Below are 56,601 nucleotides of genomic sequence, written 5' to 3'. Positions count from 1 at the left end.
ACGCGGGTGCCCTCAATGTGCCCTGGCCGCGTGACGGCCCCTCCCAGCACATGACGAGGGCGGAGCCCGCAAGCCCCGCCCGAACCCACCGAAACCCCAGCTCAGGGCCAAACCAGGCAATAAGGCTGATGCCCCGCCTCATGCAGCCGGTGTGAGAAGTCCTGCCACTCGTGCAGCAGCTGGTAGACGTTGAACGCGTCCCGTGGGCCGCCGCGGTCCGGGACCGTCGACCAGATGAAGGCCGCCGCGCCGACCGCTTCCTCGCCGATGCCGCGCAGGGGGTCGACCACCGTCATGGGCAGTTTGACGACCGCGTAGTCGGGGTGCAGGACGACCAGTTCCAGGGGCGGGACCTTGTGCAGGGGGACGCCCTCGATGCCCGTCAGTACCATCGCGGCCATCGTCTCCGGCTTGATCTTGGTGAACATGCCGTTCATGCCCAGCTCGTCGCCGCCGAGTTCCTCGGGCCGCATCGAGATGGGGACACGGGCCGCGGTCGCGCCGTCCGGCGCGCCGAAGTATTTGTACGTCACCCCCACCCGACCACCGTTCCTGCTTCCCGCCCGCAGACGGTCGGCGCGCAGCCCCTGTGCCTCACGTGCGTCAGCCTGATGTGTGTCTCTCTGACGTGCTTCGGTCGTCTCCTCCGCCTCGCGCCGGTGCCTTCCCCGCCGGGCACGTCGAGGACCCAGGTCATCAGTCCCCTCGCCCAGTCCGCCACCGCGATGCATATCTCCACCCGACTGCTTTTCTAGGACGCGTGGCCCCCGCCGCGCAACCCGATCATCGTGTCAGTGACCTCCCCCACGGCCGCCCGCCGAAACGTGCGGTGGAACAACAGTCCACGGGGAACATCCGGCCCCTGATCATCCGGCCCTGATGATTACGTGCGTATGGGCTCTGTGTATCAGCTCTCAGTCTCGCAGATGCCCGCCGGATGGCGATGCTTTGATCTTGAGGTCGTCCGCGGTCCGCCCGGGGCGCGGCCTACCCTGAGGAGGTCACCCCGCAACCGGAGTCCGAGAAGCCGGAGAAGCCGCACGTCATGAGTGCCATGAGCGAAACGCCCTATCCCTACGACGCGCCCGCCTCACAGGCGCTCTTCGACCGCGCCTCCGTCGTCACGCCGGGCGGAGTCAATTCCCCGGTGCGCGCCTTCCGCGCCGTCGGCGGCACCCCCCGGTTCATGGTGTCGGGCAAGGGGGCCTATCTCACCGACGCCGACGGGCGCGAGTACGTCGACCTGGTCTGCTCCTGGGGGCCCATGATCCTCGGGCACTCCCACCCCGAGGTCATCGCCGCCGTCCAGGAGGCCGTCGGCCGCGGTACGTCCTTCGGTACGCCCGGCGAGGGCGAGGTGGAACTCGCCGAGGAGATCGTCGCCCGCGTGGAGCCCGTGGAGCAGGTGCGGCTCGTCAGCAGCGGCACCGAGGCGACCATGTCCGCCATCCGGCTCGCCCGCGGGTTCACCCGCCGCTCCAAGGTGATCAAGTTCGCCGGCTGCTACCACGGGCACGTCGACTCGCTGCTCGCCTCGGCCGGCTCGGGCGTGGCCACCTTCGCGCTGCCCGACACGCCCGGTGTCACCGGTGCCCAGGCGGGCGACACGATCGTGCTGCCGTACAACGACCTGGAGGCCGTGAACGAGGCGTTCCACCGGCACCCCGGTGAGATCGCGTGCGTGATCACCGAGGCGTCGCCCGGCAACATGGGCGTCGTGCCGCCGGACCCCGGGTTCAACCAGGGCCTGAAGGACGCCTGCGGCAAGAACGGCGCCCTCTTCATCTCCGACGAGGTGATGACCGGGTTCCGCACCAGCCGCGCCGGGTGGTACGGCGTGGACGGTGTCAGGCCCGACCTCATGACCTTCGGCAAGGTCATGGGCGGCGGCTTCCCCGCGGCGGCGTTCGGCGGCCGTGCCGACGTCATGGCCCACCTCGCGCCGGCCGGGCCCGTGTACCAGGCCGGCACGCTCTCGGGCAACCCCGTCGCCACCGCCGCCGGCCTGGCCCAGCTGCGGCTGCTCGACGACGCCGCGTACGACAAGGTCGACGCCGTCTCCGAGCAGATCCGCACGCTGGTCGGCGAGGCGCTGTCCAAGGAGGGCGTCGCGCACCGGGTGCAGACCGCCTCCAACATGTTCTCCGTGTTCTTCACGGACCGGCGGGTACGCACCTACGAGGACGCCAAGCGGCAGGAGTCGTACCGCTTCACCGCGTTCTTCCACTCGCTGCTGGCGAACGGCGTCTACCTGCCGCCGTCGTCCTTCGAGTCCTGGTTCGTGTCCACGGCCCACGACGAGCGGGCCGTTCAGAAGATCGCCGACGCCCTTCCGGCGGCGGCCCGTGCGGCTGCGGAGGCCACGGCAGAATGAGCGACTCCAAGGACATCACCGTCGTCCACGTCATGCGGCACGGCGAGGTCGAGAACCCGGACGGGATCCTGTACGGGCGGCTGCCCGGCTACCACCTGTCCGAGCTGGGCCGGCAGATGGCCGAGCGGGTGGCCGAGCACCTCGCCCCGCGGGACGTGACCTACGTCTGCGCCTCCCCGTTGGAGCGGGCGCAGGAGTCCGCCACCCCGATCGCCAAGGCGCACGGGCTGGACCTCGCCACCGACGAGCGGCTGATCGAGGCCGAGAACGTCTTCCAGGGCAAGACGTTCGGCGTCGGGGACGGCGCGCTGCGCAACCCGGACAACTGGAAGCACCTCGTCAACCCGTTCCGGCCGTCCTGGGGCGAGCCGTACGTGGACCAGGTCGTGCGGATGACGGGCGCGCTGAACGCGGCCAGGGACCAGGCGCGCGGGCACGAGGCGGTGCTCGTCAGCCACCAGCTGCCGATCTGGATCGTGCGGTCGTACGTCGAGCGGCGCCGGCTGTGGCACGACCCGCGCAAGCGGCAGTGCACCCTGGCCTCCCTGACGACTTTCACATATCAGGGCGACAGGATCGTGTCCGTGGGCTACAGCGAGCCCGCCATCGATCTCGTCCCGGCCCACCTGCGCGCCGGTGCCAAGCCCCAGAAGGGCAAGGGCGCGGCCCAGGGGAAGGCCTTCGGGGCCTGAGCGGACGTCATCGGCCGTCCTTTTGGGATGGCTTGGCGCGCCTTCTCAGTACCTGTTACGAAAAGCACACAATTGAACGGAACCTCCCCGATCATCACACCCTCTGACTGGATGAACCAGCAGGTGGCGACGATCGGGGACTTCCATGCGCACCTTCTCCCGGACCCACTCCCGCAGGGGAGTACTCGGCCTCGGCGCGGGCGCGGCGGCCGCCGTGTCGCTCGCCGGCTGCGGCGGTGTCACGTCCTCGGACGGCGCCGGGCACCCGGACGGTTCCGGCAAGGGGGGTACCGGGCAGGGGAGCGGGGCGGGCGCCCACCCGGCGCGGCCCATCGGTGACGGCTCCACCTCCTTCACCGGCAGGCAGCCGCACCAGCCGGCCAGGCCCGAGCCGCTGGAGCCGGGACAGACCCCGCCGCAGTTCGTGGTCTTCTCCTGGGACGGCGCCGGGGAGGTCGGCAACGGCCTCTTCCCGCGCTTCCTGGACCTGGCCAAGGAGCACGGCGCGAGCATGACCTTCTTCCTCTCGGGGCTGTACCTGCTGCCCGAGTCGAAGAAGCGGCTGTACGAGCCCCCGAACAACCCGCGCGGCGCCTCCGACATCGGCTACCTCACCGACGAGCACATCAAGGCCACGCTGCAGAACGTACGCCGGGCCTGGCTGGAGGGCCACGAGATCGGCACCCACTTCAACGGGCACTTCTGCGCCGGCTCGGGCACGGTCGGGAACTGGACCCCGCAGCAGTGGGGGAGCGAGATCCAGCAGGCCAAGGCGTTCGTGAAGGAGTGGCGGACCAACTCCGGCTGGACCGATCTGCCCTCCCTGCCGTTCGACTACGACAAGGAACTGGTCGGCGGCCGTACGCCCTGTCTGCTCGGCCAGAACAACCTGCTGCCCAAGGCCCGCGAGCTGGGCTGGCGCTACGACGCCTCCTCGCCGGGCGGCCGTCAGGTGTGGCCGGAGAAGCGCATGGGCATATGGGACCTGCCCTTGCAGCAGATACCTTTCCCCGGACGTTCCTTCGAGGTCCTGTCCATGGACTACAACATGCTCGCCAACCAGTCGGTGAACTCGACCAAGGCGCCCGCCTACAACTACCCGGGCTGGCGCAAGCAGTCCGCGCAGGCGTACATCCAGGGCTTCCAGCGGGCGTACGAGACGAACCGGGCGCCGTTCTTCATCGGCAACCACTTCGAGAAGTGGAACGGCGGCATCTACATGGACTCCGTCGAGGAGGCCTTCAAGCACATCGCGCGCGAGAAGGAGAAGGGCGCCGACGTGCGGCTGGTCTCCTTCCGGCAGTTCGTGGACTGGATCGACGTGCAGAAGCCCGAGGTGCTCGCCAAGCTGCGCACGCTCGGTGTGGGACAGCGGCCCGCCGGGGGCTGGAAGGAGTTCCTGCGGGCGGGCGGGTCGGCCTCCTCCGATGCCGCCTGATCCAGCCGCCTGATCTGGCCGCCTGATCTGGCAGGGTGTCCGAAATGCCCTGTGTAAGTACGTCCTGAAATGCGGTTTTCCGCCCGGCGGGGGGCCGGGCGAAATCCCCGGAACAGGCATGCGAAACTTTTCACATGAGTACCCGTAGCCGCGCCGCCCTGCTCACCGCCGCGGCCGCCGCAGCGGCCCTGACCCTGTCCGCGTGCGGCAAGGGCGGCATCTCCGGTGGCGGTGGCGACACCAACTTCGTCACCGGCGACAACGGCATCGACACCGTCCCGGCCGGCAAGCGCGCCACGGCCCCGGACCTGTCCGGCAAGACCGTCGACGGCAAGACCCTCGACGTCGCCGACTACAAGGGCAAGGTCGTCGTCGTCAACGTCTGGGGCTCGTGGTGCGGGCCGTGCCGCAGCGAGGCGCAGTACTTCGCCAAGGTCTCCAAGGAGTACAAGGACAAGGGTGTCCAGTTCGTCGGCATCAACACGCGGGACACCAGCACCACCCCCGCCCTCGCCTTCGAGCGCGACCACGGCGTCGAGTACCCGAGCCTGTACGACCCCACGGGCAAGCTGATGCTCCGCTTCAAGAAGGGCACCCTCAACCCGCAGCTCGTCCCCTCCACGCTCATCATCGACCGCAAGGGCAAGGTCGCCGCGCGGGCCCTGGAGGCGCTCGACGACACGGGCCTGCTGGAGATGCTCAAGCCGGTCCTCGCGGAGAAGTGACGTGAGCGCGCTGCTGACGCTGGCCGCGGAGACCGGCCGGAACCAGACGGTCCTGCACGGCGCCCTGCCGGTGGCCCTGCCGCTCGCCCTGCTCGCCGGGCTCGTCTCCTTCTTCTCGCCCTGCGTGCTGCCGCTGGTCCCCGGCTACCTCTCCTACGTGACGGGCGTCGCGGGCACCGACCTGGCCGAGGCCAGACGGGGGCGGATGGTCGCCGGCGCCTCCCTGTTCGTCCTCGGCTTCAGCGCCGTGTTCGTCTCCAGCGGGGCGCTCTTCGGCTACTTCGGCGCCAACCTGATCGACTACCAGGGCACCCTGTCCAGGGTGCTCGGTGTGCTCATGATCGCCATGGGCGTGTTCTTCATGGGTCTGATGCCCTGGTTCACCATGCGGGAGTTCCGCTTCCACAAGCGGCCGACGGGCGGCCTGCTCGGGGCGCCGGTCCTCGGCGCCCTCTTCGGTGTCGGCTGGACGCCCTGCATGGGCCCGACGCTCTCCTCGGTGAACCTGCTCTCCTTCAACGAGTCGAGCGCCGCGCGCGGCTCCCTGCTGATGGTGGTCTACTGCCTCGGCCTCGGCGTGCCCTTCGTCCTCACCGCGATCGGCTTCCGCAAGGCGCTGGGCGCCTTCGCCTGGGTGAAGCGCCACTATGTGTGGGTGATGCGCATCGGCGGCTCGATGATGATCGTGACCGGTGTGCTGCTGCTGACCGGCGCCTGGAGCGGCCTGATCCAGCAGATGCAGACCTGGTCCGACGGCTTCAATGTGGGGATCTGACCGATGAGCAAGACCGACACCGACAACAGCCGGGAGCAGGAGGACCTGGGAGCCGCCGGTTCCCAGCTGTCCACCGCCCCGCAGGAGGAACCGGCGGGCGTGCCGGGCCTCGGTGTCATCGGCTGGGCGCGCTGGTTCTGGCGGCAGCTGACCTCCATGCGGGTCGCGCTGCTGCTGCTCCTGCTGCTCTCGCTCGGCGCGATCCCCGGCTCGCTGATCCCGCAGACCGGCGCCGACGCGGGCAAGGTCGAGGACTTCCGGGCCGCCCACCGGACGCTGGCGCCGGTCTACGACAAGCTCGGCCTGTTCCACGTCTACAGCTCGGTGTGGTTCTCCGCGATCTACATCCTGCTGTTCGTCTCCCTCATCGGCTGCATCATCCCCCGCACCTGGCAGTTCGTCGGCCAGCTGCGCGGCCGTCCGCCGGCCGCCCCCAAGCGGCTGACCCGGCTGCCCGCGTACACGACATGGCGCACCGAGGCGGACCCGGAGCAGGTCCGCGAGGCCGCGCTGGCCCTGCTGAAGAAGCGCCGCTTCCGCGCCCACACGGCCGGTGACGCCGTCGCCGCCGAGAAGGGCTACCTGCGTGAGACGGGCAACCTGGTCTTCCACATCGCCCTGATCGTGCTGCTGGTCGCGTTCGCCTCCGGCCAGCTGTACAAGTCGGACGGCACCAAGCTGGTGGTGGAGGGCGACGGCTTCGCGAACGCCCTGCCGCAGTACGACGACTTCAAGTCCGGCAGCCTCTTCCGCACCGACGACCTGGTCCCGTTCAGCTTCGACCTCAAGGACTTCGAGGGCACCTACGAGGTCAGCGGCCCCAACAAGGGCACCCCGCGCACCTACGAGGCGAAGATCAGGTACAGCCAGGGCGCGTACGGCAAGGAGAAGTCGACCACCGTCAAGGTCAACGAGCCGCTGAAGATCGACGACGCCAAGGTCTACCTGGTCAGCCACGGCTACGCGCCCGTCATCACCGTCCGGGACGGCAAGGGAAAGGTCGTCTTCCAGGACGCCGTCCCGCTGCTGCCGCTCGACGGCAACGTCACCTCGCAGGGCGTCATCAAGGTCATGGACGACTACCGTGACGCGCGGGGCGCGAAGGACCAGCTCGGCATCAAGGCCTTCTTCCTGCCGACCTACGGCGGTCCCGGGATGGAGATCTCCTCCGCCTTCCCCGCGCTGCTGAACCCGGTGCTGAACCTGGAGCCCTACCACGGCGACCTCGGCGTCAACTCGGGACTTCCGCAGAGCGTGTACCAGCTCGACAAGACCCACATGAAGGACTTCAAGGACGCCAAGGGCGCACAGCTGAGGGTGAACCTCAGGCCCGGCGAGACCATGAAGCTGCCGAACGGCGCCGGGTCCGTGACCTTCGACAAGGACATCAAGGAGTGGGCCGGCTTCGAGATCGTCCAGGAGCGGGGCAGCGGCTGGGCGCTCGGCGGCGCCGTCGCCGCGATCTTCGGTCTCGCCGGGTCCCTGTTCATCCAGCGCCGCCGTGTGTGGGTACGGGCGGTGCGCGGTGCCGACGGTGTGACGGTGGTCGAGATGGCCGGCCTCGGCCGCAGCGAATCGTCGAAGGTGCCCGAGGAACTGGGCGCCCTCGCCGGACACCTCTACGACGCGGTGCCGGGCGCCCCCGAACCCCCTGCCGCCCCCGACGCCGAACCAGCAGAAACCCCCGACACTCAAGCCGTACCTGCCGAAGGGGCTGAGAAGTGACTCTCGCCGCCGCCACCAACGAACATCTCGCGAGTCTCAGCAACACGCTGATCTACTCGTCGATGGCCGTCTACACCCTGGCCTTCTTCGCCTACATCGCCGAGTGGCTGTTCGGCAGCCGCAGCAAGGTCGCCCGTACGGCCGCCGCGCTCACCGCCGACGGCGCACGGACGACGGGCGCCCCCGCCGTCACCGTCCAGCGGGCGGGAGGCACCACCGTGCTGGAGCGGCCCAAGGTCGTCGTGCGCTCGGCGTCCGGCGCGCGGGACGTGCCGGACGGGCCCGGCGCGCACGGCGGCGACGAGCAGGGCGACCTCTACGGGCGTATCGCCGTCTCCCTCACCGCGCTGGCGTTCCTGGTGGAGCTGGTCGGTGTCGTCGCCCGCGCGGCCTCCGTGCAGCGGGCGCCGTGGGGCAACATGTACGAGTTCAACATCACCTTCTCCACGGTCGCCGTCGGCGTGTACCTCGGGCTGCTGGCGCTGAAGAAGAACGTGCGCTGGCTCGGGCTGTTCCTCATCACGACCGTGCTGCTCGACCTCGGCCTCGCGGTCACCGTCCTGTACACGGCCAGCGACCAGCTGGTGCCGGCCCTGCACTCGTACTGGCTGTACATCCACGTCTCCACCGCGATCTTCTGCGGCGCGGTGTTCTACGTCGGCGCGGTCGCCACGATCCTGTACCTGTTCAAGGACTCGTACGAGAACAAGCTCCAGACCGGCGGCACGCCCGGCAGGTTCGCCACCTCGGTGCTGGAGCGGCTGCCCGCCTCCGCCTCCCTGGACAAGTTCGCCTACCGGGTGAACGCGGCCGTCTTCCCGCTGTGGACGTTCACGATCATCGCGGGTGCGATCTGGGCGGGCGACGCCTGGGGCCGGTACTGGAACTGGGACCCGAAGGAGACCTGGTCCTTCATCACCTGGATCGCCTACGCCTGCTACCTGCACGCGCGGGCCACGGCCGGCTGGAAGGGCCGCAAGGCCGCCTACCTGGCGATGATCGCCTTCGGCTGCTGGCTGTTCAACTACTACGGCGTCAACATCTTCGTCTCCGGAAAGCACTCGTACGCGGGCGTGTGACCGCCGTAACCGCGTGCGCAACCCCGGGCCGGGGGTCAGGCTGGTGTCATGAGCGGTTCCATCGCACAGGGCACCAGCCAGACCCACGGGAACACGCACATCCTGCACCTCACGGTGCGGTTCCCGCGGCGTATGGAGGACGTCTGGCCCGCGGTGGCCACGCCCGAGGGGCTGGCGGCCTGGTTCACCCCGGCCGAGGTGCTCGAACCCCGGCTCGGCGGTGCGGTCACCCTGCGTGACCTGGGCAGCGGGGAGGTCACCGCCTGGGACGTGGACCGGGTCGCGGAGTACACGGTGGAGGGCGGCGGCCGGATCCGGTTCCACCTGGAGCGCGAGGAGGACGGCTGCGCCCTCCGCTTCACGCACGAGTTCCAGGGCGAGGAGGAGTCGGAGCAGCGCTGGCGGACCCGTTTCGAACGCCTGATCGACATGTTGGAGTCCCCGGAGAGCCGGCCGGGCCCCGGGCCGTCGCCGGACCCGGAGCCGCGCGAGCCCCTCCCCGGGCAGTTCACCTAGGACGGCGGCAGGCACTCCTTCCCCGGCGGCTTCCCCTCCGGCCAGGCGATCCGCACGAAGCGCGAACCGCCCTCGGGAGTCAGCTCCACGATCGGCACCGCCTTGTCGTACGGGTTGCCGTGCACGTCCAGGCAGATCCAGCCGCTCGCCCCGTCCACCCGCAGCGAGCCCTTGACCTGCGGCCACTGCAGGCCGACGTCCGCGAGCGCCGGGACGGCCCGGCCGGCCGGCACCGCCTCGCGGACGCCGTGCACCACGAGCTGAAGGGCGTCGTAACCGATGATCAGCTGCCCGTCGTCCAGGGCGACGGAGCCGATCGGGCCCATCGGCTCCCGGGACGCGTCCGCCAGCAGCCCCCGCAGCACCGCGAAGTCGGCCGCCGAGCCGCCCGTCGGCCCCGGATCCCTCGCCCAGGCGTCCGGATGGGCGAGGGAGGTGTAGCGCACGGAGAGGTTGTGCCGCAGCGCGCCGCGGTCCAGGTCCTTCTCATGGGTCAGGTACGAGGCCTCGTCACCGGTCAGCACGGTGAACCTGCGGTCCTGGCAGCCCCGGCCGCCCAGGGCGTTGATGAACTGGCGCAGCTGGGTGTGCCGGCCCGCGAACAGGATCGTGTCCGTCTCCCGGGAGGTGTCGCACACCAGGTGCGTGATCTGCCGGAAGGTGTTCGCGGTCGTGCCCTCCTCGCTGCGGTCCCCGGGCGGCGTGAACGGCTGCGGCTCGTACGGCGAGCCCTTGATCAGCGCCGCGAACGACTCCTGAAGGGTCCGCGTGTACGGGTCGCCGGGCTTGTCGTACACCAGCAGCGCCTTGCCCGCGCTCACCTTGGCGAACGAGGCCAGCGCGCGGGCCTCGTCGGTGTTGGTCGGCGCCACCCGGGCCAGCCCCGGGAAGGGGTCCTTGCCGCGCTGCCCGTTGGCGAGGTCGTCGGCGGTGATGGAGGAGCCGACCACCGGGACGCCCTGCCGGGTCAGCTCCGTGACGGCCTGCTTGTTGGCGTAGGTGCTCTGTCCGATGCCTGCGACCGCCCGCAGCCGGTCCGCGCTCTTCGTCATCGCGGCCAACTGTCCGACCGTCTGCCGCCAGTGCGCGCCGGTCGCCCCCGGGTTGGCGAGCACCAGCCGGATCTGCGGGCGCTCCCCGTTGGAGTCGTGGTTGGCCCGGTACTGGGCCAGGTAGGCGCCCTGGAGCTGGTGGCGGATGTCGTTCAGGCTGGTCGCTGACGTGGAGGTGTACGGCAGCATCAGCGCCACCGTCACATAGCTCCCGGGCGCGAGACGGTCGTTCTCCCGGCCGATCGCCCGGACGGTGTCGCGCAGCCGGGGCTGCCCGAAGTCGTACGGCCCGGTCGCCACGCCCACGCACTCGTCGCTGCCCTCCGGCCGGCTCACCCCGGGCCCGCAGGACCGGTCCTCGTGCAGCAGCGACCGGACGCCGAACACCAGGCCCGCCACCACGGCCGCCGCCACCAGCAGGGCCGTGTAGCGGCGCAGCGGGATCTCCCACACGCCCTCGCGTATCCACGTGCCCACACCCCTGCGTGCCATCACGCCTCCCCCCTCCGGTCGTCCGGGCCGTCGTCCGCGTCCGCCGCGGAGCCGGGGCCGTCCATCGGGCGCCCGGCCAGCGCCGCCGCCGGCCAGTCCCGGGAGGCCCGCCACAGCAGCGCGTTGCCCGCCGGACGCAGGTTGGACAGCTGCTCCAGCTCGAAACGGAGCCGGTCGCACACCTGCGGGTCGGGCAGCACCAGCGGGTCCGTCAGCAGCCACACCGCGTGCAGCAGCCGCCGTATCCGCAGGTGCAGTACGGCGTCCACGCCCTCCGGCACCGCGTACTCGGCGTCCGTGCGGCCGAGCGCGACCGCGGACCGCCGGTCGCCGCGGCCGGTGAAGTCGCGGCCCTCGGCGTCGTGCGCGTGGAAGTAGGAGGCGGAGGCGATGAAGCGCAGGGTGCGCAGCCAGGCCCGCGGATCCGCGGTGGGGAAGGTGTCCCGCAGGTGGCCGACCGCCGCCTCCGTCTCCCCGAGCGCGAGTTCGTGGTGCAGCCGGTACCGGGAGTGCCCGGCGCCGGGATAGTGGCCGATCAGCGTCTCGTGCGCGGTACGCCACGACGCGTGGTCGGCGTCCCGCAGATGGAGGCGCAGCAACAGCAGGGTGCGCACGAACGGGTCGCCGACGAACCGGCCCGGCACGGCGGGCAGCCCCTCCTCGGCGAGCCGCGTCTGCAGCGCCCGCACGCTCGCCGGGCCGAAGGTGTCCGGCAGCAGCGCCGCGGCCAGCGCGCAGGCCGAGCCGTGATCGTGGGCGGCGGCCAGCACGGTCAGCTCGTCCAGGTGCTCGGCCGGCACCAGCCGGTCCAGCAGCGCCTCGTAGGCGGGCACGGCGGGCTCGTCCTCGTCGGTCCGTAACCCCGCCGTGAGGAGTTCGCCCAGCGAGGACGTCCCGGCCGGGGCCTGCGCCGCCGCCTCGGCGAGCAGCACGATGCCCAGCGGGTTCCCGCCGGTCAGCCGGTGCGCGGCATGCGGCAGCCGGGGAGGTACGGCGGTGTTCTCACAGACCGCGCCGATGATGTGCAGGGTGTCGTCCGGGCTCAGCGGCGGCAGCGCCAGCAGCAGCGCCCGGGAGGAGGGGGCCGCGTCCGGCGCCCAGTCGCAGCGCCGGGCCACCTCCGCCAGCTCCCGGCGCACCCCGCCCGGCAGTTCCCCGCGGCCCTCGCCGCGCCGGGCCGCGACGAACGCCACCCGGTCCGCGATGCCCTCGGTGCGGTCCCGCAGTACGGCCGCCACCAGCCCCGGGCCGGGCGCCGACTGCGCGTTGTCCAGCAGCACCAGCGGCCGGCCCAGCCGCTGCATCCGCGGCAGCACCCCCGCGTACGCCTCCGTCAGGTCGGCCAGCAGCGCCCGCACCAGATACCGCTCGGCGTGCTCGCGGGAGCCGCCGCCGTCCCGGAAGTGCTGGGACAGCAGGATCAGTCCGCGCTGGGCGTTGCCGCCCGCGTTCGGATAGGTGCGGTACCACACCGACGCCTTCTGGTGCCGGCGGCTGGTGAACCCCTCGGCGACGGACTCCAGCGTCGCCTCGATGGCCCCCGACACCAGCGGCCCGGTGCCGGTGGCCGCGGCGACCACCTTGGCCGCCACCTTGCCGGCCCAGCGCCCCGCCAGCCCGCTGATCCACGAGCCGCTCTCGTTCAGCAGCAGGATGCGCTCGACCTCCCGGCGGATGCGCTCCGAGTCGGCGTCGCCCCAGCCGCCGGCGGCCACCGCGACCAGGCCCGACATCAGCCGCGGGAAGGTGATCCGGCCGGCTCCCGTCACCGGCGCGGCGAGCTGCTCGGCGATCACCAGCAGCGCCTGTCCGAGCGGCGACCAGGAGTCGGCGGGCCGGTCCGCGGGCGGGGCCCGGAACTGGTCCTGCGCGCAGTCGGCCAGCGCGACCGGCGTATGGCCCCGGTAGGCGTCCCGCAGCTCGGCGAGGACCGCGCTCTTGCCGAGCCCGCGCGCCCCGGTGAGCACCACGAACGGCGGTTCGTCCGGGTGTTCGTACGGATGTGCGCGGTGCTGGTGCGGGCGCAGGCCCACGAGCCGCGGCGCGAGCCCGGCCGGATCGACGTCGAACAGTGCTCCCCGCCCGTGCAACCGTCTGTGCACCGCATCTCCCCCTCAACGGAAGTGTAGAAAGGGAGAGTTGCTTCGGGCCAGGGTCCGTGATGACCGTTGGGTCACGAAACCGCCGGGAGGCTTCCGTGGGCCACCGAGGCGATCCGGTCCCGCAGCCGCTCGACGTACAGCCGCATGTTCTTCGCCGCGACGTCCGTGTCCGGGTACCGGCTCGCCAGCCACAGCCCCTCCGGCAGCCGGTTCACCCACACGCACACCTGGTCCCCGTACGACACCCGCAGCAGCCCGTACGCCTTCAGCTCCGCCCACCGCGCGGCGCCGGGCAGGGCGCGGGTGTCCAGGTAGGAGACGATCGAGTACAGGTCCGGGGAGGCCGGCCGGAAGTCCGCGTCGAGCAGGCTCAGCACCCGGGCCAGCGGCATCCGGGCCAGCGACCGGTTCGCCTGCAGCTCGGCGCGCACCGCCCGCAGGGCCTCCGGGAAGCCGCGGAGGCGGTCCACGGGCACCTCGATCGGGGCGCCGCCCACGTACCAGCCCACCGAGTCGCTCCACCGTGACTTCACCCGGGTGTGGAAGGGCACCACCGTCCGGTACACCGGCTGCCCGCCGAGTTCGTGCACGATGAGACCGGTCGCGGCCAGCAGCCCGACCAGGCTGCCGCCGTAGGGCCGGCAGTACGCCTCGAACGCCGCCGCCTCCTGGGCGTCCGCCAGCGGCTCGCACAGCATCCGCTGCGGGGGCAGCGGGCCGCCCGGCGCCAGGCCCAGTTCGACCGGGAACCCCGGCAGCGTGCCGTCGCAGCGGCGGATGAACTCCCGCCAGCGGTCCACGATCACGTGCCGGCCGTCGATGCCGTCCGCGTGGGCCCGCTCGATCTCGCAGAAGTCGACGTAACTGGCGGGCGGGGTGCCGGCGCCGGGTTCGGTCCCGGCCAGGAACGCCGCGTACAGCTCGTGGATCTCGGCGGGGATCCGCTGCAGGGAGTAGGCGTCGACGTTGCTGTGGTCGAAGGCCAGGTAGACGCTGGCGCCGTCGTCCCGGACGACCGCCGTGTAGAGCAGGTTCGGCCAGCGCAGCGCGTCCGCGACCGTGTCGAAGCGGTCCTGGAGGTGCCGGACGAGGACGTCGGCGTCGGGGAAATCGCCCGCCTCCTGCCGGCACAGGGAGACGTCGGCGGCGTCGAGCGTGAACCGGCGCAGTTCGTCCCCGGCCCAGCGGAAGCCGCTGCGCAGCGTCTCGTGCCGTACGGTCCACGCGCGCAGGGCCCGCTCCAGCACGTCCAGGTCGACCGGGCCGGGCAGGTCGAAGGCGGTGCCGAGCCAGGTCGGCACGAACATCCCGTCCTGCCGGACGGCCCTGGCCGTGCGGATGTGCGCCTCCTGGATGTAGGCGGGGGGCCGGGAGTCGTCCGGGAGTGCCGCCGCCGCCGCGACGGTCGCCGGGCTCAGCGTCCACTCGACGAGCCGTCCCGGCCGGACCTCGCAGCGCTGGATGTCAGTGATTCGCACGCGTCTCCCATCGCAGAAGGGGCCCCTGGATGCGGGCCCCCCTGCAAGGCAATGCCGTGGGACGCGGCCGGGACATGCCCGTTCGGTTCATTTCACGGGAACGGGTGGCGGGCCGAACGGGGGAGTGATTAACCGTCGGTGACCGGCCGCGTCAGCCGACGGTCGCCGAGCCGGGCTTCCGGTTGTGAAAGGCAGGCCTCCGGAAATGTCTGACGGTTATTCATATCCAGTCTGCCGAAGGTTGGTTGGCCGTTTCGGTCGGTGTCGTTCCGCGCGTGCACGATCCTGCCCCCGCTGACGCAGGAGAACCGGGTGGCCACAGACAGAGCCGACAGCGACAGACCCCCTCGCAGCGGCGAGCCGCGCCTGAAGCTCGGTGCCCCGCCGGTCGCGCCCGCCCGCCGCTCCCTGGTGCGCAGGCTCCTCCCGCGTGCCGTCGCCGCCGCCACCGCCCTGTGCGCGATCGTCGTCCTCGCCGAGGGCCATGCCGCGCTGCCCTTCGAACGGATCGTCACCATCCAGGCGAAGATGGCCTCCAAGGCCGACTTCTTCGAGGATCCCGAGGTCCAGCGGCTGCTCGTCCGGCACGGCTTCCGCGTGCACATCACCCGCATGGGATCCCGGGGGATCGCCACCCAGAAGTACGACGGCTACGACGTCGTCTTCCCGTCCGGACAGCCCGCCGCCGACCTGATCACCGGCAGGAGCGCGGCCGAGGGCCACCCGGTCACGACGTACCGCCCGTTCGTCAGCCCGATCGTGCTCGGCACCTACCGGGAGTACGCCGAGACGCTCCAGGACGCCGGGATCGCCGCCCCGTTACCGGGCGTGCCGGCCGGCTCGGAACCGCTCTACTACTCGCTGGACATGAAGAAGTTCCTCGCGGCGTCCGCCCACGGCCGCCGCTGGGACGACCTGGGCACCGGCCGGCACGGCATCCACAACGGGAACAAGGTGCTCGCCCAGACCTCCGACATCTGCCAGGCCAACTCCGCCGGCACCTATCTGGGCCTGGTCTCCTACGTGTGGAACGCGCAGGAGATACCGCAGACCCCCGCCGAGGCGGCCCGCTTCGCCGAGCGGATCCGCCTGCTGCTCAACGACCAGGGCATGCCCTCCTCCGAGAAGAACGAGACCTACGTCTCCGCCGAGGGCAAGAGCATCTCCCCGATCGCGGTGATCTACGAGCACCAGTTCCTGGCCCACCAGATCGCCGCCCGGTCCCGAACCGGACACGTCGACGGCGAGCGGGTCCTGCTCTACCCGTCGGCGCGGTTCGTCACCGAGCCCCAGCTCATCGCCCTCACCCCCGACGGCGACCGGCTCGGCGAGCTGATCACCACGGATCCGGCGCTGCAGCAGCGCGCGATGGAGCTGGGCTTCCGGGTCCGGGACGCCCAGGGCGGCTCCGCCACCAGCGACGCGCTGACCCGCTTCCTGGGGCAGCGGGGCATCCAGGCACCGGTGCTGTCCGACGACGACACCAAGGCCGTACTGCCCCGCCTCGACCTGCTGGAGCGGATGATCGAGGTGGTCGGCGACTGCGACCCGGTCACCCGGCCGGCGCCCGCCGGGGAGGCCCCATGAGCCCCGCGGACCCCCGTGAACCGCGCGGCCCGGTGCCCCCGCGCATCCTCACTCTCGTCCTGTGCCTGGTCCTGCTCGCCACCCTCGGCGGGCTCGTCTCCTGCTCCGGGGACGACCGCGGCCCCGACATCACCCTGCACGTCCTGGCCAGTGACGAACTCGCCGACATGCGGCCGCTGCTGGACCGGCTCCGCGAGGACACCGGCGTCCGCCTGGACCTGGACTACCGGCCGACCAACGACGCGGCCGACACCCTCCTCACCGGCCGCCACTCCTACGACCTGGCCTGGCTCTCCTCCGACCGGTACCTGCGGCTCAAGGCCAAGCGGGCCCCCGCCGGCACCACCCCCGCCACCGGCATCCAGAGCGCCTCGATCATGCGTTCCCCGGTCGTCGTCGGCCTCAGCCCCGAGGTGGCCCGGACCCTGCGCGCCAAGGCCCCCGGCGGACGCCTGTCCTGGGCGGACATCGCCGACGCCGCCGCCACCGGTGCCGTGCGCTTCGGCATGGCCGACCCCCGGCACAGCAACAGCGGCCTCGCCGCGCTGGTCGGCGTCGCCACCGCCGCGGCCGGCACCGGCCGCGCCCTGCGCCCCTCCGACGTCAGCTGCGACCGGCTGCGCGGCTTCCGCTCAGGGCAGACCCTCACCGCCGACAGCTCCCACGCCCTGCTGGACGCCTTCGTCTCCCGCCCCGGCCGCACCAACGCCCTGATCACCTACGAGTCCGAGCTGCTCACCCTGAACGCCTCCGGCCGGCTCCGCACGCCCCTGGAGATCGTCCATCCCGCCGACGGCATGGTCCTGTCCGACTACCCGCTCCTCCTGCTCGACCCAGGCCGCCGCGACGCCTACGACCGGGTCGTGACGTGGCTCACCGGCACCGGCCACCAGCGGGAGATCATGCGCAGCACCCTGCGCCGCCCGGTCAGCACCGAGGTGACCCGCGACACCCGGCTCCAGACCCCCCTCGACAACGCGCTGTACTACCCGGACGACCCGGCCGTCCTGGACCGGCTCCTCGCCGACTACGGCGACCCGGACCGCCGCCGCACCGACCAGGTGATCTTCCTCCTCGACTTCTCCACCTCCATGCGCGGCTCCCGTACCCGGGCGTTACGGGCCGCGTTCGCCGGGCTCAGCGGCGCGGACACCTCCGCCACCGCCAAGTTCGTCCGCTTCCACCAGGGGGAGCGGCTGACCGTCGTCCGGTTCGGTGGGCGCCCCCTCGCGGAACGCACGGTCACCGTGCGCGGCCCGGCCGACCTCACGTCCCTGGCGGACTTCGTCGCCGGCGGCGGCTACGACGGCTCCACCGCCGTCTGGTCCGCCCTGGACCGCGGCTACGGCACCGCCGAGCGGACCCTGCGCGCGGACCCGGGGCGCCGGGTGTCCCTGGTGCTGATGACGGACGGCGAGAGCAACGCGGGCATCGGCCGCACCACCTTCGTCAGCCGCTACCGCGCCCGCCCCGCCGACGTCCGCGCCGTGCACACCTACCCCCTCCACTTCGGCGACGCCGACGCGGCGGAACTGCGCCGGGTCGCCGCGGTGACCGGCGGGCGCATGGTCGACGCCCGCGCTTCGTCCCTGTCCACCGCGTTCAAGGAGATCCGTGGCTGTTCTTGACGGCACCTGGTGGAGCGCCTGGTGGGGCCCGATGGCCTGGTGGCTGGCGGGGTTCGCCGGCCTGCTCGTGCTCGGCGGCTTCGCGCTGCGACGCGGCCTCGCCCGGCTCGGCAAAGTCCCCGAGGACCCCAGCTATCTGCCCCTGTACCTCGACAACGACGCCGTCATGGGCCTGTTCAAGATGGGCAACTACAAGTCGGCGCTGCGCAAGGAGGTCGAGGAGCGGCGCATCCGCAGCGCCGGCTGCCTGGCCGTGATCCCGCTGGTCTCCCTGCTGTTCAAGGTGACCGGCGGCAGCACCACCGAGGTGGTCGCCAAGTACGTGGAGAACAGCGAGCCGATCTCGGTGATCGGCCTGCTGCTGTCCGTGCTGCGCCGGGGCGACGCCCTCGTGGAGGTGCGGCTGCGGCCGGACTCCGGGACGGTCGTCCCGAACCGGGCCCTGCTGCGGGAGCTGGCCCGGACCGGGGCGGGCGCCGGGGCCGCCGTGGACGTGCCGCTCAGCGAGATAGGGGAGTTCGTCATGGTCACGGGCCGGTTCGAGGCCCGCGGCACCCGCGGCCGGACGCTGGTGATGCGGGCCCCCTACGCGGACGGCGGCCGTGCCGCGCACCTGCGGGTCGTCGTGCGCGGCGACGGGCTGCTCACCCCGGACCGGGAACTGCCCGAGGGCCAGTTCCAGGCGCACTGTCTGGGCAAGGTGACCAGCTGGGACCCCGAGGCCCGGGAGATCGTGCTGCAGTACCCGGTCGCCGTCTTCCGCTGACCGGCACCCGGACCCGTGCCGGGAAGGGGGTGGGCGCATGGACAAAGCGGTACGTCGGCGATACTTGGCCGCATGGCTTACGACGATCTTCGCTCCCTGCTGCGGGCACTGGAGCGCGAGGGAGACCTCAAGCGCATCAAGGCCGAGGTCGACCCGTACCTGGAGGTCGGGGAGATCGTCGACCGGGTGCAGAAGTCCGGCGGCCCGGCACTGCTCTTCGAGAACGTGAAGGGCTCGGCGATGCCCCTCGCGATGAACGTCTTCGGCACCGACCGGCGCCTGCTGAAGGCGCTGGGGCTGAAGTCGTACGACGAGATCTCCGAGAAGATCGGCGGCCTGCTGCGGCCCGAGCTGCCGCACGGCTTCGTCGGCGTGCGCGAGGCCTTCGGGAAGCTGGGCGCGATGGCCCACGTCCCGCCGAGGAAGGTGAAGTCCGACAGCGCGCCCGTGCAGGAGGTCGTGCTGCACGGCGACGAGGTCGACCTCGACCGGCTCCCGGCGCTCTTCACCTGGCCCCAGGACGGCGGCTCCTTCTTCAACCTGGGCCTGACCCACACCAAGGACCCCGAGTCCGGCATCCGCAACCTGGGCCTGTACCGGCTGCAGCGCCACGACAGGCGCACGATCGGCATGCACTGGCAGATCCACAAGGACAGCCGGAACCACTACCAGGTCGCGGCACGAAGGGGCGAGCGCCTCCCGGTCGCCATCGCCTTCGGCTGCCCGCCCGCCGTGACGTACGCCTCCACGGCCCCGCTCCCCGGCGACATCGACGAGTACCTGTTCGCCGGGTTCGTCGCGGGCAAGCGGATCGAGATGGTGGACTGCAAGACGGTCCCGCTCCAGGTCCCCGCGAACGCGGAGGTCGTCCTGGAGGGCTGGCTGGAGCCCGGCGAGATGCTGCCCGAGGGCCCCTTCGGCGACCACACCGGCTTCTACACCCCGCAGGAGCCGTTCCCCGCGCTGAAGATCGACTGCGTGACGATGCGGAAGCGTCCGCTGCTCCAGTCGATCGTGGTCGGCCGCCCGCCGACGGAGGACGGCCCGCTCGGCCGCGCCACCGAACGCTTCTTCCTCCCCCTGCTGAAGATCATCGTCCCGGACATCGTGGACTACCACCTGCCCGAGGCCGGCGGCTTCCACAACTGCGCGATCGTCTCGATCGACAAGAAGTACCCCAAACACGCGCAGAAGGTGATGCACGCCGTCTGGGGGGCGCACATGATGTCCCTCACCAAGCTGATCGTGGTCGTGGACGCCGACTGCGACGTCCACGACCTGCACGAGGTCGCCTGGCGGGCCCTCGGCAACACCGACTACGCCCGCGACCTCACCGTCGTCGAAGGCCCCGTCGACCACCTCGACCACGCCTCGTACCAGCAGTTCTGGGGCGGCAAGGCGGGCATCGACGCGACGAAGAAGTGGCCCGAGGAGGGCTACACCAGGGACGGGGGCTGGCCGGACATGGTCCTCTCCGCCCCCGATACGGCGGCCCTGGTGGACCGCCGCTGGAAGGAGTACGGACTGTGAGCAGCGCCTCCGCGGCACTCCCGCGGCCCGGACGCACCAGGGCTTTCCTGCGCCTGGTGATGATCGAGCACTCGGTCTTCGCGCTCCCCTTCGCCTACATCGCCTCCCTCACCGCGATGTACGAGTGGGACAGGAACATCCACTGGGCCCGCCTGCTGCTGGTCACGGTCTGCATGGTCGGCCTGCGCACGTTCGCCATGGCGGTGAACCGGATCATCGACCGCGAGATCGACGCCCGCAACCCGCGCACGGCCCACCGTGAACTGGTGACCGGCGCGATGTCGGTGAAGCACGCCTGGACGGGCGCCCTGGTCGCCCTGGTGGTCTTCCTGGGCGCGGCGGCCCTGCTGAACCCGCTCTGCCTCGCCCTGGCGCCGGTCGCGGTGGTGCCGATGGTGGTCTACCCCTACGGGAAACGGTTCACCAACTTCCCGCAGGCCATCCTGGGCCTCGCGCAGGCCATGGGCCCGGTCGGCGGCTGGCTGGCGATCAGCGGCGAGTGGTCCTGGTCGGCGGTCATCCTCGGCCTGGCCGTCGGCGTCTGGATCGGCGGCTTCGACCTGATCTACGCCTGCCAGGACGTCGAGACCGACCGGGAGATCGGCGTCATGTCGGTCCCGGCCCGCTTCGGCATCCCGGCCGCGATCTGGGGCGCGCGCGCCTGCCACACGGTCACCACGGCCCTGTTCGTCTGGTACGCCCTGGCCACCCACGCCGGCGCGTTCTTCTGGCTGGGCCTGCTGATCGTCGCGGGCGCCTTCCTCTACGAGCACCGCATCGTCCGCCCCCACGACCTGTCCCGCCTCAACAGGGCGTTCTTCTCGGTCAACGGCTTCATCGGCATCGCCCTTTTCGTGTGCGCGCTGCTCGATCTCCTCGTGCGCGGTCTGACCGTCTGAGCGGCTGGACGCCACCCGGCCCGAGCACGGCCCGACCCGCCGGTACGCTCAAGGTGTGAACGCAGGAGAAACGCAGCGCGTGCCTTGGATCGTGGGGGTGTCCGGAGCGTCCGGGACGCCATACGCGGCTGCCGTGCTGCGGGCGCTGCTGGCGGCGGGCGAGGCGGTCGACCTGGTGGTCAGCAGGGCCTCGCGGCTGACGCTGCTGGACGAGACCGGCATCTCGTTCCGGGACTCCCACTGGCGCGACGACCTGCGGGAATGGCTGGCCCGTGGCGCCGACGGCAAGCCCGGGACCTTCGACGCGGACGTCAGCGGGGTGCGGTACTGGAGCGCGGGCGACCTCGCGGCCGGCCCGTCCTCGGGGTCGTACCCGGCGAAGGGGATGCTCATCGTGCCCGCCTCCACCGCCTGTGTGGCCGGTGTCGCGCTCGGGCTGTCCAAGGACCTGCTCCAGCGCACGGCGAGCGTCACGCTGAAGGAGCGCCGCACGCTGGTCGTGGCCGTACGGGAGACCCCCTTGAACGGCCAGACCCTGCGGCACCTCGTGGCGCTGGACGACGCCGGCGCCGCGGTCGTCCCGGCCTCGCCGGCCTTCTACGCGGGAGCCACGCACATACAGGACCTGGTGGACTTCGTCGCCGGACGGGTGCTGGACGCGGCAGGCGTCGAGCACGGCCTGTACCGGCGGTGGCGGGGCGAACTGGGCGGCGGCGCGGCGGGCGAGTAGCAGTACCTCTCATCACTTCAGGTCATCACTTCAGGAACTTTCACCGGAAGGCTTCGATCGCATGGACGCGGTGGACAGGCAGCTCATCCAGGCCCTGAGGGAGAACGGCCGGGCCTCGTACGCGGAGCTGGGACGCCTTGTCGGCCTGTCGGGCCCCAGCGTCACCGACCGCATCAACCGGCTGGAGGCCGCCGGTGTCATCACCGGGTACCGCGCGACGGTGAACGCGGCCTCGCTCGGCCTCGGTGTCACCGCGCTGATCGGGATCTCGCTGTCCGACGCGGCCGACCACGAGGACGTCGCCCAGCGGCTGCGGGATCTGACGGAGATCGAGGACTGCTGGTTCATCGCCGGCGACGACTCCTACATGCTCAAGGTGCGTTCGACGGACGTCGACGGCCTGGAGCGGACCATCCGCCGGCTCAGCGGAACCAAGGGCGTCTCCCGCACCCGTACCACCATCGTGCTGTCCACGAAGTGGGAGAACCGGGTCGGCGAGCTGCCCGAAGAGGTCTAGGGATACCGTTGGTCGGGCTGTCGTAGGAAAGGTGTTGGCATGGACGTCGGACTCAAGCGCGAGCTGGAGCAGAAGGTCCGCTCCGGTGAGCGGCTGACCCGCGAGGACGGCATCGCGCTGTACGCCTCGGACGACCTGGCCTGGCTCGGTGGCCTCGCCCACGAGGTGCGCACCCGCAAGAACGGTGACGTCGTCCACTTCAACGTCAACCGTCACCTCAACATGACGAACGTGTGCACCGCGTCCTGCGCGTACTGCTCGTTCCAGCGCAAGCCGGGCGAGAAGGACGCGTACACGATGCGCATCGAAGAGGCCGTCAAGCTCGCCAAGGCGATGGAGTCGGACAGCCTCACCGAGCTGCACATCGTCAACGGCCTGCACCCGAACCTGCCGTGGCGCTACTACCCCCGGTCGCTCAGGGAACTGAAGGCCGCCCTGCCGAACGTCTCCCTGAAGGCGTTCACGGCGACGGAGATCCACCACTTCGAGACGATCAGCGGGCTGTCGGCCTCCGAGATCCTCGACGAGCTGATCGACGCGGGCCTGGAGTCGCTGACCGGCGGCGGCGCGGAGATCTTCGACTGGGAGGTCCGGCAGCACATCGTGGACCACCGCACCCACTGGGAGGACTGGTCCCGGATCCACCGCCTGGCGCACGAGAAGGGTCTGAAGACCCCGTGCACCATGCTGTACGGCCACATCGAGGAGCCCCGCCACCGCGTCGACCACGTCCTGCGCCTGCGTGAGCTGCAGGACGAGACGAACGGCTTCCAGGTCTTCATCCCGCTGCGTTACCAGCACGACTTCGTGGACATGAAGGACGGCAAGGTACGCAACACCCTCCAGGCCCGCACCCAGATGGCGACGGGCGCGGAAGCCCTGAAGACCTTCGCCGTCTCCCGGCTCCTCTTCGACAACGTCCCGCACGTCAAGGTCTTCTGGGTGATGCACGGCGTGCAGACCGCCCAGCTGGCCCTCCAGCACGGCGCGGACGACATGGACGGTTCGGTCGTCGAGTACAAGATCACGCACGACGCGGACAACTACGGCACGCCGAACAAGCTGACCCGTGAGGACCTGCTGGAGCTGATCCGCGACGCCGGCTTCCGCCCGGTGGAACGCAACACGCGCTACGAGACCATCCGCGAGTACGAGGGCCCCGACCCGGCGCGCCGCGAGTCCCCCCAGCCGATGCGGCTCTGACACCCCCAACCCCCGGACCTGCCCCGGCACGTCGGCTGTGCCGGCGGACGGCGAGTGGTCCCACCCGGGGGCGCGGGGAACTGCGCGAGCGGCCACGACGCCCCCGCGGCCGTCAGCCGGGCCAAGCGTCCCGGCACGTCGGCTGTGCCGGCGGACGGCGACTGGTCCCACCCGGGGGCGCGGGGAACCGCGCGAGCGGCCACGACGCCGCCGCAGCCGCCCGCCGGGCCAAGCGCCCCCTTCATCGGCCGCCCCAACCCAGAGTGCCCCCTTCATCGGGCGCCCCCGGCGCAAGCGCCCCCTCGTTGGCCGCCCCCGGCGAGGGGTACCCGCTCGGTATGCCCACCACGAAGGCTCCTGAGGATCAGTACACGGCGGAGCCCTTCGTGCCCGAAGGCGCCGGCCTCTCCGCCGTGCGGCGGCCGGCTGCCGCGGCTGCCCCCTGCACCGGAACGCCACCCAGACCGTCTTCGGCGCCGGGGACACCGACGCGCGCGTGATGCTCGTCGGGGAACAGCCCGGCGACCAGGAGGACCGCCAGGGCGCCCCGTTCGTCGGCCCGGCCGGCAAGCTGCTCGACCGAGCCCTGCGGGAGGCCGGTCTGGACCCGGCGGAGGCGTACGTCACCAACGCGGTGAAGCACTTCAAGTTCACCCTGGCCGAGCCCCGCAAACGCCGCATCCACAAGGCGCCGACGCTGCGGGAGATGACCGCCTGCGGCCCTTGGCTCGCGGCCGAGCTGGCGCTGGTCGAGCCGGAGCTGATCGTGGTCCTCGGTGCCACGGCCGGCAAGGCACTGCTGGGATCGTCGTTCCGGGTCGGCCAGGTGCGCGGGACCGTCCTGGAGGAGGAGATCCACGGCCGTCCGGAGCGGCTGGTACCGACGGTGCATCCGTCGGCCGTCCTGCGCGCGGACGACCGCGAGCAGGCGTTCCAGGGCCTGGTGGCGGATCTGCGGGTGGCCGCGCGTACCCTCGCCCGAGCACCCCGGATGTAAGGATGTAATGGATACACTGGCTCAGTGCCTCTTACCTTCACCCTGGATCCCGCCATCACCCCGGCCCTCCGCGACGACATCCTCGACCTGTGGACGGACGTCTCCAACGCGGGCGGCTCCGTCGGCCATGTCCCCCCGGTGACCCGTGACGAGATACGGCCCGGGCTGGTGCGCCACCTCGTGCAGATGGCCGAGGGCCGCACCCGGCTGCTCGTCGGCCTCGACGAGACCGGCCACGTCGCCGCGACCGCCTTCCTGACCCACAACAGCCACCGCCTGATGACCCACTGGATCTGGCTGTACACGGTGATGGTCCACCCCCGGTACCAGGGCCGCGGTTACGGCCGTGACCTGATGGCCGCCGCCGCGGACGCGGCCCGAGGGCTGGAGGGCGTCGAGGCGATCCGGCTGACCTGCCGGGGCGGGCACGGCCTGGAGCGGTTCTACGCCTCCTGCGGCTACAAGGAGGTCGGCCGTGTCCCGGACGCCATCCGGGTCGCGCCCGGCGACGACCGCGACGAGGTCGTCATGCTGCTGCCGCTCGGCTGACCCCCCTGCAAGATCGCCCCGCAAGCGTGCTTCACTGGACGATGACCCCTTTTGGAATCGGACGAGTGGATTGAGATGCTCCGCTACACGCTGATGCGCCTCGGTATCTTCGCGGGCTGCCTCGTGATCGTCTGGGGAGCCGTCTACTCGGGCCTCTTCCCGCGCGGTTTCGGCGACTCCAACTTCCTCTGGGTCCTGCTGCTCTCCCTGGTCCTCTCGGCGCCGATCAGCTGGGTCGCGCTGCGCAAGGAGCGGGACCGGGCCTCGGTGCGGATCGTGGGCAGGGTCGACCGGATGAAGGCGAACCTGGACGCCAACCGCAGCCAGGAGGACCTGGCCGACGACGCGACGCGGACACAGGGCGGGGCTGCCGCGCCCAACTAGTCTTGCCCCCATGGGTGCCGTCAAGACCAAACGGATGCCGAGGGCGGTACGGGAGCAGCAGATGCTCGACGCCGCCGTACGGATCTTCGGGCAGCGCGGGTACACGGCCGCGTCGATGGACGAGATCGCCGAACTCGCGGGCGTCTCCAAGCCGTTGGTCTATCTGTACCTGAACTCCAAGGAAGACCTCTTCACCGCCTGCATCCGCCGCGAGGCCGCCGCGCTCACCGCGGCCGTCCGCGCGGGCGTCCGGCAGGGGCTGCCCGCCGACCGGCAACTCTGGGACGGCTTGCGGGCGTTCTTCGCGCACACCGCCGAACGCCCCGACGCCTGGTCGGTGCTGCACCTCCAGGCCCGTACGCACGGAGAGCCCTTCGCGGCCGAGGTCGCCGGGATGCGCGCGGAGCTCGTCACGTTCGTGACCCGGCTGGTCGCGGTCGCGGCCCGGGCGGCACACCGGGATCCCGACCTGCCCGACCACGAGGTGGCCGGCCTGGCCGAGGCGCTGGTCGGTGCCGCGGAGTCGCTCGCCGCCTGGGCCAACGCCACACCCGGCGTCACCGCCCGCCAGGCCGCGGCCACGCTGATGAACTTCGCCTGGTCGGGCCTGGGCAGCCTGATGCAGGGCCAGGTGTGGACCCCGCCGCCCGAGCACGCTTAGAGCCGGCGGCCCTGCCCCTAGAGGGGCCTTGCTCCTACGGCGGCCCTGCCCCTACAGCGGTTTTACCTCTCCGGACAGGTGGAGTCTGCCGTCCCGGCCCCGCAGTTCGAAGCGCCCGCCGCTCTCCGCCGCGTAACTCACCGTCCCCGGCAGCAGCACGGGTGCCCGGAATCCGGCCCGTACGCGGGCGGAGCCGCCCGTGCCGTGGGCGGCCAGGCAGCGGGCCGCCGTCCACATGCCGTGCGCGATGGCCCGCGGGAAGCCGAAGAGGCGCGCGGTGAGGGGGTGCAGGTGGATGGGGTTGCGGTCACCGGAGACGGCGCCGTACCGCCGCCCCACGTCCTCGGCGAGGCTCCATTCGGCGACCACGGGCAGCGGACCGTCCCCGCGCGCCCCCGCGACGGACGTGACCGGCTCGCCCGGCCCCGCCTCCGTACGGTGCCGCGCCAGGTACGTGCTGCGCGACTCCCAGACCATGTCACCGCCCAGGCGCAGCCCCGTCACCACCGTCGCCTCGGTGCCGCGCCGGTGCGGGGCCAGCCCCTCGACGAACGCGGACACCTCGTACTCCCCGTCGGCCGGCAGCGCGCCCCCGCGGACGATCTCGATCGACGTGTGGACGAGCCCCAGCAGCGGCAGCGGGAAGTCCCGGCCGCTCATCAGCCGCATGGCCAGCGGAAATCCGAGGATGTGCGGGTAGGTCACCGGCAGCTCCGGCTCGCCGGTCGGGAAGCCGCAGACCCGCTCGTAGGCGGCCAGCCTCGCCAGGTCGACGCGCACGCCGGGCAGCAGGAGCCGCGCGCGCGGGACGGCCGCGTCCGGGGCGGGCCGCTTGAACGGGGAACGCAGGGCGCCCCGGGCCAGCAGCGGGGCCAGCGCGGGTGCGGCGCTGAGGGTGACGGCGTTCATCGGACGACTCCCGCGCGACTCGGGTACGAAATGCTTACTCAGGAGTAAGGTTACCGGAGGTAAGCCCAGCCCGCACAAGGGGTGACGGAGATCCCGGCCGCCCCGGCCCGGCCCGTCCCCGGCGAAGCTGAACGCCCCTCACATAACCCCCGAGGCTGCACATCCCCGGCCCCGGACCATTCCCGAACCCGCACAACCCCCTCACAGAAGAGCCGTACGATCACCGCCTGACCAGCGGTAACCCCCCTTCTGGACGGGGCCGGCCGCAGGTGCACGCACGCCAGAGGAGCCGCCCGTGTCCACCCCGTACCCGAACGCCCCCGTCTCCTCCGGCACCCACGTCTCCGCCGTCGACTACGACGGCCGCCCGGTCCTCGTCGAACCGGAGATACGCCGGCTGGACGGCGCGGTGCGGGAGGTGGCCGTGCCGCCGTTCGCGCCCCCGGTCACCCACGGCTCCCTCGCCGACCTGCCGTACGAGAACGCGGAGACGGCCCCCGACACGGTCGTGGTCAGCCGTAAGCGGCCCGGCGGGGACTGGACGGACGTGACGGCCGCCGGGTTCGCCGCCCAGGTGCAGGCGGTGGCCAAGGGCCTGATCGCCGAGGGCCTGATGCCGGGCGACCGGATCGCCGTCATGGCGCGTACGACCTACGACTGGACCCTGCTCGACTTCGCGGCCTGGGCGGCCGGCCTGGTCACGGTCCCCGTCTATCCCACCTCGTCCGTCTTCCAGACCCGCTGGATCCTGCACGACTGCGGCGCGGTCGCCCTGGTCACGGAGACCGCCGCCCAGGCCGCCGCACTCGGCCCCGAACTCCCGCACCTGCCCGACCTGCGCCATGTGTGGGTGATGGAGAAGGACCACGTGGCCCGGCTCGCCGACACGGGCAGACAGGTGCCGGACGGGGAGGTGGGCGTACGCCGGGGCATGCTGGGCCCCGACACGCTCGCGACGCTGATCTACACCTCCGGCACCACCGGCCGCCCCAAGGGCTGCGCCCTCTCGCACGGCAACTTCTTCGCCGAGGTCGACAACGCGATCGAACTGCTCCACCCGGTCTTCAAGGCGCAGGACGAACAGGCCTCGGTCCTCCTGTTCCTCCCCATGTCCCACGTCTTCGGCCGGATGGTGGCCATCGCCTGCGTCCGCGCCCGGGTCCGCCTCGGCCACGCGCCCAGCCTGGCCCCGGAGGACCTGCTCCCGGACCTGGCCGCGTTCCGCCCGACCGCGCTGCTGACCATCCCCTACATGCTGGAGAAGATCTACAACTCCGCACGCGCCAAGGCGGAGGCGGCCGGCCGGGCGACGGTCTTCGACCGGGCGGCCGCCGTGGCCGAGCGCTACGGCGAGGCGCTGGAGGCCCACCAGACCGGCACCGGCGGCGGCCCGGGCCGCGCCCTGAAGACGCAGCGCGCCTTCTACGACCCCCTCGTCTACCGCCGGCTCCGCACCGCCATGGGGGGCCGCGTCCGGTACGCGATCTGCGGCGGCTCACCGCTCGGCCGACGCCTCGCCGCGTTCTACGCGGGCGCGGGCATCGAGATCTTCGAGGGCTACGGCCTCACGGAGACCACCGGCGCGTCGACCGTCACCCCGCCCCTCAAACCCCGCCTGGGCACGGTCGGCTGGCCGATGCCCGGCACCCGGGTACGGATCGCGGCGGACGGCGAGATCCTCCTCGCCGGCGACCACGTGCTGCGCGGCTACTGGGACCCGCAGGCGGGCGGAGTGGTCCCCGCGACCCGCGACGGCTGGCTCCCCACCGGCGACCTCGGCGAGCTGGACGACGAGGGCTATCTGACCATCACCGGCCGCAAGAAGGAGCTGCTGATCACGGCGGGCGGCAAGTCGGTGGCCCCGGCCCCGCTGGAGAACTGGCTGCGCAGGCACCCGCTGATCTCCCAGGTCATGCTGGTCGGCGACGGCCGCCCGTACGTCGCGGCCCTCATCACCCTCGACCCCGACGGCATCACCCACTGGCGCCAGATGATCGGCAAGCACCCGGTGCCGCCGGAACTCCTCATCGGCGACGAGGAGCTGACGGTCGTCCTCCAGCGGGCGCTGGACGAGGCGAACAAGCTGGTCTCCCGCCCCGAGTCCATCCGCCGGTTCGCCGTACTGCCGGTGGACTTCACGGAGGCGGCCGGACATCTGACCCCCTCCATGAAACTGCGCCGGGAGCAGATCCTGACCGACTTCGCCACCGAGGTGGAGCGGCTGTACGAGCGCTGAGCGCCCCGGGGTTCTCCCACGAAGGCCAACGGCGCCGTAAACGGCCTGCCGGAACGCCGGCGTGCTGTGATACTGCTCCGATGATCAACGTGCCTGCCGCCGCACTGGACTCGCTGAACGGGCTCGCCTTCGGTGACGCCTTCGGTGACCGCTGGTTCGGCATCCTGCGCCAAGACGGTCCGGCAGCTCTCGATGCGCGGACGCTCCCCCCGGAGCCGCTGTGGCGGTGGAGCGACGACACCGCCCAGGCGCTCGTCCTCGTCCGCGAACTCGCCGAGGGCGACGGCACCGTCGACCAGGACCGCCTCGCCCTGCGCTTCGCCGCCGCCTACACCGACGACACGCACCGCGGCTACGGAGCCTCGATGCACGACGTGCTCCGTCGGATCGGTGCGGGCGAGTCCTGGCGGGAGGTGGTCGCCGGGCAGTTCGGCGGCCAGGGGTCCTGGGGCAACGGCGCCGCCATGCGTGTCGCCCCGCTCGGCGCCTGGCACGCCGCCGACCTCGACGCGGTCGCCGAGGAGGCCGCCCGCCAGAGCGCGGTCTCGCACCACCACCCGGAGGCGGTCGCCGCGGCGGTCGCGGTCGCCCTCGCCGCGGCGCTGGCAGCGCGCAGCCGGGGCGGGGAGACTCCGGCACGGCCGGACTTCCTCCGGGCGGTCGCCGAACGACTCCCCGACAGCGACGTGCGGTCGGGAGTGCGGATCGCGGCCCGGATGCCGGAGCGCACCTCGGTCCGGCACGCCGCGGAGGTCCTGGGCTCCGGCTACGAGATGTCCGGGCCCGACACCGTCCCCTACGCCCTGTGGTGCGCGGCGGGGCACCTCGACGACCTGCACGAGGGCCTGTGGTTCACGGTCGCCGGACGCGGTGACATCGACACCACCTGCGCCATCGCGGGCGGGGTCATCGCCGCTCGCACGGGAGTCGCCGCTCTCCCCCCGGCCTGGCACGCGGCCCGCGAACCGCTGCCCCCGGTCGTGCCGGGGTAGACACGTCAGCGGCCCGGCCTCCGGGGGTCGACACCCGCTCCTCGCCGGTCCCGCCTCGTCCGGACTCGGCGGGGCGGGGAGCGGGTTGCCGCCCGGGTCGTCTGCGGCCCGCCGACGATCCTCGTACGGCGCCAACAGCCAGTCAATCCTTGGGTTCACTCGCCAAACCCAAGTGTTAGCTTGGGTGTTGTGACCCTCGACGACCTCCGCGTGTTCGTGTCCGTGTGCCGCGCGGGCAGTCTCAGCTCGGTCGCCCGCGACCTCGGCTGCACCCAGTCCGCCGTCAGCCAGCACGTCAAGCGGCTGGAGCGGGAGACCGGCGTGGCCCTGCTGGAACGCCAGCCGCGCGGAGTCGTACCGACCCAGGCCGGGCGGATACTGGAGGCCGCGGCGGCCGAGGGCATCTCCGGTCTCGACCTGGCGGTACGACAGCTGCGCGACCTGGTCGACGGCCACAGCGGTCACGTCCGCGTGGCCACGGGCGCGACGACCATCCGGCACTTCATGTCCGACGCGGTCGTCACGTTCCGCCGCCGCCACCCCAAGGTCAACCTGGAGTTCCGCACGGTCAGTTCCGGCCGGGGCAGCTTCGACGCCCTCGCCGACGGCACCCTCGACCTCGCCTGGATCACCATCGGGCCGCCGGTGCGGGGCATCGAGCAGCGGACGGTCGTGGAGCTGCCGTGGCTCCTCGCCGTCCACGCCACCGACCCGCTCGCCGGCCGCCCGCACCTGGACCCGGCCGAGCTGGCCGAGGCCCCGCTCATCCGGCTCCCGCCGAACTCCACGTCCGCCGCCCACCTGGACGCCGCGTGCGCCGAGCGGGGGGTCCGGTTCGCCTACGAGCCGAGCGTGGCCGACTGGGACACGGCACTGCTGCTCGCCGAACTGGGCGTCGGCAGGGCGGTCGTCCCCGCCGTACCCGCCCCGCCGACGCCCGGCGAGAGCCCGCTGCGCCTGGTTCCGCTGCCCGGCCTCCGCCCCCTCCCCGTCGGCTGGGCCGTCCGCCGCTGGGACGCGCTCAGCCCTCCGGCGCGGGCGTTCGCGGACACGGTCGCCGCCGTGCGGTGAGGGCCAGCTCGACCCACACGGTCTTGCCGACCTCCCGCGGCGCGACGCCCCAGAGCGTGGCCAGTACCTGTACGACGACCAGCCCGCGACCGTGCTCGTCCAGCAGGCCCCCGTCCAGGAACCGCAGGGTGCGGTCGCTGCGGGCGTCACTCACCTCGATACGCAAGGTGTCGTCGTCGCGCAGCAGGATCAGCCGCAGCTCGAAGTCCCGCCCCGGGACGCGACCGTGGGTGACGGCGTTGGCGGCGAGTTCGGCCACGATCAGCTGGGCGGTGCCGCTGAGGTCGCCGTCGTGCGGGTATCCCCAGCTCGCGAGCGCGGTACCGGTCAGCCGACGGGCCAGCCGGGCACCGCGGGGCGTGGCGCTGAGCCGCTGGACGAGTTCGGTTCGGGGGGTGGAGATTTCTACGTTCACGTCACCGAGCGTGGTGGCTTCTCTCTACGCTGACCAGGGACGACTTGGCGACTGTCCGTAGTCGTACGGGTGCGGTATGTCTGGAGTACGGGTGTCGGGAGGGTGGCGTGACGGAGGAACGGAGGCCGGAGACTCCGGCGGAGGCGAACGGGTCGGCAGCGGTCTTCGTCGTCCTGGGCAAGCAGTTGAAGCTGTTGAGGGCAAAGGGCGGGTCTGGGTCAGCGGGAGTTCGGCGTCCTGATGGGGTACGGCCCCGATCTGGTCTCGGCGGTGGAGAGGGGGGTGCGGACGCCGAGGCCGGAGTTCCTGCGGAAAGCGGACGAAGTCCTCAAGGCGGACGGGCTGTTCACAGAGGTCATCCCTCAGGTCGAGGAGGCGATGAGCAGGGCGCGGACGCGGCATCCGGAGTGGTATCGGAGCCACGCTGCGATGGAAGCGGAGGCGCTTGAGCTGCACTTCATGCCAATCAGGCCATGCCGGGCCTCTTGCAGACCGAGGACTATGCACGAGCGGTGTTCCGGCAACGCCGGCCGTTCCTGAGCGAGGAAACCATCGAGAAGAGGGTTACCGACAGGCTCTCTCGGCAGCAGGTGTTCGACCGGTGGCCCTCACCTGCGGTGAGCTACGTGCTCGAGGAGGTTCTCTTGGATCGGCCCATCGGCGGAGCGGACATTTTCCGGGCGCAGCTGCAAAATCTGCTTCGCGTGGGCAGTATGCGGAACGTGGAGATCCAGATCATGCCGACTTGTCGCGAGGAACACCCGAACCTGGACAGTGCGTTCAACCTCCTAGCCGTACCCAAAGGTCACGGCCAGGTGGCGTACGTGGAGGCGCAGGGCTTCCCACAGCTGATCACAGACCGGGACGATGTCCGGAAGATCGCCGATCGCTATGGGATCATGCGCGCAATGGCACTCAGCCCCATGGAGTCCCGCTCGCTGATCGCGCAGAAGCTGGAGGAGCAATGAGCATCGAGAACCTCGCTTGGTTCAAGTCCAGCCATAGCAGCGGCGAAGGTGGTGAATGCCTCGAACTCGCCTACAACTGGCGCAAGTCCAGTTACAGCGATGGTGAAGGCGGCGATTGCGTGGAAGTCGCTCCCCACCCCACCGCCATCCACATCCGCGACTCCAAGCGACCGGCCGCCGCGCACCTCACCGTCACCCCCGCCGCCTGGTCAGCCTTCCTTCTGGGCGAGCAGGAACGCCTGCGGGGCTGACTCGCCGAGATCCTCGTCGCGCTCGCGCACGGTGCTGGAGCGCGGTGCGAACCCGGCGTCGGACAGCAGCTCGGCCATCCGCTCGGGCCGGCGCCGGTGGAAGTCGAGTACGACGGGCCGGTTCCAGGGCCGGTCGAGGCGGAGCGGGGCGTCGCCGGTCTGGAAGGCGAGCAGGAGCCGGCCGCCGGGAGCCAGTACGCGGTGGAACTCGGCGAAGAGGGACGGCAGCCGGTCCCCGGGTGTGTGGATGCTGGAGTACCAGGAGACGGCCCCGGCCAGGGAACCGTCGGCGAGGGGCAGCTCCAGCATCGAGCCCTGTTCGAACCGCAGGGCGGGATGCTCGCGACGGGCGATGGCGACCATGGACTCCGAGAGGTCCAGGCCGAAGACGGACAGGCCCAGCGAGGCGAGGTGGGCGGTGATCTCGCCGGGACCGCAGCCGAGGTCGGCCACCGTGCCCGCCGGGCCGACCTGTTCGGCGTACGCGGCGAGCAGCGCCCGCTCCAGGGGCCTGTCGGCGAGCGGGTTCCGGAAGTGCCCGGCGTAGTCCTCGGCGACGGTGTCGTAGAAGGTACGGGTGGCGGTCAGGAAGTCCTCGGTGGCGGTCATGGGGAGGGACCGTAGCGGGTCGCACCGACAGCACGTCAGAGTGCGACGTCCCCGTCCCACGTGGCGCGGGCCGAGGCGGGGGTCTGGCAGCCGAGGACGCAGACCCAGAGCCGGAACGGCAGCCCCCGGTGCCGTACCTCGCCCAGCACCCGGCCGCTCGTTCCGAGCGGGCGGGCGCACAGGGCGCAGTCCATGGCCATCTGCTGGCGGGGCCGGAGCCGGGCGATGTCGGGGAGGAGCTGGTGCACCGAGACAGACCTGTTCATTCGCCGCCCCCGGACCGGAGTCGGGGACACGCGCCCTCGCCCCGTGTCCGGGTTCGCCCGGCCGGCGGCCTCACATCGGCCTCGTTCGGTCCGCGGGACCCCGCAGGAGCTGGTCCGGTTCGCCGCCCGCCGCCGGGGCGCCGTCGTACGGCAGCCCGTCCTTCGCTTCGCCGGTGGGCGTCTCGGCGGGCTGCACCCGGTGCCGGGGCAGTGCCCGCCTCGGCGGCCTGGTGAGGGTGATCTGGCGCACCACCTGCTGGAAGCAGGCCAGCGAGGCGAAACTCGGCAGGGCCGCGGCGGCGGTGTCCACGATGTTCTTCGGTGCCTGCGCGACACACAGCGTCATGGCGATCGACGAGAAGATCAGCAGCACGGTCCAGGAATGAAAGGCCCGGCGCTGGTGCAGCGAGGCCCGAAGAATGGAAAGCGACGCCACCAGCCAGGGGCCGAACACCAGTAGAGGCCACCAGGAGACCGCGTCACTTTGCATGCGCGACGCCGCCACGAATCGCAGCGGGTCGTAGGCGATCAGGCCGCCGAAGATACTCACGGCGGACGCGATGGCGGTCGCTGCCGCCGCGACCAAGTAGCTGGCGACACGGATCGCGCTCACGTGGTGCCGGGTCCGGACCTTGCGATGACCCCGCGGCGGCGGGGGACCCGGCATCGGGGGCAATTCCGCAGTGAGTTCCACCAGGGCTTCGCGATGACTCTTCACGCCCGGGGCCACGAGATCGTCCTCGGCGCGCGCCGGCGGGATCTTCGGCTGCTGCTCGATGGTGTCCCGCAGTATGTAAGCCAGCTCTTCGGCGGGATCCCAGGCGGCGTCCGGAGGATTGAAGGGTGCCGAGAAGGCCTCGGTGGACGCCCTGTGCCGCCCCTCGCCACTCAGGTAGCCGCCTGAATAATCGACGGGGGGATCCGGGTAATATCCCAAATACTCAGGATGCATGACCAGTTTCTCATTCCGCAGGTGAGCCGCAGAACCACACTTCCGAACTCGCCCAGCGTTTCGAGATGTGTCTCTCCAGGGCGCTCATCGCGTCCATGAATTCCTGGAGGATCTCCTCGGTCACCTCGAGCGTGACGAGGAGTCCGCCCTTCGACAGCGCCCCCTTGGTGGTGGCGGCGCTGCTCGGCGCGGGCACGTACGTGTGCGAGCCCAGTCGTGTGGGTCGCCTTGCAGTCGAAAAGGATCGCTCTGAGAGGAACTCAACTGCCCGCTCCGTCGTTTCCTTCGTCATGCTGCAAATAACGCCGCCATTCGAGGATGGATGCGGGGCGAACGGGTGAAGGATTAGCCGGACAAGCACCTTGTTCAGGTATCAGTAGGGCCTATATGTAGCTGTAGTAATAATGATGAGCGGGCGGTTGGACGGGTGGTCAAGTCCTCGGGCCCGTCGCCCATCTGACAGTGGTTCAGGAAGCGGCGGGCGGGTCTAAGCCGCCCCCGCCAGCCGCAGCAGTGCCGTCGTGGCCGCCGCGGCCAGCACCACGACGGGGAACGGGGTCCGGCGCCAGGCCAGGGCCGCGCCGACCAGGACTCCGGCGGGGCGGGCCCAGCCGGCGAAGCCGCCGGACTCCGTCAGGGCGCCCGTGGCCAGCAGGGCGACGAGCAGGACCACCGCGCCGGCCGAGGCGAGTTCCTGGATCCGGGGCGGGACGGTCACCCGGCCGTGCAGCACCGGGCCCACCAGCCGGAAGGCGTACGTCCCCACGGCCAGGGCGAGGATCACGGCGACCGTGGCGTTCACGCGGCGGCTCCCCGGACGGCGGGGCGGCGGTGCAGGAGCAGGCCGGCGAGGGCGAGCAGGACCGGCACCCCGGCGGGGACGGCGGGCGTGACCGCCAGGGCGAGGGCGGCGCCGAGCAGGGCGCACCGCCGTACGGTCGCGTCCGCGCGCAGGGCGGGCAGGACCAGGGCGACCAGGATGGCCGGGAAGGCGGCGTCCAGGCCGTAGCGGGCGGTGTCGCCGAGCGCGCCGCCCGCGAGGGCACCGGCCAGGACGCCGAGGTTCCACACGGCGAACAGGCCGAGCCCGAAGATCCAGAACGCCCGCCGCCGGGCCGGCTCCGGCTGGGCGAGGGCGAAGGCGACCGTCTCGTCGGTGACCAGGTGGGCGCCGAGGAGACGGGCCGCCCGGCCGGAGCCGATGATCTCGGCCACGGCCAGGCTGAAGGCGGCCGTACGGGTGTTGAGCAGCAGTCCGGTGGCCACGGCGGCGGCCGGTCCGCCCCCGGCGAGCAGTACGCCCACCGCGCTGAACTGGGCCGATCCGGCATACACCACCAGTGACATCAGCACCGGCACCCACGCGGGCAGCCCGCCGGCGACGGACACGGCACCGAAGGAGACGCCGACGATCCCGCCGGCCAGCCAGACCAGGGAGCTGTCGCGGGCCAGGGCGCGGTCCTCGGCCGGACCGGTTGTTCGCTGTACCGAACGCATGTTTTCTACAATGAACAGTCAGCGCCCTGTTCGTCAAGGCGAACGATCGTACCGATGGAGCGAACGAAGATGTCCGAGGTGCCCGCCCGGCTCCCCCTGGAATGGATCGCCGCCTCCCTGAAGCGGGAGCGGGGCCGTGCCGGGCTGTCCCTGTCCGAGCTGTCCAAGCGCGCCGGCATCGCGAAGTCCACGCTGTCCCAGCTGGAGGCGGCGAGCGGGAACCCGAGCATGGAGACCATCTGGGCGCTCGCGGTGGCACTCGGCGTGCCCTTCAGCGCGCTGGTCGAGCCGCCCGCGCCGGCGGTCCAGGTGATCCGGGCGGGGGAGGGGCCCACGGTCCACTCCGAGCAGTCCAGCTACCTGGCCACACTGCTCTCCGCCTGTCCGCCGGGCGCGCGCCGGGACATCTATTACGTCTGGCTCGAACCCGGAGCCGTACGGGATTCCGAGCCGCACATTCCCGGGACCACCGAGCACATCGTGGTGACCGAGGGAAGGGTGGAGGCCGGGCCGCGGGGAGGAGCGGTCGAACTCGGGCCGGGGGATTACCTGTCGTTCCGCGGGGACGTGCCGCACGCGTACGAGGCGCTGGCCGCCGGAACGAAGTTCGTACTGATCATGCAGCACGTGTGAACCGGAATTGAACGGGAAAAGGCAGGAGCCCCGTTGCCGGACGGCGAGGGGCTCCTTGGGTACTGCACTCAGGTTCTGCGATCAGGCAGTGATCAGGCGGGGGAGACGTTCTCCGCCTGAGGACCCTTCGGGCCCTGGGTCACGTCGAAGGTCACCTGCTGGTTCTCCTCGAGGGAGCGGAAGCCGGTGGCGTTGATCGCGGAGTAGTGAACGAAGACGTCGGGGCCGCCGCCCTCCTGGGCGATGAAGCCAAAGCCCTTTTCGGCGTTGAACCACTTAACGGTTCCGGTAGCCATAAGCCCTCCTTGGGCCCAAAAGGGTTGCCCTGCTCCAGAACCTGCACGTGCGAAACGGTGCTGCACAACTGCATTCGTCTGAAAACGACGAGAGCCCGCGGTCACATGCTCCGCAGGCTCTGTACTGCAAGGGAAACCAAACTGCAACTTGCGGCGAGCCTAGCATGTGGACAGCCGAAAGCAATAGGGATCAAGATCACGTCACCCGGACGTTTGAACCCTCGCTAGCCCGTTTGGCGGCAGGGTCGGTCCGGGCACCGTACAGGCCGGGGTCTAGTCTCGCGATGTGGACAATTCTCGCACCCGGCCGCGCGTCGGCCACATCCAGTTCCTGAACTGCCTGCCCCTGTACTGGGGGCTCGCGAGAACCGGCACCCTCCTCGACTTCGAGCTCACCAAGGACACCCCGGAGAAGCTCAGCGAGCAGATCGTGCGCGGCGACCTCGACATGGGACCCGTCACACTCGTGGAGTTCCTCCGCAACGCCGACGACCTCGTCGCCTTCCCGGACATCGCCGTCGGCTGTGACGGCCCGGTGATGTCCTGCGTGATCGTCTCCCAGGTCCCGCTGGAGCAGCTGGACGGCGCCCGGGTCGCCCTCGGCTCGACCTCCCGCACCTCGGTCCGGCTCGCCCAACTGCTGCTCGCCGAGCGGTACGGCGTCCAGCCCGACTACTACACCTGCCCGCCCGACCTCAGCCTGATGATGCAGGAGGCGCAGGCCGCCGTCCTCATCGGCGACGCCGCCCTGCGCGCCAACCTCGTCGACGGCCCGCGCTACGGCCTGGACGTCCACGACCTGGGCTCGCTGTGGAAGGAGTGGACCGGCCTGCCGTTCGTCTTCGCGGTCTGGGCGGCCCGCCGCGACTACGTGGAGCGGGAGCCGGTCATCACCCGCAAGGCCCACGAGTCCTTCCTCGCCTCCCGCAACCTCTCCCTGGAAGAGGTCGGCAAGGTCGCCGAACAGGCGGCCCGCTGGGAGGCCTTCGACGAGGCGACCCTGGCGCAGTACTTCACCACCCTCGACTTCAGCTTCGGCGCCCCGCAGCTGGAGGCCGTCACGGAGTTCGCCCGCCGCGTCGGCCCGACGACGGGCTTCCCGGCGGACGTGAAGGTGGAGCTGCTGCGGCCCTAGCCCCTCGTCACTACGCTGCTGCACATCAGGCGTTGGGGGGAGAGTGCGCCATGCAACCGCTGGACGTCGACGAGCCGGCCACCGTCGGGCCGTACCGGCTGCTGGGCCGGCTCGGCTCGGGTGGCATGGGCCGGGTCTATCTCGGCCGCAGTACGGGCGGCCGTACGGTCGCCGTGAAGATCGTGCATCCGCACTTCGCGCTGGACGAGGAGTTCCGCGCCCGTTTCCGGCGTGAGGTGGAGGCGGCCCGGCGGGTCGGCGGCTCCTGGACCGCGCCCGTCCTCGACGCGGACCCGGAGGCCGCCGTGCCCTGGGTCGCCACGGCCTACGCGGCCGGCCCCTCCCTCGCGGCGGCCGTCACCGACGGCGGCCCGCTGCCCGCGCACACCGTACGGGCCCTGGGCGCCGGCCTCGCCGAGGCGCTGACGGCCGTCCACGAGCTGGGCCTGGTCCACCGGGACGTGAAGCCGTCCAACGTGCTGCTGACCCTGGACGGGCCGTTGCTGATCGACTTCGGCATCGCGCGCGCCGTCGACGGTACGGCGTCCCTGACCTCCACCGGCGTGTCGGTCGGCTCCCCGGGCTACATGTCGCCCGAGCAGATCCTCGGCAAGGGCGTCACGGGCGCCGCCGACGTCTTCTCCCTCGGTGCCGTCCTCGCCTACGCGGCCACCGGCGAGCCGCCCTTCCGCGGTGACTCCTCGGCCGCGCTGCTGTACAAGGTCGTCCACGAGGAGCCCGAACTCGGCGCCCTGGCCGGTGAGCTGCGGGAGGTGGCACGGGCCTGCCTGGCCAAGGACCCGACGGCCCGGCCCGGCCCGGCCGAAGCGGCCCGGCAGCTCGCCCCCGAAGGCGCCGCCCGCCTGGTCGCGGGCGGCTGGCTGCCGGGCGCCCTGGTGGAACAGGTCAGCCGCAGCGCCGTACGCCTGCTCAACCTGGACTCGGGGGAGCCGGTGCGGTCGGGTCCGGTCCCCTTCAGCAGCCCTTCGACGGACGGGGCGGCGGGTCCGGCTTCCGGGTCTTCCGTGGGAGGGGTGGTGGGTCCGGGCTTCGGGTCTTCGGCCGGCGATGTGGCCTCTGCCGCTTCGGGGCCTCCGGCGGGCGGTGGGGGGTTTCCGCCTTCGGCGCCTCCGGCGGCCGGTGGGGGTTTTCCGGTTTCCGGGTCTTCGGTGGGCGGGACGGCGGACTCGGCCTTCGGGTCTTCGGTGGGTGGTGCGGGTTTTCCGGGTTCCGGGTCTTCGGGCGGCAGGGCGGGTTCTCCGGCCGAGGGACATGCGGGTGCCGGGTCGGGCGGGTTCGGTCCTGCCCCGGTGATGGGCCCGGGTCGGGGCCCGGGGGCGGCCGGCGTGCCGTACGCGGCTTCCGGCGCCGGGGCTGCCGGGACCTTCGGCTCGACGACGGGTGCGGACGGACCTCCCGGCCTGGGGGCCGCCGAAGTTGCCGGTGGCCTTCCCGCAGGGATGACCGGCGGGATGACCGGCGGGGCGGCCGTCGTGCCCGAGCCGCGGGACGTGCCGCGGCCCGGCCGGGTCTCCGTCAGCATGGCGGCGGCCTCCGCACCGGGGGAGAGCGGCCGGGGGCGCCGGGTGAGCTGCACGGTCGCGCTGGCGGTCGCCGGTGCGCTGGCCGTGGTCTCCGTGGGGCTCGGTGCCCTGATACGGCCCTGGTCCGGCGGAGGCGGAGGGGACACCGCGGCGGGCGGAGCCCACTCCCCGGGGCCCGGGGCGACCACCGGCGGCCCCGCCACGGACGGTCCTCCCCCGGGCGCTACCAGCGGCGCGAGCCCCGGCGCGAGCGGTCAGCCGACGGGGAGTTCCTCCGCCGGCGCCGGCGCCGGACCGGGCGCGGTCCCGGACCGCTACCTCGGCACCTGGGAGGGCCAGGCGACCGGACTCGGCGGCACCCTGCCCATGGGCACCTTCCGCGTCACCGTGCGTCAGGCCGCCGTGGGCAAGGAACTGGGACGGCTCCGGCAGACCGACCAGATCGGAGCCGTGTGCACCGACATCCTCACCCTGAAGAAGGTGACCGGGACCCAGCTCCTCGCGACCTCGGCCGGCGCCCCCGGCAACCACGCCGGCTGCGACCCCGCCCCGCACCAGGTGGAGTTGACGCCCGTCGGTGACGACCTGAGGTACACCTCGGACAGTTCGGCGGAGGGCAACCCGGCCTCCCGGATGTCGCGGGTGCGCTAGCCCGCACACGGACAGGGCGTCCCGTCACGGGAAGTTCACCAGTCGTACAACCTTTCGCTTCCTTCCCGCATCCCACCTGCGGAGTCAGCCGACTCCACCGACACACACGTGGGGACAACACATGCGCATCCGTGCCTCTGCCGCCGTCGTGGGCGGTGCCCTGGCTCTGTCCACCCTCGCCGTCCCGGCCGCCCAGGCGTCCGGCAGTGAGGGGGACACCCGGATCACCAAGGTGGTCGTGGACGGCGACGACCTGGTGCCCGTCGGCACTTCCGCGAAGACCTTCGAGGTCAGCGTGACCGCCACGGACGACTCGGGCATCAAGGGCGCGGACGCGTTCGGCCTCCACGGCCCCGGCGGCGGGCACGCGTCGACCGGCAGGCCCACCTGCACCCAGCTCGACGCCACTACCTCCACCTGCACCGCCTCGGTGACGATCGACCCGAAGGCGGACCACCTCACCGACGCGAACGCCGGCACCTGGTACGTGGACGCGCGGGTCGACGCCAACGACGGCGGCTACGACGACAAGGAGAACGCCCACTCCTTCTCCTTGCAGCGCGCCACGAGGATCACGACCGCCGACGCCACCCCGGAGTCGGTGAAGAAGAGCGGGACCGTCACCGTCACGGGCACCATCACCCGCGTCAACTGGGAGACACTGAGGTACGAGGGCTACCGCTCGCCGGACGTGTCGTTCGGCTTCCGCAGGGAGGGCGGCAGTACCTACGTCCCGCTGTCCACCGTCAGGGCGGACTCCCAGGGCCACTTGCGGGCCACCACCGCCGCCTCCCTCGACGGCTCCTTCCGCTTCGCCTTCCCGGGCGCCTCGACCAGCGCCCGGTCCTCCGGAGCGGGTGACTCCGTCGATGTCCGGGGCACGACGGCGGCCGCCCCGACCGCCGTCGCCCACGGCGCTCCCCACCCCCTGGACGTCACCTTCTCCGGCACCAGGCTGAACGACGGCAAGAACATCGTCGTAGGCACGCAGACCCCGAAGAAGGCGGCCGTCTCGTTCACGCTGCGGCACGGCGCGGACGTCGACATCCACGCCCCGGACTTCGTGGTCGGCGTGGAGCTCTACCGCGGCGGCTCGCTCGACGAGGCGTACGCCCTCCTCGACGACGCCAAGCCGTCCTGCGTGGACTCCCCCGCCTCGCCCGCGACCCTGGCGACGTGCACGGCCACCGTCACGGCCGACCCGGCCGAACTGCGCAACGAGATGGCCGGCGTCTGGAAGACCGGCATCTACGCCATCGCCTTCAACGGCCAGGACAGGAACCACCCGCAGGACGCGAGCCAGATCGGGCTCGCGAAGCGGGACAGCGCCAAGGACTTCGCGCTCCAGCGCTTCACCAGGCTGACCGCCGACGCCGCGCCGGAGCCGGTGAAGAAGGGCCGGACCATCACGGTCACCGGCCAGATCACCCGCGCCAGCTGGGACGACGGCAAGTACCACGGCTTCACCTCCGGCACGCCCGCCAAGCTGCAGTACCGCAAGAAGTCCGCGAGTTCCTACACCACCCTGAAGTTCACCGGTCAGGTCCTCGACGGCGGACACGTCACGGCGACGACCCCCGCCACCTACGACGGCTACTACCGCCTCACCTACCCGCACAGCTGGATCACCCCGGACGTCGTCTCCGCGGGTGACTACGTCGACGTGCGGTAAACGGCGGTCCCCCACCCCCTGCCGTCACTACTGTGTCCGCGTCGGCGGACACAGAGCCGGCGGACACAGACGGGGGTGGACAGCGTGGGCGGGGTGAGCACGGGGCTGCTGGTGCTGGTCGCCACGGTGTGGGGCGTACTCGCCGGCACCTTGCTGCCCCGTGCCGCCTACCGCTTCACCGTCCCCTCCGGCGAACCCTGGCGCGACCGCTGCCCCGACGGCCACCCGGTCCGCGGATGGCTGGGCGGGGCGGCCTGCGGGCAGTGCGCGAGCGGCGCGACGCACACCGGCGCGGATCCCCAACCGGGCGCCCCCTCCGCCTCGTACACCCCCTCCCACGCCCCTTCCGGCGTCCTCCTCGCCACCGTCACCGCGCTCGTCTGCGCCGCCCTCGCCGCCGCCACCGGCACCCGGCCCGAACTGGCGGTCTGGCTGCTGCTCGCGCCCGTCGGTGTGCTGCTCGCCGCCGTGGACTTCCGCGTGCAGCGGTTGCCCGACCCGCTGACCCTCCCGCTCACCGGCGCCGCACTGGCCCTGCTCGGCCTCACCGTCCTGCTCCCCGAACACGCCGGCCACTGGCGCACCGCGCTCTACGGCGCCCTCGCGCTCGGCGCCGGATATTACGTGCTGTACCGCATCAACCCGGGCGGCATGGGCTTCGGCGACGTGAAGCTGGCCGTGGGGAGCGGCGCCGTACTCGGCTGGTACGGCTGGCCCACCGTGCTGCTCGGCACCTTCGCCGCGTTCCTGCTCGGCGCGCTCTACGGCGGCGCGCTCGTGCTCGCCCGCCGGGCGGGCCGGAAGACGGCCGTACCCTTCGGCCCGTTCCTGCTGGCCGGAACCCTCACCGGGCTGCTCGTCGGCGCGTACACGGCCTGACGTCCTCGGCGTGAAACGGCTGGCGTAGGCTGGTTCGGTCCGTCCACACCCCTTGACGAAAGGGACGTCCTGGTGACAGAGCAGGCCGACCTCCAGTCTGTCCTCGACCGCGCCGCTGCCGGTGGGCGGATCACCCCGGAAGAGGCCCTCGACCTCTACCGCGACGCGCCCCTGCACGCCCTGGGGTCCGCCGCCGACGCCGTACGCCGCCGCAAGTACGCGGGCACCGAGCACATCGCCACGTACATCATCGAGCGGAACATCAACTACACCAACGTGTGCGTCACGGCGTGCAAGTTCTGCGCCTTCTACGCGGCCCCCAAGGACAAGGACAAGGGCTGGACCCGCGACCTCGACGACATCCTGCGCCGCTGCGCGGAGACCGTCGAACTGGGCGGCACCCAGATCATGTTCCAGGGCGGCCACCACCCGGACTACGGCGTCGAGTACTACGAGAAGCACTTCAAGGCCATCAAGGACGCCTTCCCTCAGCTGGTGATCCACTCGCTCGGCGCGTCCGAGGTCGAGCACATGGCCCGGATCTCGGGTGTGCCGGTCGAGGAGGCCATCACCCGCATCCACGCGGCCGGCCTGGACTCCTTCGCCGGCGCCGGCGCGGAACTCCTGCCCGAGCGCCCCCGCAAGGCCATCGCGCCCCTAAAGGAGAGCGGTGAGCGCTGGCTGGAGATCATGGAGGCCGCGCACAGGCTGGGTGTGGAGTCCACCTCCACCATGCTCATGGGCACCGGCGAGACCAACGCCGAGCGCATCGAGCACCTGCGGATGATCCGGGACGTACAGGACCGCACGGGCGGCTTCCGCGCGTTCATCCCGTACACCTACCAGCCCGAGAACAACCACCTGAAGGGCCGCACGCAGGCCACGATCTTCGAGTACCTCCGGATGATCGCCATCGCCCGCCTCTTCCTGGACAACGTCCGGCACATCCAGGGCTCCTGGCTCACCACCGGCAAGGAGATCGGCCAGCTGTCCCTGCACTACGGCGCGGACGACCTCGGCTCGATCATGCTGGAGGAGAACGTGGTCTCCTCGGCCGGCGCCAAGCACCGCTCCAACCGCCTGGAGATCATCGACCTGATCCGCAAGGCGGGCCGTGTCCCGGCGCAGCGCTCGACGACCTACGAGCACCTCCTCGTCCACGACGACCCGGCGAACGACCCCGTCGACGACCGCGTGGCCTCCCACATCTCCTCCACCGCCATCGCGGGCGGCACCGCCCACCCCGAGCTGAAGCTGCTCGCGTCGAACTAGAGCCGACCAGAGGTCCTGTGCTGACACTTCACGTCGCCGAACGGTCGCCCGGGGCGGCGGTCCTGGCCGACGGGGCGACCCTCGCCGCCGTCGGCCCGTACGAGGAACTGGCCGCCGCCCACCCCGGCGCGCGGGTGCGGCGCTGGCCCGGCATCCTGACGCCGGGTCTGCTCAACCCGTACGGTCCGGAGCTGCTGGAGGCCACGTACCACCCGGACCCGCGCGAGGCCGACGTCTTCGGCACCGAACCCGTCGCCGGGGAACGGGCGCGGGAGATCCTCCGCGGCGACCCCGCCCGCCTCGGCGCGAGCGCGCGGCGCGGGGTGCAGCGGATGCTGGCGCACGGCACGGTGGCGGTCGCCGGTGAACTGCGGTCGCGTGCCGCGATCGACGCGGTGCGCCGGGCGGGTCTGGCGGTGGGACGGCGGCCGGACCGGCTGCCCGGCCCGCCGGCGCTGTCTCCGGCCCCGCTGATCCTGCTGCCGGCGCTGCTGCCGGGCGGTCCCGCCCGGTTCGCCGTGTTCGACGTCGCGGACCGCGCGGAACTGGTCCGGCGCGGTGCCGGGACCTGCGTGGCGACCGTGATCGGCGGGCGGTTGGTGTTCCGCCGCCGGTGACCCTCACCCCGCCGGGGAAGCAGGGCCGGTGACCCTCCCGCCGGCGGGGATTCCGGGCTGCAAGAATGGGCGGGTGACCCGCGCCTCCCTGAACAAGCAGCCGCACGAAGTCGCCTCGATGTTCGACGACGTGGCGGAACGGTACGACCTGACGAACGACGTGCTGTCGCTCGGCCAGGACCGGCGCTGGCGCAAGGAGGTGGCGACGGCGGTCGACGCGCGCCCCGCGCAGAAGATCCTCGACCTCGCCGCCGGTACGGCCACCTCCTCGCTGCCCTTCGCGCGGACCGGCGCGTACGTCGTCCCCTGCGACTTCTCCCTCGGGATGCTCCAGGTCGGCAAGAAGAGGCACACCTGGCTGCCGTTCACCGCGGGCGACGCGACGAAGCTGCCCTTCAAGGACGACACCTTCGACGCGGTGACGATCTCCTTCGGGCTGCGCAACGTGCAGGACACGGACGCGGCCCTGCGGGAGATGTACCGGGTCACCCGGCCCGGCGGGCGCGTGGTGATCTGCGAGTTCTCCCACCCGGTCTGGGCGCCGTTCCGCACCGTCTACACCGAGTACCTGATGCGGGCGCTGCCGCCGGTCGCGCGCGCGGTGTCCTCGAACCCCGACGCGTACGTCTACCTCGCCGAGTCCATCCGGGCCTGGCCCGACCAGCCCGCCCTCGCCGGGCGGCTGCGCGAGGCGGGCTGGTCGAAGGTGGCCTGGCGCAACCTCACCGGCGGTGTGGTCGCGCTGCACCGGGGCTTCAAGGCGAGCTGAATCCGGCCACCGCGTACGGATCGCCGGGCTGGTCCAGCTCCCGTTGCAGTCCCCCTCCGGGCGGTGCCGGGATACGGGGTTCACGCACGCCCCCGCCGCCCTCGCCCTCCCCGAAGTCGAACCACACGTACACCATCGACTCCCGCGGCACCTCGGCCCCGGGCGGCGGGTACTGGCGTACGACGTGGTCGACGACGGCGAGTTGGAACTCCGGGCGGTCCGGCGCGTTGAGGAACAGGCCCTGCGCCCGGGCCGTTTCGCGCGCGTCCACGGCCATCAGACCGACCAGACGAGGAACGCGCACTTCGGGTGTTTTGGGTGTTATACGCACAGATGTCACCCCCAGCGGTACTGGCAGGGTAACTCTCGGGCAGCCCACCCGGAAGGCGTCGGTGTCTTTCTGTAACAGATGACTACTCAGGGTGACTTAGGGTGAGCCGGAAACAGTGCGCCGGTTCGTTCCGCGTGGGATGCGTGTAGGTCTCCGCCCGCTCCATGCCGAGCCGCCGGGTCACCGCGACCGACCGCTCGTTGCCCGTCATCACCACCGCGACCACGCCCGGTACGCCGGCCGCCCGCACCCGTGTGACCGTCTCCCGCGCCGCCGCGGTGGCGTACCCCCTGCCCCAGTACGCCCGTCCGAGCCGCCAGCCGATCTCCGTCTCGCCGACCGGGCCCCACTCCGGCCGCCACGGCTGCGCGCCGGTGAAGCCGATGACCTCCCCGGACTCGTCCAGCAGGGTCCACAGACAGAACCCGTGCTCGGCGTCGTGCCGCCGCTGGCGCGCGGTGAGTTCCTCGTAGCAGGACAGTGTCGCCGGCCTGCCTCCGAAGGACCGCATGACCTCCGGATCGTCGAACACCCGGTGCCAGGCGACCGCGTCCTCGTGAGTGGGAACGCGCAGCCGTACCGCGGGGAGAGGTCCGTTCACAGGGCAACCCTTCAGCCGGGCGAACAATTCTGCTGAATAGACTGCCCATGTCCAGTGCCGGTCGGCACGCAGATTTCGAACTCTGGGGAGATCCCGCCGTGACCGAGCCCCTCTCCGACCACACCGCCGATGTGATCGTCGTGGGCGCGGGGCCAGCCGGCTCCACGACCGCGTACCACCTCGCCAGGGCCGGTCTCGACGTCCTGCTCCTGGAGAAGACCGAGTTCCCGCGCGAGAAGGTCTGCGGTGACGGCCTCACCCCGCGCGCGGTCAAGCAGCTCGTCGCCATGGGCATCGACATCTCCGAGGAGGCCGGCTGGCTGCGCAACAAGGGCCTGCGCATCATCGGCGGCGGCACCCGCCTCCAGCTCGACTGGCCGGATCTCGCCTCCTACCCGAACTACGGACTCGTCCGCAAGCGCGACGACTTCGACGAGCAGCTCGCCCGCAACGCCCAGAAGGCCGGCGCCCGCCTCCACGAGCGCTGCAACGTCACCGGCCCCGTCATCGACGACCGCACCGGCCGCATCACCGGCGTCACCGCCCGGCTCGGCGAGGAGAAGCGCGAGGTCACCTTCCACGCGCCGCTCGTCGTCGCCGCCGACGGCAACTCCACGCGGCTGTCCCTCGCCATGGGCCTGCACCGCCGCGAGGACCGCCCGATGGGCGTCGCGGTGCGCACCTACTTCACCTCCCCGCGGCACGAGGACGACTACCTGGAGTCCTGGCTGGAACTGTGGGACCGCCGCGGCGCCCAGGACCGCCTGCTGCCCGGCTACGGCTGGATCTTCGGCATGGGCGACGGCACCTCCAACGTGGGACTCGGTGTGCTGAACACCTCCGCCTCCTTCAAGGAGCTGGACTGGCGCGAGGTCCTCAAGGCGTGGTGCGCCTCCATGCCGGAGGACTGGGGTTACACCCCGGAGAACATGACCGGCCCGATCCGCGGCGCGGCCCTTCCCATGGCCTTCAACCGCCAGCCGCACTACACGCGCGGGCTGCTGCTCGTCGGCGACGCCGGCGGCCTGGTGAACCCCTTCAACGGCGAGGGCATCGCCTACGCCATGGAGTCCGGCCAGATCGCCGCCGACGTCATCGTGCAGGCCCACGCGCGCGCGACGCCCGCCCAGCGCGAGATCGCCCTCCAGCGCTACCCGCGCGTCCTCAAGGACACCTACGGCGGCTACTACACGCTGGGCCGCGCCTTCGTGAAGCTCATCGGCAACCCGAAGGTCATGCAGATCGCCGCACAGCGCGGTCTGACCCACCCGCTGCTGATGAAGTTCACCCTCAAGCTGCTCGCGAACCTCACCGACCCCACGGGCGGCGACGCGATGGACCGCATCATCAACGGCCTGAGCAAGGTGGCCCCGAAGGCGTGACCGGGCGCCGGCCGCCGATCAGGCGCTGAGAGCGGCTGCCCTGGCGGCCCGGCGGGCGTACACCTCGTCCCGCCGGGCCGTCATCTGCCGCAGCGCGTCCTTCTTGTCCCGGTTCGACAGCCGGTCCAGATAGACGTGCCCGTCGGTGTGGTCGGTCTCGTGGGCCAGGCACCGCGCGAAGTACCCGGTGCCCTCGACGACGACGGGCGCACCGTCCCTGTCCTGCCCGCGCACGACGGCCCGGTCCGGCCTGGGTACGGCCAGCACGGCGCCGGGGACCGACAGACAGCCCTCGTCCTCCTCCAGCAGCCTTCGCTCGCCCATGGGCGTTTCGAGCACCGGGTTGACGATGTGTCCGACATGTCGGACACCGTCGTCATCAGGGCAGTCGTACACGAACAGCCGCAGACCGACCCCCACCTGATTCGCCGCCAGCCCCGCGCCCTCGGCGACGTACATGGTGCGGAACATGTCGTCGATGAGCGCGGCGAGGTCGGGCCCGAACTCCGTGACGTCCCGGCACGGCTTGTGCAGCACCGCCTCGCCGACCTCGGTGACACGGCGCACCTGCCCGCGCCCGGCCTCGGGGGCGTACCGGGGGAAGTGGCCGACGGGACTGCCCTGTACGAACACGCGTGGCATCGCGTTGTCTCCTTCGCTCACGAACGGACCGCCGTCCGGCGGCCCGAGCCGAGCATGCCAGGGGACGCCCCACGCGCGCAGGGTGGCGCCGGTGCCCCCGGTGGGCGGTGCCGGAGGCACGCTGAGTGGGTGCGCTGCGGAGGCGCTTAGGGAGGCGCTGAGGGGGCGCGCTGAGGGGCCGTGCTGGGGCGCGCTGAGGAGTGTGCCGGGCGTGGGCGGGCGTGCCGCGCCGGTGGGCGACGGAGCGGGCCCCCGGGGGCGTCAGGACGGCGCCGTCGAGCGACGAGGCGGGCCCCGCTGGGCGTCGGGCGGGGCGCCGGAGGGTGCCGGGGGTGGGTGCCGGCGGGCGACAGGGCGGAGGCGCCGGTGGGCGACAGGGCGGAGGCGCCGGTGGGGCGGCCGCGTGGGTTTCGGGGACGGGGACGGCGTAAGGGCCGCTGCCCCCGAGCGGCTGCGGCCCTTACGCGCGTGAAGAGGTGCGTCGGACGCTCAGAGCACCCGCACGGCGCCGGTGGGCGGGTCGTACGACAGCGGGCGCTCCACCACGCCCGTGGAGGGGTTCTGCGCGCCCACGAACATACCGTCGCCGACGTACACCGCGACGTGGTACGCGCTGCCCGCGCCGCCCCAGTACAGGATGTCGCCCGGCTGCAGGTTGCTCAGCGAGACCTGGGTGCCGGCGGTCGACTGGTCCTGGGAGACGCGCGGCAGGCTGATGCCGATCTGCTTGAACGCCGTCTGCACCAGACCGGAGCAGTCGTAGGCCGAGGGGCCGCTGGCGCCGGAGACGTACGCCTTGCCGACCTGCGCCTTGACGAAGCTGACGATCGCGGCGGCCGAGCCGGTCGCCGTGGACGAACCGGTGGAGGTCGACGTGGACGAGCCGGTGGAAGTGGAGACGGAGGTGGAGTCACCGCCCACCGTGGCGGAGAGCGTGGTCCGCTGCGCGCTGCGCGAGGCATGGGCGGCGGCCTCCTTGCGGGCCTCCTCCTGGGCCTTCTTCCTGGCCTCAGCAGCCTTCTTCCTGGCCTCGGCGAGGTCCGCCTTGGCCTGCTTCGCGGCCTTTGCGGCAGCCGCGTCACGCTCGGCCTGCAGCTGGTAGTGCGCGGCGGCCTGTTCGGTGGCGTCCGCGGACTGGGCCGCCTGAGTGGCCAGGTCGGCCGTCAGGGTGGGGAGTTCGAGGGTCTGCGTCACCGGCTCGGCCGCGTTCGCCGAGCCGGACGCCCCGGCGACGGCCAGGGTGCTGAGGACGCCACCGGCAACTCCGGCCCGCACGGCGAGGGTCGACGCGCTGCGGCGGGGCTTCCGGTGGCTGCGTATGTGAGCGGTGTGGGACATGGGAACAACCGGTACCAGGGGCTCCTTCATATCTTCAAGAAACGTGTGCTGCGCCACAGTTGTTCAATCGAGACCCGGAAAGCCGGGCGTGTCGCTCTTTATTGACGCCGTAACGGACATTGCGGGCGCCCGTGATCAAGCCCTTGATCACGGTCTTTGATCATTACGTCCGAATTGCCCCGCGCCTACCACTGGTTGGGATGGTTGGCCAAGCCCGGTTCTCATGGACCTCTCATGCGTGTGGCGGAGGTCACGGAACGGTCACCGGAATCCCGGCGTCCCGCGTGTGCGGCCCTCGTGAACGCACGCACGCGCCCCGGCCCGCGTCCACATCCGCTCCGCCCCTCCCTCTGAGGTGTGAACGCGGCCCACTATCAGCCGTCCCCGTCCAGCGCCAATTTGCATGCAACGGAACTCTCTTGATATTGAGGCGACCCCTCTGGCCTGGGGTGACAAGCAGGAATGTCACTTCTGGTGATCAAGTGAACGCTTCGGGTGTGAAGATCACCCATAATCCGACTTCATGATCCTTCGTCAGGTGGTGGAGATCACAAAGCTTGTGGAATACCCCGTGTCGCAGATCACAGAGCGGCAGGCATAAGATGCGAGGCAGTTGGGCTTGTGACCTGCTTCACATGTTCTCGATCTTCGCCCGGGACGAGCGGGGCTCGTGGGACCGGTGAGGCGGGTGTGAGTCCAGCGCAACCTCCCCCAAGGTCTCGGCTTGGGTCGACCAGGGGGGAACCCGCATGCAGTCAGTGCCGACTGAGAGGAGCGAGGAGCGGTGAACGCGTATGCGCCCATCCTCGTACTGGGAGCCCTCGGGGCAGGCTTTGCGATCTTCTCCGTGGTCATGGCCACGCTGATCGGTCCGAAGCGGTACAACCGCGCGAAGCTCGAGGCCTACGAGTGCGGCATCGAGCCGACCCCCACGCCGGCCGGCGGCGGGCGCTTCCCCATCAAGTACTACCTGACGGCGATGCTCTTCATCGTCTTCGACATCGAGATCGTCTTCCTCTACCCCTGGGCCGTCACCTTCGACGCCCTGGGGATCTTCGGGCTCGTGGAGATGCTGCTCTTCGTGCTCACCGTCTTCGTCGCCTACGCGTACGTGTGGCGGCGCGGCGGCCTGGAATGGGACTGAGGGGCCTTTAACGACATGGGACTCGAAGAAAAGCTGCCGAGCGGCTTCCTGCTCACCACCGTCGAGCAGGCCGCGGGCTGGGTGCGCAAGGCGTCCGTCTTTCCGGCCACCTTCGGCCTGGCCTGCTGCGCCATCGAGATGATGACCACCGGCGCCGGACGCTACGACCTCGCCCGCTTCGGCATGGAGGTCTTCCGCGGCTCGCCGCGCCAGGCCGACCTGATGATCGTCGCCGGCCGGGTCAGCCAGAAGATGGCGCCCGTCCTGAGGCAGGTCTACGACCAGATGCCCAACCCCAAGTGGGTGATCTCCATGGGCGTCTGCGCCTCCTCGGGCGGCATGTTCAACAACTACGCGATCGTCCAGGGCGTCGACCACGTCGTCCCGGTCGACATCTATCTCCCCGGCTGCCCGCCCCGGCCGGAGATGCTCATGGACGCGATCCTCAAGCTCCACCAGAAGATCCAGTCTTCCAAGCTCGGCGTGAACGCCGAGGAAGCGGCCCGGGAGGCGGAGGAGGCGGCGCTCAAGGCCCTGCCCACCATCGAGATGAAGGGGCTGCTGCGGTGAGCGACGCGAACGGCACCGACGGTGCGAACAGCACCAACGGTGTGAACGGCACCAACGGCACCAACGGCACCAACGGCGCGACCGGCGCGAACGGTTCCTCGAACGGGGTGAACCCCGAGAAGGACCTCTCCGCCTCCAACCTCCCCGGCCAGCGCGGCCAGGGCGGCGAGGAGATCCGCGTCCAGCGCGGGATGTTCGGCGCGGACAACGGCGGCGACACCTCCGGCTACGGCGGCCTGGTCCGCTCGGTCCGACTCCCGGGACCGGCGACCCGCCCCTACGGCGGCTGGTTCGACGAGGTCGCCGACGAACTCGAGGGCGCCCTGGAGGAACAAGGACTCCTCCCCGGGAACGCCATCGAGAGGACGGTCGTCGACCGCGACGAGCTGACCTTCCACATCGAACGCGAGCACCTGCTCCGGGTCGCCCGCACCCTGCGCGACGACCCTGCCCTGCGCTTCGAGCTGTGCACCGGCGTCAGCGGCGTCCACTACCCGCACGACAAGGGGCGCGAGCTGCACGCCGTCTACCACCTGCGCTCGATCACCCACAACCGGCTGATCCGCCTGGAGGTCAGCGCCCCCGACGGCGACCCGCGCATCCCGTCCCTGGTCCCTGTGTACCCGACCAACGACTGGCACGAGCGCGAGACCTACGACTTCTTCGGCATCGTCTTCGACGGTCACCCGGCCCTGACGCGGATCATGATGCCGGACGACTGGCAGGGCCACCCCCAGCGCAAGGACTACCCCCTCGGCGGCATCCCCGTCGAGTACAAGGGCGCCCAGATCCCGGCTCCGGACCAGCGGAGGTCGTACTCGTGAGCACGCAGTCAGCATCCGCCGCGTCGGCCGCGTCCGCACGCGAGACCACCGAGGGCACCGTATATACGGTCACCGGTGGCGACTGGGACGAGGTCGTCCAGTCCGCGGCCCGCGCCGACGACGAACGCATCGTCGTCAACATGGGTCCGCAGCACCCGTCCACCCACGGGGTGCTCCGCCTGATCCTGGAGATCGAGGGCGAGACGGTCACCGAAGCCCGCTGCGGCATCGGCTACCTCCACACCGGCATCGAGAAGAACCTCGAGTACCGCACGTGGACGCAGGGCACCACCTTCGTCACGCGCATGGACTACCTGACGTCCTTCTTCAACGAGACCGGCTACTGTCTCGCCGTCGAGAAGCTCCTCGGCATCGAGGACCAGATCACCGAGCGCGCCAAGATCATCCGAGTGCTCCTGATGGAGCTGAACCGGATGTCCTCCCACCTGGTGTGCATCGCCACCGGTGGCATGGAACTGGGCGCCACCACGATCATGATCTACGGCTTCCGTGATCGTGAAATGATTCTCGACCTCTACGAGCTCATCACGGGCCTGCGCATGAACCACGCGTACATCCGGCCCGGCGGACTCGCCCAGGACCTGCCGCCCGGCGCGGTGGACCAGATCCGCGAGTTCGTGAAGAAGATGCACAAGAACCTCCCGGAGTACGACAAGCTCGCCACCGGGAACCCCATCTTCAAGGCCCGCATGCAGGACATCGGCTATCTCGACCTCGCCGGCTGCATGGCCCTCGGCGCCACCGGCCCGATCCTGCGCTCCACCGGTCTGCCGCACGACCTGCGCAAGGCGCAGCCGTACTGCGACTACGAGACGTACGACTTCGACGTCCCGACCGCCGACACCTGCGACGCCTACGGCCGCTTCCTCGTCCGCCTGGAGGAGATGCGCCAGTCACTGCGGATCGTCGAGCAGTGCCTGGACCGGCTCCAGCCCGGCCCGGTCATGGTCGCCGACAAGAAGATCGCCTGGCCCGCCCAGCTCGCCCTGGGACCGGACGGACTCGGCAACTCCCTCGACCACATCAAGAAGATCATGGGCACCTCCATGGAGGCCCTGATCCACCACTTCAAGCTGGTCACCGAGGGCTTCCGCGTCCCGCCGGGACAGACGTACGCGGCCGTCGAGTCCCCCAAGGGCGAACTCGGTGTGCACGCCGTCTCCGACGGCGGCACCCGCCCCTACCGGGTCCACTTCCGCGACCCGTCCTTCACCAACCTGCAGGCCATGGCGGCGATGTGCGAGGGCGGCCAGGTCGCCGACGTCATCGTCGCCGTCGCGTCCATCGACCCCGTGATGGGAGGCGTCGACCGGTGACCACCTCTTCTTCGGAGCGGGGCGTCAGCCTGGGCATGCCCGAACTGCCCGCACCCGCCTACCCGGCCGACGTCCGGGCCCGGCTGGAGGCGGACGCGCGCGAGGTGATCGCGCGCTACCCGGACTCCCGGTCCGCCCTGCTGCCGCTGCTCCACCTCGTGCAGTCGGAGGAGGGCCATGTCACGCGCACCGGAATGCGGTTCTGCGCGGACATGCTGGACCTGACCACGGCCGAGGTCACCGCGGTCGCCACCTTCTACACCATGTACCGCCGCAAGCCCTCCGGTGACTACCAGGTCGGCGTCTGCACCAACACGCTGTGCGCGGTGATGGGCGGCGACGCGATCTTCGAGACCCTCCAGGAACACCTGGGCGTCGGCAACGGCGAGACCACCGACGACGGCAAGGTCACCCTGGAGCACATCGAGTGCAACGCGGCCTGCGACTACGCGCCGGTCGTGATGGTCAACTGGGAGTTCTTCGACAACCAGACACCGGCGAGCGCCAAGCGCCTGGTCGACGACCTGCGCGCGGGTCAGCCCGTCGAGCCCACGCGAGGGGCCCGGCTGTGCACGTTCAAGGAGACCGCGCGGATGCTGGCCGGCTTCCCCGACGAGCGGCCCGGGGCCGTCGAGGAGAGCGGCAGTGCGGGACCCGCGTCACTGGTGGGCCTTCGCCTGGCAAGGGGAGAGGCCGCACCCGCGCGCGTGGTCCATCCGCGCGGAGGTCCGCATGAGGAACCGCAGGACAGGGTGCACGAGCCCTCGCCGGCCGAGCACCTCAGTTCCCATGACGCGCCGCAGGAGACATCGGCCTCCGACCCCGCCCACCCCGCAGGGCCTGCCGCAGAGGAGGGGGAGTGATGACCGTGGCAGCCGAACTCAAGGACTCGAGCCCCGAGAAGCTGCTCGCACCCGTGCTGTCGGCCTTCTGGGACGAGGACCGGTCCTGGACTCTGGACGTCTACCGGAGGCACGAAGGGTACGAGGGGCTCCGCAAGGCGCTCGCCATGTCACCGGACGACCTGATCGCGTACGTCAAGGACTCCGGGCTGCGAGGCCGCGGCGGCGCGGGATTCCCGACCGGAATGAAGTGGCAGTTCATTCCGCAAGGTGACGGAAAACCGCACTATCTAGTTGTCAACGCCGACGAGTCGGAGCCGGGCACCTGCAAGGACATCCCGCTCCTCTTCGCGAACCCGCATAGCCTCATCGAGGGCATGGTGATCGCGTGCTATGCCATCAGGTCGTCGCATGCCTTCATCTATCTGCGTGGTGAAGTCGTCCCCGTTCTGCGGCGGTTGCACGAGGCCGTGCGCGAGGCCTATGCGGCGGGCTACCTCGGCGAGAACATCCTGGGCAGCGGACTCGACCTCCAGCTCACCGTGCACGCGGGTGCGGGCGCGTACATCTGCGGTGAGGAGACCGCACTGCTCGACTCGCTCGAAGGCCGCCGTGGTCAACCGCGGCTCCGTCCCCCCTTCCCTGCGGTGGAAGGCCTCTACGCCTGTCCGACTGTGGTGAATAACGTCGAGTCGATCGCGTCGGTTCCCGCCATCCTGAAAAACGGGAAAGACTGGTTCAGGTCGATGGGCAGCGAGAAGTCCCCGGGCTTCACGCTCTACTCCCTCAGCGGCCACGTCGCCAGCCCCGGCCAGTACGAGGCCCCCCTCGGCATCACCCTGCGCCAGCTGCTCGACATGAGCGGCGGCATGCGGCCGGGCCACCGGCTGAAGTTCTGGACGCCGGGCGGTTCCTCGACGCCGATGTTCACCGACGAGCACCTCGACGTCCCCCTGGACTACGAGGGCGTGGGCGCCGCCGGCTCCATGCTCGGCACCAAGGCCCTGCAGTGCTTCGACGAGACGACCTGCGTGGTGCGGGCCGTCACCCGCTGGACGGAGTTCTACGCCCACGAGTCCTGCGGCAAGTGCACCCCCTGCCGCGAAGGGACGTACTGGCTGGTGCAGCTGCTGCGGGACATCGAGGCGGGCAAGGGCAGCAGGTCCGACCTCGACAAGCTCGCCGACATCGCCGACAACATCAACGGCAAGTCCTTCTGCGCCCTCGGTGACGGCGCCGCATCCCCGATCTTCTCCTCGCTGAAGTACTTCCGCGAGGAGTACGAGCAGCACATCACGGGCCGGGGCTGCCCCTTCGACCCGGCCAAGTCGACGGCCTGGGCGGACCGCCCGGAGGTGAACGCATGACCCTGACCACCAGCGCCCCCAGCGGAGGGGGAGAGGCGGCGGTCCCGCCGGAAGACCTCGTCACGCTGACGATCGACGGCGCCGAGATCAGCGTGCCCAAGGGCACCCTGGTCATCCGGGCCGCCGAACAGCTCGGCATCGAGATCCCCCGGTTCTGCGACCACCCCCTCCTGGACCCGGCAGGCGCGTGCCGCCAGTGCATCGTCGAGGTCGAGGGCCAGCGCAAGCCGATGGCGTCCTGCACGATCACGTGCACGGACGGCATGGTCGTGAAGACCCAGCTCACCTCGCCGGTCGCCGAGAAGGCCCAGCACGGCGTGATGGAGCTGCTGCTCATCAACCACCCGCTGGACTGCCCGGTCTGCGACAAGGGCGGCGAGTGCCCGCTGCAGAACCAGGCGATGTCACACGGCAGCGCCGAGTCCCGCTTCGAGGGAAAGAAGCGGACCTACGAGAAGCCCGTGCCCATCTCCACCCAGGTGCTGCTCGACCGCGAGCGGTGCGTGCTGTGCGCCCGCTGCACCCGCTTCTCCAACCAGATCGCCGGCGACCCGATGATCGAACTGGTCGAGCGGGGCGCGCTCCAGCAGGTCGGCACCGGCGAGGGCGACCCGTTCGAGTCGTACTTCTCCGGCAACACCATCCAGATCTGCCCGGTCGGCGCACTCACCTCGGCCGCCTACCGGTTCC

The 56,601-nt window shown here is 71.3% G+C and carries 56 protein-coding genes and 3 pseudogenes (2 of these 59 running past the window's edge); 42 read left to right on the top strand and 17 right to left on the bottom strand.

All coding sequences use genetic code 11. From position 1 onward, the window contains the following. A pseudogene (locus tag AB0B40_RS05645) lies at positions 1 to 34 on the top strand (site-specific integrase) (its annotated part extends 193 nt beyond the left edge of the window); the annotation flags it as partial. A 67-nt stretch (positions 35 to 101) separates the two neighbouring features. Here AB0B40_RS05645 and AB0B40_RS05640 read toward each other — a convergent pair. Beyond that, on the bottom strand, positions 102 to 539 hold the full coding sequence (locus AB0B40_RS05640) for a hypothetical protein (RefSeq protein ID WP_003974483.1): 438 nt from the start codon (positions 537 to 539) through the stop codon (positions 102 to 104). 515 nt (positions 540 to 1,054) lie between these two features. On the opposite strand from AB0B40_RS05640, the gene hemL reads away from it, so the two are divergent. The 8 genes from hemL (at position 1,055) to AB0B40_RS05600 (ending at position 9,324) form a co-directional block, all read left to right on the top strand. Further along, entirely contained in the window at positions 1,055 to 2,374 is a 1,320-nt protein-coding gene (gene hemL / locus AB0B40_RS05635; protein WP_345057396.1) for a glutamate-1-semialdehyde 2,1-aminomutase, read from the top strand. Further along, positions 2,371 to 3,066 carry a histidine phosphatase family protein gene (locus AB0B40_RS05630; protein ID WP_345057398.1) on the top strand — a complete coding sequence of 232 codons (696 nt, stop codon included), beginning with the start codon at positions 2,371 to 2,373 and terminating at the stop codon, positions 3,064 to 3,066. Before hemL ends, AB0B40_RS05630 begins: the two co-directional genes overlap by 4 nt. Positions 3,067 to 3,211: 145 nt before the next feature. Next, positions 3,212 to 4,504, top strand: coding sequence for a hypothetical protein (locus AB0B40_RS05625; protein WP_345057400.1), 1,293 nt, complete (start codon positions 3,212 to 3,214; stop codon positions 4,502 to 4,504). Positions 4,505 to 4,638: 134 nt separating this feature from the next. Then, positions 4,639 to 5,229, top strand: a complete 591-nt coding sequence (locus tag AB0B40_RS05620) for a TlpA disulfide reductase family protein (protein ID WP_345057402.1) — start codon at positions 4,639 to 4,641, stop codon at positions 5,227 to 5,229. A gap of 1 nt (position 5,230) precedes the next feature. Then, positions 5,231 to 6,004, top strand: a complete 774-nt coding sequence (locus tag AB0B40_RS05615) for a cytochrome c biogenesis protein CcdA (RefSeq protein ID WP_345057404.1) — start codon at positions 5,231 to 5,233, stop codon at positions 6,002 to 6,004. 3 nt (positions 6,005 to 6,007) lie between these two features. After that, entirely contained in the window at positions 6,008 to 7,729 is a 1,722-nt protein-coding gene (locus tag AB0B40_RS05610) for a cytochrome c biogenesis protein ResB (protein WP_345057406.1), read from the top strand. Beyond that, entirely contained in the window at positions 7,726 to 8,808 is a 1,083-nt protein-coding gene (gene ccsB / locus AB0B40_RS05605; protein ID WP_345057408.1) for a c-type cytochrome biogenesis protein CcsB, read from the top strand. Before AB0B40_RS05610 ends, ccsB begins: the two co-directional genes overlap by 4 nt. A 48-nt stretch (positions 8,809 to 8,856) precedes the next feature. Next, positions 8,857 to 9,324 carry an SRPBCC domain-containing protein gene (locus tag AB0B40_RS05600; protein WP_345057410.1) on the top strand — a complete coding sequence of 156 codons (468 nt, stop codon included), beginning with the start codon at positions 8,857 to 8,859 and terminating at the stop codon, positions 9,322 to 9,324. Here the strand turns inward: AB0B40_RS05600 and AB0B40_RS05595 are convergent. The 3 genes from AB0B40_RS05595 to AB0B40_RS05585 form a co-directional block, all read right to left on the bottom strand. Beyond that, positions 9,321 to 10,868 (bottom strand): hypothetical protein, encoded by a 1,548-nt coding sequence (locus tag AB0B40_RS05595; RefSeq protein WP_362263041.1) that lies wholly within the window; start codon positions 10,866 to 10,868, stop codon positions 9,321 to 9,323. The two genes, AB0B40_RS05600 and AB0B40_RS05595, sit on opposite strands and share 4 nt — an antisense overlap. Next, a complete protein-coding gene (locus tag AB0B40_RS05590) occupies positions 10,868 to 12,970 on the bottom strand; it encodes a hypothetical protein (RefSeq protein WP_362263038.1) in 2,103 nt (700 codons plus the stop codon). The genes AB0B40_RS05595 and AB0B40_RS05590 overlap by 1 nt, the downstream gene beginning before the upstream one ends. A 71-nt stretch (positions 12,971 to 13,041) precedes the next feature. Then, positions 13,042 to 14,448, bottom strand: a complete 1,407-nt coding sequence (locus AB0B40_RS05585; protein WP_345057416.1) for a condensation domain-containing protein — start codon at positions 14,446 to 14,448, stop codon at positions 13,042 to 13,044. 312 nt (positions 14,449 to 14,760) lie between these two features. On the opposite strand from AB0B40_RS05585, the gene AB0B40_RS05580 reads away from it, so the two are divergent. The 12 genes and pseudogenes from AB0B40_RS05580 to AB0B40_RS05525 all read left to right on the top strand — a co-directional run bounded on the left by AB0B40_RS05580 (position 14,761) and on the right by AB0B40_RS05525 (position 25,899). After that, positions 14,761 to 16,035, top strand: coding sequence for a hypothetical protein (locus AB0B40_RS05580; protein ID WP_362263034.1), 1,275 nt, complete (start codon positions 14,761 to 14,763; stop codon positions 16,033 to 16,035). Next, positions 16,032 to 17,663, top strand: a complete 1,632-nt coding sequence (locus AB0B40_RS05575; protein WP_345057420.1) for a VWA domain-containing protein — start codon at positions 16,032 to 16,034, stop codon at positions 17,661 to 17,663. Before AB0B40_RS05580 ends, AB0B40_RS05575 begins: the two co-directional genes overlap by 4 nt. Next, on the top strand, positions 17,650 to 18,429 hold the full coding sequence (locus tag AB0B40_RS05570; protein WP_345057422.1) for a hypothetical protein: 780 nt from the start codon (positions 17,650 to 17,652) through the stop codon (positions 18,427 to 18,429). The genes AB0B40_RS05575 and AB0B40_RS05570 overlap by 14 nt, the downstream gene beginning before the upstream one ends. 72 nt (positions 18,430 to 18,501) lie before the next feature. Continuing rightward, positions 18,502 to 19,959 (top strand): menaquinone biosynthesis decarboxylase, encoded by a 1,458-nt coding sequence (locus AB0B40_RS05565; protein ID WP_362263030.1) that lies wholly within the window; start codon positions 18,502 to 18,504, stop codon positions 19,957 to 19,959. Beyond that, positions 19,956 to 20,858 carry a menaquinone biosynthesis prenyltransferase MqnP gene (mqnP, locus tag AB0B40_RS05560; RefSeq protein WP_362263027.1) on the top strand — a complete coding sequence of 301 codons (903 nt, stop codon included), beginning with the start codon at positions 19,956 to 19,958 and terminating at the stop codon, positions 20,856 to 20,858. The genes AB0B40_RS05565 and mqnP overlap by 4 nt, the downstream gene beginning before the upstream one ends. A gap of 79 nt (positions 20,859 to 20,937) precedes the next feature. Beyond that, complete coding sequence (locus tag AB0B40_RS05555) at positions 20,938 to 21,588, top strand: UbiX family flavin prenyltransferase (RefSeq protein ID WP_345057428.1); 651 nt, start codon at positions 20,938 to 20,940, stop codon at positions 21,586 to 21,588. A gap of 61 nt (positions 21,589 to 21,649) precedes the next feature. After that, positions 21,650 to 22,105: an Lrp/AsnC family transcriptional regulator gene (locus AB0B40_RS05550; protein WP_345057430.1), complete on the top strand. Its 456-nt coding sequence runs from the start codon at positions 21,650 to 21,652 to the stop codon at positions 22,103 to 22,105. A gap of 39 nt (positions 22,106 to 22,144) precedes the next feature. Continuing rightward, a complete protein-coding gene (gene mqnE, locus AB0B40_RS05545; protein ID WP_345057432.1) occupies positions 22,145 to 23,308 on the top strand; it encodes an aminofutalosine synthase MqnE in 1,164 nt (387 codons plus the stop codon). Positions 23,309 to 23,646: 338 nt separating this feature from the next. After that, a pseudogene (locus AB0B40_RS05540) lies at positions 23,647 to 24,305 on the top strand (UdgX family uracil-DNA binding protein). 24 nt (positions 24,306 to 24,329) lie between these two features. Further along, complete coding sequence (locus tag AB0B40_RS05535; RefSeq protein ID WP_345057436.1) at positions 24,330 to 24,854, top strand: GNAT family N-acetyltransferase; 525 nt, start codon at positions 24,330 to 24,332, stop codon at positions 24,852 to 24,854. Positions 24,855 to 24,929: 75 nt separating this feature from the next. After that, the gene (locus tag AB0B40_RS05530) at positions 24,930 to 25,238 is read left to right on the top strand and encodes a DUF4229 domain-containing protein (protein ID WP_345057438.1); all 309 of its coding nucleotides are present in this window, start codon (positions 24,930 to 24,932) and stop codon (positions 25,236 to 25,238) included. A gap of 10 nt (positions 25,239 to 25,248) precedes the next feature. Then, a complete protein-coding gene (locus AB0B40_RS05525) occupies positions 25,249 to 25,899 on the top strand; it encodes a TetR/AcrR family transcriptional regulator (protein ID WP_345057440.1) in 651 nt (216 codons plus the stop codon). A 51-nt stretch (positions 25,900 to 25,950) separates the two neighbouring features. On the opposite strand, the gene AB0B40_RS05520 is transcribed toward AB0B40_RS05525, so the two are convergent. Continuing rightward, the gene (locus AB0B40_RS05520) at positions 25,951 to 26,808 is read right to left on the bottom strand and encodes a MaoC/PaaZ C-terminal domain-containing protein (RefSeq protein WP_362263021.1); all 858 of its coding nucleotides are present in this window, start codon (positions 26,806 to 26,808) and stop codon (positions 25,951 to 25,953) included. A gap of 295 nt (positions 26,809 to 27,103) precedes the next feature. Between AB0B40_RS05520 and AB0B40_RS05515 the strand changes: the two genes are divergently transcribed. From AB0B40_RS05515 to AB0B40_RS05505, 3 genes are all read left to right on the top strand, one after another. Beyond that, positions 27,104 to 29,044 (top strand): AMP-dependent synthetase/ligase, encoded by a 1,941-nt coding sequence (locus tag AB0B40_RS05515; RefSeq protein ID WP_345057444.1) that lies wholly within the window; start codon positions 27,104 to 27,106, stop codon positions 29,042 to 29,044. An 80-nt stretch (positions 29,045 to 29,124) separates the two neighbouring features. Further along, entirely contained in the window at positions 29,125 to 30,036 is a 912-nt protein-coding gene (locus AB0B40_RS05510) for an ADP-ribosylglycohydrolase family protein (RefSeq protein ID WP_362263018.1), read from the top strand. A 189-nt stretch (positions 30,037 to 30,225) separates the two neighbouring features. Next, entirely contained in the window at positions 30,226 to 31,107 is an 882-nt protein-coding gene (locus tag AB0B40_RS05505) for a LysR family transcriptional regulator (protein WP_345057448.1), read from the top strand. On the opposite strand, the gene AB0B40_RS05500 is transcribed toward AB0B40_RS05505, so the two are convergent. Then, positions 31,058 to 31,522 (bottom strand): ATP-binding protein, encoded by a 465-nt coding sequence (locus tag AB0B40_RS05500; protein ID WP_362263015.1) that lies wholly within the window; start codon positions 31,520 to 31,522, stop codon positions 31,058 to 31,060. The genes AB0B40_RS05505 and AB0B40_RS05500 overlap by 50 nt on opposite strands. Before the next feature lie 107 nt (positions 31,523 to 31,629). On the opposite strand from AB0B40_RS05500, the pseudogene AB0B40_RS05495 reads away from it, so the two are divergent. Further along, positions 31,630 to 32,490 (top strand): annotated as a pseudogene (locus AB0B40_RS05495) (helix-turn-helix transcriptional regulator). Beyond that, positions 32,487 to 32,741: a DUF397 domain-containing protein gene (locus AB0B40_RS05490; RefSeq protein WP_362263012.1), complete on the top strand. Its 255-nt coding sequence runs from the start codon at positions 32,487 to 32,489 to the stop codon at positions 32,739 to 32,741. The pseudogene AB0B40_RS05495 and the gene AB0B40_RS05490 overlap by 4 nt, the downstream one beginning before the upstream one ends. On the opposite strand, the gene AB0B40_RS05485 is transcribed toward AB0B40_RS05490, so the two are convergent. The 6 genes from AB0B40_RS05485 to AB0B40_RS05460 all read right to left on the bottom strand — a co-directional run bounded on the left by AB0B40_RS05485 (position 32,700) and on the right by AB0B40_RS05460 (position 36,065). Continuing rightward, positions 32,700 to 33,350, bottom strand: coding sequence for a methyltransferase domain-containing protein (locus AB0B40_RS05485; RefSeq protein ID WP_362263009.1), 651 nt, complete (start codon positions 33,348 to 33,350; stop codon positions 32,700 to 32,702). The genes AB0B40_RS05490 and AB0B40_RS05485 overlap by 42 nt on opposite strands. 35 nt (positions 33,351 to 33,385) lie before the next feature. Then, a complete protein-coding gene (locus tag AB0B40_RS05480; protein WP_345057452.1) occupies positions 33,386 to 33,616 on the bottom strand; it encodes a hypothetical protein in 231 nt (76 codons plus the stop codon). A 70-nt stretch (positions 33,617 to 33,686) separates the two neighbouring features. Continuing rightward, positions 33,687 to 34,568, bottom strand: a complete 882-nt coding sequence (locus AB0B40_RS05475) for a DUF2637 domain-containing protein (RefSeq protein ID WP_345057454.1) — start codon at positions 34,566 to 34,568, stop codon at positions 33,687 to 33,689. Between the two features lie 10 nt (positions 34,569 to 34,578). Continuing rightward, on the bottom strand, positions 34,579 to 34,860 hold the full coding sequence (locus AB0B40_RS05470; RefSeq protein ID WP_345057456.1) for a hypothetical protein: 282 nt from the start codon (positions 34,858 to 34,860) through the stop codon (positions 34,579 to 34,581). 195 nt (positions 34,861 to 35,055) lie between these two features. Then, positions 35,056 to 35,370: an AzlD domain-containing protein gene (locus AB0B40_RS05465; protein WP_345057458.1), complete on the bottom strand. Its 315-nt coding sequence runs from the start codon at positions 35,368 to 35,370 to the stop codon at positions 35,056 to 35,058. After that, entirely contained in the window at positions 35,367 to 36,065 is a 699-nt protein-coding gene (locus AB0B40_RS05460) for an AzlC family ABC transporter permease (protein ID WP_345057460.1), read from the bottom strand. Before AB0B40_RS05460 ends, AB0B40_RS05465 begins: the two co-directional genes overlap by 4 nt. A gap of 69 nt (positions 36,066 to 36,134) precedes the next feature. Here AB0B40_RS05460 and AB0B40_RS05455 point away from each other — a divergent pair, with 69 nt between their 5' ends. Then, on the top strand, positions 36,135 to 36,698 hold the full coding sequence (locus tag AB0B40_RS05455; RefSeq protein ID WP_345057568.1) for an XRE family transcriptional regulator: 564 nt from the start codon (positions 36,135 to 36,137) through the stop codon (positions 36,696 to 36,698). A 92-nt stretch (positions 36,699 to 36,790) separates the two neighbouring features. Here AB0B40_RS05455 and AB0B40_RS05450 read toward each other — a convergent pair whose 3' ends face one another. Further along, entirely contained in the window at positions 36,791 to 36,994 is a 204-nt protein-coding gene (locus AB0B40_RS05450) for a cold-shock protein (protein ID WP_161292216.1), read from the bottom strand. 286 nt (positions 36,995 to 37,280) lie between these two features. On the opposite strand from AB0B40_RS05450, the gene AB0B40_RS05445 reads away from it, so the two are divergent. From AB0B40_RS05445 to AB0B40_RS05415, 7 genes are all read left to right on the top strand, one after another. After that, positions 37,281 to 38,129: a menaquinone biosynthesis protein gene (locus tag AB0B40_RS05445; RefSeq protein WP_345057462.1), complete on the top strand. Its 849-nt coding sequence runs from the start codon at positions 37,281 to 37,283 to the stop codon at positions 38,127 to 38,129. A 50-nt stretch (positions 38,130 to 38,179) separates the two neighbouring features. Continuing rightward, positions 38,180 to 40,324: a serine/threonine-protein kinase gene (locus tag AB0B40_RS05440; protein ID WP_362263003.1), complete on the top strand. Its 2,145-nt coding sequence runs from the start codon at positions 38,180 to 38,182 to the stop codon at positions 40,322 to 40,324. A 121-nt stretch (positions 40,325 to 40,445) separates the two neighbouring features. Then, positions 40,446 to 41,996 (top strand): hypothetical protein, encoded by a 1,551-nt coding sequence (locus AB0B40_RS05435; RefSeq protein ID WP_362263000.1) that lies wholly within the window; start codon positions 40,446 to 40,448, stop codon positions 41,994 to 41,996. Positions 41,997 to 42,089: 93 nt separating this feature from the next. Next, positions 42,090 to 42,875, top strand: coding sequence for an A24 family peptidase (locus tag AB0B40_RS05430; RefSeq protein ID WP_362262997.1), 786 nt, complete (start codon positions 42,090 to 42,092; stop codon positions 42,873 to 42,875). A 72-nt stretch (positions 42,876 to 42,947) separates the two neighbouring features. After that, positions 42,948 to 44,147, top strand: coding sequence for a cyclic dehypoxanthinyl futalosine synthase (gene mqnC / locus AB0B40_RS05425; protein ID WP_345057470.1), 1,200 nt, complete (start codon positions 42,948 to 42,950; stop codon positions 44,145 to 44,147). Positions 44,148 to 44,164: 17 nt separating this feature from the next. Continuing rightward, on the top strand, positions 44,165 to 44,764 hold the full coding sequence (locus AB0B40_RS05420) for a hypothetical protein (protein ID WP_345057472.1): 600 nt from the start codon (positions 44,165 to 44,167) through the stop codon (positions 44,762 to 44,764). A 73-nt stretch (positions 44,765 to 44,837) separates the two neighbouring features. After that, the gene (locus AB0B40_RS05415; protein ID WP_345057474.1) at positions 44,838 to 45,533 is read left to right on the top strand and encodes a demethylmenaquinone methyltransferase; all 696 of its coding nucleotides are present in this window, start codon (positions 44,838 to 44,840) and stop codon (positions 45,531 to 45,533) included. Here AB0B40_RS05415 and AB0B40_RS05410 read toward each other — a convergent pair. Then, positions 45,520 to 45,837, bottom strand: coding sequence for a PASTA domain-containing protein (locus AB0B40_RS05410; RefSeq protein WP_345057476.1), 318 nt, complete (start codon positions 45,835 to 45,837; stop codon positions 45,520 to 45,522). The genes AB0B40_RS05415 and AB0B40_RS05410 overlap by 14 nt on opposite strands. Before the next feature lie 109 nt (positions 45,838 to 45,946). After that, a complete protein-coding gene (locus AB0B40_RS05405; protein ID WP_345057478.1) occupies positions 45,947 to 46,465 on the bottom strand; it encodes a GNAT family N-acetyltransferase in 519 nt (172 codons plus the stop codon). A gap of 47 nt (positions 46,466 to 46,512) precedes the next feature. Between AB0B40_RS05405 and AB0B40_RS05400 the strand changes: the two genes are divergently transcribed. Then, the gene (locus tag AB0B40_RS05400) at positions 46,513 to 47,847 is read left to right on the top strand and encodes a geranylgeranyl reductase family protein (protein ID WP_345057480.1); all 1,335 of its coding nucleotides are present in this window, start codon (positions 46,513 to 46,515) and stop codon (positions 47,845 to 47,847) included. Positions 47,848 to 47,865: 18 nt separating this feature from the next. Here AB0B40_RS05400 and def read toward each other — a convergent pair whose 3' ends face one another. Further along, positions 47,866 to 48,489 carry a peptide deformylase gene (gene def, locus AB0B40_RS05395; protein WP_345057482.1) on the bottom strand — a complete coding sequence of 208 codons (624 nt, stop codon included), beginning with the start codon at positions 48,487 to 48,489 and terminating at the stop codon, positions 47,866 to 47,868. A gap of 489 nt (positions 48,490 to 48,978) precedes the next feature. Continuing rightward, a complete protein-coding gene (locus tag AB0B40_RS05390) occupies positions 48,979 to 49,827 on the bottom strand; it encodes a C40 family peptidase (protein ID WP_345057484.1) in 849 nt (282 codons plus the stop codon). 784 nt (positions 49,828 to 50,611) lie between these two features. Between AB0B40_RS05390 and AB0B40_RS05385 the strand changes: the two genes are divergently transcribed. From AB0B40_RS05385 to AB0B40_RS05355, 7 genes are all read left to right on the top strand, one after another. Next, a complete protein-coding gene (locus AB0B40_RS05385) occupies positions 50,612 to 50,971 on the top strand; it encodes an NADH-quinone oxidoreductase subunit A (protein WP_003992243.1) in 360 nt (119 codons plus the stop codon). A 15-nt stretch (positions 50,972 to 50,986) separates the two neighbouring features. After that, positions 50,987 to 51,541: an NADH-quinone oxidoreductase subunit B gene (locus AB0B40_RS05380; protein ID WP_030174336.1), complete on the top strand. Its 555-nt coding sequence runs from the start codon at positions 50,987 to 50,989 to the stop codon at positions 51,539 to 51,541. A 107-nt stretch (positions 51,542 to 51,648) separates the two neighbouring features. Further along, positions 51,649 to 52,365, top strand: a complete 717-nt coding sequence (locus AB0B40_RS05375) for an NADH-quinone oxidoreductase subunit C (RefSeq protein WP_362263142.1) — start codon at positions 51,649 to 51,651, stop codon at positions 52,363 to 52,365. After that, the gene (locus tag AB0B40_RS05370) at positions 52,362 to 53,702 is read left to right on the top strand and encodes an NADH-quinone oxidoreductase subunit D (RefSeq protein ID WP_345057489.1); all 1,341 of its coding nucleotides are present in this window, start codon (positions 52,362 to 52,364) and stop codon (positions 53,700 to 53,702) included. The genes AB0B40_RS05375 and AB0B40_RS05370 overlap by 4 nt, the downstream gene beginning before the upstream one ends. Then, positions 53,699 to 54,565 carry an NADH-quinone oxidoreductase subunit NuoE gene (gene nuoE, locus AB0B40_RS05365; protein WP_345057491.1) on the top strand — a complete coding sequence of 289 codons (867 nt, stop codon included), beginning with the start codon at positions 53,699 to 53,701 and terminating at the stop codon, positions 54,563 to 54,565. The genes AB0B40_RS05370 and nuoE overlap by 4 nt, the downstream gene beginning before the upstream one ends. Next, on the top strand, positions 54,562 to 55,911 hold the full coding sequence (gene nuoF / locus AB0B40_RS05360; RefSeq protein ID WP_345057493.1) for an NADH-quinone oxidoreductase subunit NuoF: 1,350 nt from the start codon (positions 54,562 to 54,564) through the stop codon (positions 55,909 to 55,911). Before nuoE ends, nuoF begins: the two co-directional genes overlap by 4 nt. Beyond that, positions 55,908 to 56,601, top strand: the start of a protein-coding gene (locus AB0B40_RS05355) for an NADH-quinone oxidoreductase subunit G (RefSeq protein WP_362262988.1). The gene runs 1,811 nt beyond the window's last position; only the first 694 of its 2,505 coding nucleotides appear in the window; its start codon is at positions 55,908 to 55,910; the stop codon falls past the right edge of the window. The genes nuoF and AB0B40_RS05355 overlap by 4 nt, the downstream gene beginning before the upstream one ends.

Origin of the sequence: Streptomyces sp. NPDC042638 (genome assembly GCF_040647235.1) — a bacterium.
GTDB lineage: Bacteria > Actinomycetota > Actinomycetes > Streptomycetales > Streptomycetaceae > Streptomyces > Streptomyces rameus.
Note: the sequence above shows the minus strand (reverse complement) of the source record. Positions and strands in the feature narration are given on the sequence as shown.

Coding starts and splice junctions, on each gene's coding strand:
- hemL (WP_345057396.1), top strand. CDS start 1,055: ATGAGCGAAACGCCCTATCCCTACGACGCGCCCGCCTCACAGGCGCTC.
- AB0B40_RS05630 (WP_345057398.1), top strand. CDS start 2,371: ATGAGCGACTCCAAGGACATCACCGTCGTCCACGTCATGCGGCACGGC.
- AB0B40_RS05625 (WP_345057400.1), top strand. CDS start 3,212: ATGCGCACCTTCTCCCGGACCCACTCCCGCAGGGGAGTACTCGGCCTC.
- AB0B40_RS05620 (WP_345057402.1), top strand. CDS start 4,639: ATGAGTACCCGTAGCCGCGCCGCCCTGCTCACCGCCGCGGCCGCCGCA.
- AB0B40_RS05610 (WP_345057406.1), top strand. CDS start 6,008: ATGAGCAAGACCGACACCGACAACAGCCGGGAGCAGGAGGACCTGGGA.
- AB0B40_RS05600 (WP_345057410.1), top strand. CDS start 8,857: ATGAGCGGTTCCATCGCACAGGGCACCAGCCAGACCCACGGGAACACG.
- AB0B40_RS05595 (WP_362263041.1), bottom strand. CDS start 10,868: ATGGCACGCAGGGGTGTGGGCACGTGGATACGCGAGGGCGTGTGGGAG.
- AB0B40_RS05575 (WP_345057420.1), top strand. CDS start 16,032: ATGAGCCCCGCGGACCCCCGTGAACCGCGCGGCCCGGTGCCCCCGCGC.
- AB0B40_RS05565 (WP_362263030.1), top strand. CDS start 18,502: ATGGCTTACGACGATCTTCGCTCCCTGCTGCGGGCACTGGAGCGCGAG.
- AB0B40_RS05550 (WP_345057430.1), top strand. CDS start 21,650: ATGGACGCGGTGGACAGGCAGCTCATCCAGGCCCTGAGGGAGAACGGC.
- mqnE (WP_345057432.1), top strand. CDS start 22,145: ATGGACGTCGGACTCAAGCGCGAGCTGGAGCAGAAGGTCCGCTCCGGT.
- AB0B40_RS05530 (WP_345057438.1), top strand. CDS start 24,930: ATGCTCCGCTACACGCTGATGCGCCTCGGTATCTTCGCGGGCTGCCTC.
- AB0B40_RS05525 (WP_345057440.1), top strand. CDS start 25,249: ATGGGTGCCGTCAAGACCAAACGGATGCCGAGGGCGGTACGGGAGCAG.
- AB0B40_RS05520 (WP_362263021.1), bottom strand. CDS start 26,808: ATGAACGCCGTCACCCTCAGCGCCGCACCCGCGCTGGCCCCGCTGCTG.
- AB0B40_RS05510 (WP_362263018.1), top strand. CDS start 29,125: ATGATCAACGTGCCTGCCGCCGCACTGGACTCGCTGAACGGGCTCGCC.
- AB0B40_RS05490 (WP_362263012.1), top strand. CDS start 32,487: ATGAGCATCGAGAACCTCGCTTGGTTCAAGTCCAGCCATAGCAGCGGC.
- AB0B40_RS05485 (WP_362263009.1), bottom strand. CDS start 33,350: ATGACCGCCACCGAGGACTTCCTGACCGCCACCCGTACCTTCTACGAC.
- AB0B40_RS05480 (WP_345057452.1), bottom strand. CDS start 33,616: ATGAACAGGTCTGTCTCGGTGCACCAGCTCCTCCCCGACATCGCCCGG.
- AB0B40_RS05475 (WP_345057454.1), bottom strand. CDS start 34,568: ATGCATCCTGAGTATTTGGGATATTACCCGGATCCCCCCGTCGATTAT.
- AB0B40_RS05470 (WP_345057456.1), bottom strand. CDS start 34,860: ATGACGAAGGAAACGACGGAGCGGGCAGTTGAGTTCCTCTCAGAGCGA.
- AB0B40_RS05460 (WP_345057460.1), bottom strand. CDS start 36,065: ATGCGTTCGGTACAGCGAACAACCGGTCCGGCCGAGGACCGCGCCCTG.
- AB0B40_RS05455 (WP_345057568.1), top strand. CDS start 36,135: ATGTCCGAGGTGCCCGCCCGGCTCCCCCTGGAATGGATCGCCGCCTCC.
- AB0B40_RS05450 (WP_161292216.1), bottom strand. CDS start 36,994: ATGGCTACCGGAACCGTTAAGTGGTTCAACGCCGAAAAGGGCTTTGGC.
- AB0B40_RS05440 (WP_362263003.1), top strand. CDS start 38,180: ATGCAACCGCTGGACGTCGACGAGCCGGCCACCGTCGGGCCGTACCGG.
- AB0B40_RS05435 (WP_362263000.1), top strand. CDS start 40,446: ATGCGCATCCGTGCCTCTGCCGCCGTCGTGGGCGGTGCCCTGGCTCTG.
- AB0B40_RS05400 (WP_345057480.1), top strand. CDS start 46,513: ATGTCCAGTGCCGGTCGGCACGCAGATTTCGAACTCTGGGGAGATCCC.
- def (WP_345057482.1), bottom strand. CDS start 48,489: ATGCCACGCGTGTTCGTACAGGGCAGTCCCGTCGGCCACTTCCCCCGG.
- AB0B40_RS05390 (WP_345057484.1), bottom strand. CDS start 49,827: ATGTCCCACACCGCTCACATACGCAGCCACCGGAAGCCCCGCCGCAGC.
- AB0B40_RS05380 (WP_030174336.1), top strand. CDS start 50,987: ATGGGACTCGAAGAAAAGCTGCCGAGCGGCTTCCTGCTCACCACCGTC.